This is a genomic window from Bartonella sp. AA86SXKL, assembly GCF_042196885.1.
In genome coordinates this window covers 1-48,647 of sequence record NZ_JBHIRE010000013.1, presented here as the reverse complement: position 1 = coordinate 48,647, position 48,647 = coordinate 1, and the positions used below count along the sequence as shown (strand labels likewise).

Below are 48,647 nucleotides of genomic sequence, written 5' to 3'. Positions count from 1 at the left end.
CGGTCCGCATTGGCTGGAAAGACGTCAAAGATAATATCATTCACATCAAAACAGAAAAGAGCCAATTTAAAACAGATGTCTTTCTACCTATTTTACCGGAATTAGCCAAAACGCTTGAAGTTGGTCCTATTGGAGAAGAAACATTCATTTGTGGTAAACGCGGAAAAAAAATACCCAAAAAAAGCTTCGGAATTACATTTTATAATGCTTGTACCCAAGCAGGTATCAAAAAATCAGCGCATGGCTTAAGAAAATTAGCAGCAACACGCGCAGCTAACTCTGGTGCAACAGTATCACAATTGAAAGCACTCTTTGGCTGGACAAATGACAGTATGGCATCTCTTTATACCAAGAGCGCAGATCGCAAAAAACTCTCCCTTGAATCGATACAAAAGCTCCAAAAAAGTTAGGGATAGAGATAAAAAAACATAATAGAATCAATAAGCACCTAATCCCTTACTACAAATATAACTTTTTGATTTAATTATTATTTGTTACCGTTGCTTAAAATTATAAAGTTTAAGTGCATAGAAACAAATAACAAGCCAAGCAATCCAACTAACACCTATAATTAAAACTGGTCGTGTCTCATCAAAGTACCATAGGAGAATAAAAATAAAAACCATAAATAAAATAGAAAAAATCGATCCTATTGGCCAAAATGGAATGGGAAATTTTAAACCATTCTGAGCTTCTTTAGGCATCTTAATTCGCATAAAAAATTGTGAAAGTAGAATCATCATCCAAACAAAAACTGTCGCAAATGTTGCCATTGCAGCAATAAGAAAAAAAAGCTTTTCATGATAAAAATAATTAAGGACAGCACCAAGAAGAAAAATACCAAAGATCATCAAAATAACAAAAACTGGTATACCGTTTTTTGATAAATATTGAAACTTTTTTAAAGCATAACCTTCCTGCGATAAACCATGGATCATACGACAAGCACCATACATTCCACTATTCATTGCTGAAATAGCCGCTGTAACAACAACAATATTTAAAATATTTGCTGCATATGAAATCCCAAGATTTTCAAAAATGGATACAAAAGGGCTATCCATGAGACCAATCTCATTCCAAGGATAAAGAGACATTAAAATAGCTAACGTCATGACGTAAAAAAGCAAAATACGAACTGGAGTAGAATTAATTGCCTTTGAAATCGTTTGATGAGGGTTTTGAACTTCCATGACTGCCATGCCAATGATTTCTATGCCACCAAAAGCAAAAACAACAACACTAAAGCAAGCTAAAAAACCAAACCAACCATTGGGAAAAAGTCCACCATTTTTCCATAAATTATGAACAGTAACGGTAGAAAAATCTGTACCTTCACCCCACCCCCAAAAAATAATTGCTATTCCTAAAATAATCATCGCAATGATAGCGATAACTTTAATAGAAGATAGCCAAAACTCTAGTTCACCATAGACTTCTACAGCAGCTAAATTAATACCTGTGATGATTAATGTAATACTCAGTGCCCATACCCAAGGAGCAACATCAGGATACCAAAACCCCATATAAGTCGCAAAAGCTGTAATATCAGCCAAACCAACAAGAATCATCTCAAATACATATGTCCATCCCGTTAAAAAACCTGCTAATGGTGATATGTAATTTGCCGCATAACGAGCAAAAGAACCAGGCAATGGATTATGAAGTATCATCTCTCCTAGAGCCCGCATAACCATAAAAATAGCTAAACCAGCAATACAATAGGCAATCAAAACACTGGGACCCGCAAGCTTAATTGCCTGTGCAGACCCATAAAAAAGACCTGTTCCAATAGCAGAACCAAGAGCTAAAAAAATAACTTGGCGTTTACTCATCCCTCTTTTCAGTTCATTTATTGCCATTTCTTTCCTTACTTTTTGAAATGCTGACAATCCACACCACGATAACAGCTTTATGAGAAATAAAGCCTCATGTTTCTTTCACAAATATATTTCAAAAAACATCGAAGACCAGCCAGTCCAACACTTTGCTCTAAACAATGAAAAAATACTTTTATTGCGTATTGCGAATTATTCAGCTTTTATATATTGCGAATTATTCAGCTTTTATAGCCTGCAATTTCGTATTATTTTATTCAAATAAAGTGATAATGAATTTTTTCATAATTGTCATTTAATTCATTTCGTATTCTCTAGTTTTTTACAGAGAAAATTAACCTTAATGTAATCTAAACTTTAGGCTTCTATTTCGGTGCACTGAAATAGAAGCCTAAAAATTCATAACAAACACATTAACTATGCATACAATTAATTTTTTGTTACTTTAAGCAAACTTTCTTTGAGCCCATAAAACAAACTTTTTATGCCAATTGAATAGCTCAATCAATGATAATACGAATCTCGCAAGTTTTCAAAAGCATGAGAAAATTTATCTACAACCCATCTTTTAAGGACTCCAGCTGCCTTAACGACAAGCTTTCCAATGAAAAAAAAATATACGATAAAAAGAGCATCTTTGATTATTGGTCCGATGATAGCGTTCTCATTACCTCTGGGAATTTGCCCTGAGATAGCAATAAAATCTTTGTTTTTCGCTGAAATAAGAGGCTCTTTCTCTTGGGCCACTATCATAATGAAAACTTCCTCTGGAAAGCTAGCTCTCCTAAAATTTGCATGAATCTCAAGAATTTGAGAGAAAAAAAGAAGTGTTATTAAAACACATAATTTAGCACTTTTAAACATTCTTTTCTCCTTTTTTATTTTAAATATCAAAAATGAACTATAAAATTCATAAAGTATTAAAAATAAGAAGAATATAAAATAAAAATTTTATTTTTACTTGATACAATACATATATCATAATTTATATTTATAAAAATACAATATCACGAATATATAATTCGTATATATTATTTAACTTATATTAAAATTTCTGATATAAATCAGAAAATATAGGTGCTTTAATTTTATAGTTTCTATAAAATAACAAAATATCTAGTTAACTACAAAAATCAGATATATACAGTAATAAATATATGATTTATTAAATAATTCAAATATTGTATCGCTCCTCTATATTTTCATATGAGAAAGTTTTAAAATTCAATATCCGCCCTTCAGCATTGACCTTCAAACAAATACTATTGAAAACTTAATGAAGGAAAAATTGTTTCTGGTAAAACAGATAATAAGTGCCCTTCACGCACAAGTATATGTGCTTGATGAAGATCTGGAGCCAGATAGCGATCTTCCTTAAGAGAAGCAACATTTTTTCGTAGACATTCCATAACGGATTGCAAAAAAGTACTTGTTTTTAAAGGTGCACGATATTCAATTCCTTGTGCTGCAACAAGCGTTTCAATGCCAATAAGTGTAAAAAGATTTTCGCTCATTACCAATAACCGACGCGCTCCATGGCAAGCCATTGAAACATGATCTTCTTGATTGGCAGAAGTTGGGGTTGAATCAACGGAAGCAGGATGGGCCATTTGCTTATTTTCAGACATTAAAGCTGCCGCTGTTACTTCAGCAATCATAAAACCTGAATTAAGACCCGCATTATGCGCTAAAAAAGCTGGAAGTCCATAAGAAACTGCTGGATCAACCATAAGAGCAATACGCCGTTGAGAAATAGATCCTATTTCACATAAAGCAAGAGCAATCTGATCAGCAGCAAACGCTACAGGTTCAGCATGAAAATTCCCACCTGATACAACTTCACCATTCCTTAAAATCAATGGATTATCTGTAACAGCATTTGCTTCAATAATCAGTGTTTTTGCTGCTGCCAGCAAAATATCAAAACATGCCCCCATGACCTGTGGCTGGCAACGTATACAATAAGGATCTTGTACACGCTCATCCCCCCGTAAATGTGCTGCACGAATTTCTGAATCCTCTACAAGCTTTTCTAATGTTTTCGATACAGCAATCTGCCCATAATGTCCTCGTAAAATATGGATATCAGGATGAAATGGCGCCGTTGATCCCATGATAGCATCTGTCGTCAAAGCCCCTGCCAACAATCCACCACACAATGCCCGATAACCTCGAAAAAGACCAGCAAGTGCAAGGGCTGTTGATGTTTGAGTCCCATTAATAAGAGCTAGACCTTCCTTTGCCTCTAAAATAATAGGGGACAATCCCGCTTTCTCTAATGCAACCGCCCCACTCATACGAATATTTTGAAAAAATGCTTCCCCTTCTCCCATCATAACAGCCGCCATGTGAGCAAGTGGAGCTAGATCACCTGAAGCACCAACAGACCCTTTTTCAGGGATGACAGGAATGACGCCCTTTGCAAGCATATTTTCCAGCAAATTTACTAATTCTAGACGAACTCCTGAAGCCCCTCTTCCTAAAGAGATAAGCTTTAAGCTCATTATCAAACGCACAATATTTTCAGCTAAAGGCTCTCCTACCCCACAACAATGGGACAAAATAAGGTTTCTCTGTAAAACAGCGACATCGTCCGCATCAATTTTAATGGAAGCCAACTTCCCAAAACCAGTATTAATACCGTACACAGGCTCACTTCCAGCAGCAATTTCAGCAATGCGCTGAGCCCCTTTCTTGATAGCTAAATGCGTGTCATTATGAAGTTTACTCACTTCACCATTAAAATAAATAGCTGCAAGCTCACTAAGCGTCACCTCGCTCGGTTTCAGTATAATAGTCATAATCTACTTTCTTTTTTTTTATCAAAGTATAACGTTTAGCATTATTGATCCTTCTATAAAACAAAAAAAACTATAACGACTCTTTAAAGCGAGAATGCTTTCTTAAAGGTATTCCTTACAATGGAGTTATTATCCAAAAGTAGAATAGTTTACGATAAATGAAAATGAAATATTGACAAACACAACCAAGTCATGGATTTCAAAAATAGATAAAGCTTTAATTTATAATCATAATCTAGCATGCTTCATATTAAATGAGAGAGCTGAATATCTTAAAACTCTCTCATTCCACATCTGTGTATGTTGAATAAATCAAAACCATTCGCTTGCACGTCATAAGCGAGATTGGCGTATGGATAAAACTGTAAAAAAGGACTAAAAACTCCTCTTATGAACCGTGTCAAGGGCTGTCGCAACATTGGGAGATGAAAGTGTGGATGGTGCAGGCTTATTCTTTTATGAAGCGTAAAGATGAAAAAATCAATGGATTTATTATCAAGCTATTCTTACTAAACTTATAAAAACCTTAAATAGATAGCTGTCACAATCTATCATGATTGCAAAAATCAAACTCTATAGAAAATTAAAAAACTTATTTAACACATCACAACAGAGAAGAAATTGAGCTTATTTGCGACTTCTAAAATTGTATTTAAAGCGCCAGATTAAACCTTGAAAAACACATCTTCAATAAAACCACATAAGAATCGGCCTAACCCGTTATTTAAAATAGAAAATAAAAGAAGTTTTCTTATATCAAAAAAAAATAATTAATATATTGTTTTATATTATATCTTTTAAACAGAGAAATGCTTCATATAGCATATTTATATTTTACTTTTTTGTTATATTGAATCTGAATTTAGAGATAATTTCAAAATGAGTTGTTTTTTAAAGGTGCTTCCAAGCCATTACCTTTTTTACTACAAATTTCTGATTATGATAATTTTTTGTACTTTTTCAGTTGTTTTTGTCAAAATTTATTAAAAACACTCTCATTTAATAACAAAAAACAATCATAAAAACAAAGAATTATCAAATATTTCTATTCAATCTACCTCTTCTTATTTTATAAAATAATCTGTTGTTAAACTGCAGTAAAAAAAGCGCTTCGATACTATAATGCACTGCATAAATTTTCTATTTAAACTCTCTCATATCAAGTGAACAATGAAAATCAGCGGTAATAAGATGTCAATGTGAATGCTGAAGAAAAAAACTTTCGCCCTCAAAGTCTGCCTTAATAAGGCGTTAATTTCCTGAATACCGCCCACTCTGATGTGCTAAAAGAGCAAAAGCAATCATCGATATCGGATTATCCTGCATACATATAGAGCTCACTTCGATACAAAAGCTCCAAATTGCCTTGCACTTCATATTTCTTTATCAATGCGACCAATTGCCGCAAATATTCTTCCCCATAGCAAACAATAGCGCGTTGCGCTTGCGTTGAAGAGCGGCTCATTCCAATAAAAGCTTCAGATGGGATCATCATCGTCCAATTGTGCGTATGAAAAAAAATCTTTTCTGGATCTACCCCAAAGCCATCAGTCATTTCCTGTAAAAAATCAAAATTACGATAATAACGGGAATAATTCGGACTCATTTTCTCTAACAATGTCTCATAAGCCTCTAGAAATTCGCTATGCTTGAAATCACGATTATTTTGAATAACCGCCATGACACCATTGACTCGAAGTTGATCTGAAACAGAACAAAGCAACTTGGGACGATCCATCCACTGAAACGCTTGCGCTGCAATGACAAGATCAACCTCGCCAATTTGAGGCAATAGGTCTTCGGCACGGCCCTGATACCACTGCACCGTAGGAAATTTTTTTCGCCCCTGCTTAATCATATCTGCCGATACATCGATAGCATGATATTGGTGCTCATTTCCTAAAAATTTAACAATTCCCTCTAATGCGATGCCTGTCCCAGCACCCACATCCACAATGGACAAATGCTTTTTGTTCTTAAAAGGATGGAGCATGGTTTTAAATAAAGTAAGGGGATAGCGAGGACGATAACGATCATAATCATTAGCCAATCCATCAAACTTTTCACTTTGCCGCTGAACACTTTCTATCATAGGACTTTCACCCTCCTTCTCAATTACTACCATACATAATAAAAAAGCCTTTTTATCCAATGTATTAAACATAACTTCTAAAGGAGGAAAATAAGAACTGCCCTGACCTTCTATCTTTCCATAAGATTGATACTTACATTTTTCTCTTTTCCAATTGTTATCTGCACGTTGCGAAACCCAAAACTCCTACGAAAATAATATATTTTTCTGTAATAATAATTGATATAAATATTATTGATCTTTTATAAGATGACATCTATATTACTATTATTATTTTAACATCAACAAGTCACTTAAGCGTACCTAAAACGCAGAGAGATATCAATTTATTGATAAATACGCCTGTTTATAAAGTTCAAAATACTTTCCACCAAGAAAATAAACCCTATATAATACATAAAATATCTGTGGAGACATCTTTATGTTAAATGTACAAACTTCTTCAATGTTTAAAATATTAAAAAAATTTCCAATCGTGATTCTTTTGGCATGGTTAGTGCCATTTTTAAGTGGGTGCGGATTTAATACGATACCAACAAATGAAGAAAAAGCACATGCAGCATGGAGTGAAGTGCTCAATCAATATCAACGTCGTATAGATCTCATCCCCAATCTTGTAGAAACAGTTAAAGCTTACGCAGCTCATGAACAAAGTGTTTTCACAAATGTAATTGAAGCACGTGCTAAAGCAACACAAGTCAACATTAATGCAGATATGTTGAATAATCCAGAAGTTATGCAGCAATATCTCAAAAATCAAGCAAATTTATCAAGTGCACTTTCGCGACTTATGGCTGTTGTTGAAAACTATCCGGATCTTAAAGCAAACCAAAACTTTCTTGCTCTTCAATCACAATTAGAAGGAACAGAAAACCGTATTTCCGTTGCGCGCCGCGATTATATTGAAACAGTACGTGCCTACAATACTGCACTCAAAACAATGCCGACGATGATTTGGGCAAAATTATGGTTTCGTGATGCTAAACCTATGCCAACTTTTACCATCGATACTGATAGCCAACAAACACCAAAGGTTAATTTTAATTAATGAAATCATTTCGATACTCTTTGCAACGTATTGTATTTCCAAAATTATGGGCTTTTATCTGCTCTCTGTATTTAGTTGCTGCATTGGGAAGTATCGCTTGTTCGCAAATAAAATTTCCTCATTTAACAGGTTATGTTAATGATGTGGCTCATTTGCTCGATAATGCAACCAAGGAAGACTTGACAAAAAAACTGGCAGCACTCGAAGAGAAAACGGGAGATCAAATTGTTCTTGTAACACTCCCTACTCTTTCGGGCAACGATATAGAAACGTACAGCAATTCTCTTTTTCGTACATGGGGATTAGGCCAAAAGAAGATCAATAATGGTGTATTACTGGTCATTGCACCGAATGAACGCACAGCACGTATCGAAGTTGGATATGGTTTGGAAGGAGAGCTAACAGATGCTCTTTCCTCTGTCATTATTAATAGCTTCATGATTCCTAATTTTCGCGAAGGAAATTATCAAAAAGGAATTGCTGAAGCAGTTGATACAATTATCAAAGTTATTACAGAAAGTGATTCTGATTTTACTTTTCGCATCAAAGAAAAAGCTAAAATCGTTGAAGAACAACGTAAACAAGCTGAAAAAGAAGAAATAATTATAAATACAATCATGTTTCTCATTCTCTTTATAGTCGTTGGTTTGCCCATTCTTGCAATGATTTTTGGTAAAAAAGTGGGTCCACAAAAGTATCTCTGGCTGGGGATCATCTTCACACCTTGGTTTCTTAACTTAAGTGCCGGTGGCAGATATCCTGGTGGAAGGTTCGGTGGTCCTCGAGGTGGAGGGGGATTTAGGGGTGGTGGTGGATCATCAGGTGGTGGTGGTGCAACAGGAAGATGGTAAAAGGAACGTGGATTTTTAAGCGTAGCAAATCTTCTTAAGATAAAATTTATGAACGTATTCTCTTTTATTCAACAATTCTATAACTTACTCTGTAATCACTTTTATTGATTACAAAATAAACTCAAACATCAAGATAAATATTACCAATGACATTTGAATTGAAACATACGGATCGTAATCACTTATCACATCATTTTAATGCAATTCTAGGAAATCCACCCGTTGAATGGAAGATAAGTGATCATCTAGTTGAGTATCCTGAAGCTCTGCGTTATATGCAAGAACGTGTAGAAAAAATTCTTGCAAAAACCGCGCATGAACAAGTTTGGCTTCTTGAACACCCTTCCCTTTATACAGCGGGAACGAGTGCAAATAAAAAAGATCTTTTAGCGCCTAATTTATTCCCTGTTTATGAAGCAGGACGTGGAGGTGAATTTACATATCACGGTCCAGGACAGCGTATTGCTTATATCATGCTTGATCTTAAACGCCGAAAACAAGACATTCGTGCTTTCATTAGTGCATTAGAAGAATGGATCATACAGATGCTTGCCAACTTTAATATTAAAGGCGAACGCAGAGAAGATCGCGTTGGTGTCTGGGTTAAACAGTCTCATTGCCCATCAAAACAAAATGATCTTTCTTCCGAAGATAAAATTGCAGCTATTGGCATTCGAGTGCGCAAATGGATAAGTTTTCATGGAGTTTCTATCAATGTTAATCCTAACTTAGCCCATTATTCAGGAATTGTTCCTTGTGGAATTACAAACCACGGTGTAACAAGCTTTCTTGATCTAGGTTGCCCTGTAGCAATGCATGATATTGATATTGCTCTCAAACACGCTTTTGAAAAAATTTTTGGTCCAACAATCGATGTTTCCTAAGTGCATTGATTTTTAAATAAAAAACAGGCATAAAATTATTTTAATAATATTTGATTTTATGAGGTGGATAGTTAAACGCTATGAGCGATAACAAAAAGGATCTTTTTAGTGTTTTAAATAAAGCCCAATCTCGGGTAAATACAAAAGAAAACACTCTGCAGTCTCCAATGAAATCAAACGCGATGATTTCAAGAAAAAGTGCAAAAGATACGCAAGAAGATGACTATAATGCCCTCTCTATTCGAGTTCTTGAGGGTTTAGAGCCTGTACGTTTACGCCCTGGAATGTATATTGGTGGAACAGACAGTAAAGCGCTTCATCATTTATTTTCCGAAATTATTGATAACGCGATGGATGAAGCTGTTGCGGGTTATGCAGATTCTATTGAGGTCTCATTAGATAGGAACGGTTATATAACCGTTACAGATAATGGACGCGGTATTCCTGTTGAAAATCATCCTCAAATGCCTGAGAAATCGACTCTTGAAGTTATTATGACACAACTCCACTCAGGGGGAAAATTTGATGGAAAGGCTTATCAAACTGCAGGTGGACTTCATGGAGTAGGAATTTCTGTCGTCAATGCTCTTTCTGATGATATGGAAGTTGAAGTTGCACGAGAACGAAAACTTTACCGCCAACGTTTCTCACGTGGTATTCCTCAATCTGGATTGGAAGATCTGGGAGATGTTTATAATCGTCGTGGTACGCGCGTTCGTTTTCATCCTGATCATGAAATTTTTGGTGAAAAAGCAGCTTTTGATCCAGAAAAAATCTATAAGATGACATGCTCCAAAGCCTATCTTTTTGGTGGCGTAAAAATTCGCTGGTCTTGTGATCCCGTCATACTTGAAGGCGCAAAAAATATTCCTGAAAAAGCTGTTTTTCATTTTCCCGATGGGCTTAAAGACTATTTACTTTCGTCACTAAAAGATGAATATCGAGTAACGTCAGAAATTTTTTCTGGCAAAACACAACACAATAATGGCCATGGCTCCGTTGAGTGGGCTATCGCTTGGCATGGTGGTGATTCTTGTGTGCAATCTTACTGCAATACGATTCCTACAGGAGAAGGCGGAACACATGAAATAGGATTACGTCAAGCTCTTTTGCGTGGATTGAAATCCTACGCTGAGTTAATAGGAAACAAGCGCGCAACGATTATTACGTCTGACGATATTATGATTTCAACAGCCGCAATACTTTCAGTCTTTATCAGTAACCCTGAATTTGTTGGACAAACAAAAGATCGATTAGCAACCATTGAAGCACAGCGTATCGTTGAGAATGCAATCCGCGATCCTTTTGATCATTGGTTAGCAAATTCCCCACAAGAAGCAACAAAACTTCTCGATTGGGTTATTGAACGTGCTGAAGAACGTGTTAAACGACGCCAAGATAGAGAAATAAGTCGAAAAACTGCTGTCCGTAAATTACGTCTGCCCGGTAAACTTGCAGATTGTAGCCAGAACCATGCTTTGGGTGCTGAACTATTCATTGTTGAAGGGGATTCTGCAGGAGGATCTGCTAAACAAGCAAGAAATAGAGCAAACCAAGCAATTTTACCTCTTCGTGGTAAAATCTTAAATGTCGCCAATGCTGCACATGAAAAAATGAACTCAAGCCAAACAATTAGCGATCTTATCCTTGCTCTTGGATGTGGAACACGCTCCAAGTATCGTGAAAAAGATCTCAGATATGAACGTATTATCATCATGACAGATGCTGATGTTGATGGTGCTCATATTGCGTCACTGCTCATTACCTTCTTCTTTCAAGAAATGCCTGACCTTATTCATCAGGGACATTTATATCTTGCCGTCCCTCCCCTTTATAGAATATCGCAAGGAGGAAAAGTTGCTTATGCTCGTGACGACATTCATAAGGATGAATTGCTCAAAACTGAATTTACTGGAAAAGCTAAAATCGAAATCGGGCGTTTTAAAGGGCTGGGTGAAATGCGCGCAGAACAACTTAAAGAAACGACTATGCATCCTCAAAAACGTACATTGCTTCGTGTTTCTATTGATGCCGTGGAAATGCAAGAAACGAAAAAGACTGTAGAAAGTCTCATGGGAACAAAACCAGAAGCACGATTTCGTTTCATACAAGAAAACTCTACTTTTGCTTCTAATCTAGACATCTAATGTAAAAAATATCCCTGTCAAACCACTGCAGCTGCGTCAATCACGCGCAGTTGCGGATTGATCGTTCCATTCCAATAATTCAAACTAAGATGACCAGCTAAATGAATCATTTCACCAATATTTTCAAAAAGAAAATCACCTAGCGATGTCCCTACAGCACGAAAAGCTATTCCTTGCAATTTTTTTCCTTCAACATTAGATACAACGAGGCGAAGATGTCCTTTACCAACTTCAGATAGATTCACCAGTCTATGAGAGGGAAGAACAAAAACAGGTGTTGCATTCCCTGCTCCAAATGGCCCTGCTTTTTCAAGCAATTCAAACAGTGCTTCATTAACACCAGAAGCAGAAAGAGAACCATCTATACTAAGAGATTTTTTTGCACGCAACTGTGAAACCATTAAAGAAACTTTTTCTTCTAGCCATTTTCGAAAGATTTCAATTTTTGTTGATTGAATTGTAATTCCTGCTGCCATACTATGCCCCCCTCCTTTTTCTAATAAATTGAGTGTAACAGCTTCACGAACGATTGCTCCTAAATCTATACCATTAATTGAGCGTCCCGACCCTACGCCATTTCCATCTTCTTTCAAAGCAATAGCAAAAACAGGACAAAAAAAACGCTCTTTGAGGCGGGAAGCAAGAATACCAATAATCCCCGGATGCCATTCTTTATGAGAAATGACAAGTGACAATGGTGTTTCTTGACCTTGATAAAGAGAAGCAATATAGGATTCCGCTTGTGCTAATTGAATATTCTCCATTTCTTGGCGTTCTTGATTAAGCCGATCTAATTGTTCTGCTATTCTGTCCGCTTCATCTTTATTCTCACAGCTAAGCAAACGTGCTCCCAAAGCTTGATCACCAATGCGCCCTCCTGCATTAATTCTAGGACCTAATAAAAAACCTAAATGAAAACTATTAAGCGGCTCCCCTATTCGTGCAACCTTTGTTAAAGCTGTTATTCCTAGATTATGCATAGAACGAGCAACTTGAAGCCCTTTTAACACAAAAGCACGGTTAACCCCCTGTAATGGAACGACATCACATATGGTTGCCAATGCAACAAGATCAAGCATACTTAAAAGATCAGGCAGCGGTCCTTGGAATTGTTTTTTCCGCAGCAAATGCTGAACCCAAGCTAACGTAACAAAAACAACGCCAGCTGCACATAAATGCCCCTGTTTAGAAAAATCATCAGGACGATTAGGATTGACAAGAGCAACAGCTTCTTGATGAATCTCTGACATTTGATGATGATCTAAAATCACAACATCAGCACCAGCAAGCCTCGCTGCTTTTACGGCATCAGGACTGTTTGCGCCACAATCAACAGTGATAATTAACCGAGCGCCTTCTTGCACAAGCATCCTCATTGCTTGTTCATTCGGACCATAGCCTTCAACAATACGATCAGGAATATAAATTTTGACTTCAATACCAAAATAACGAAAAAAACGTGCTATGAGTGCCGATGAACAAGCACCATCAACATCATAATCACCAAACACAGCAACCTGTTCTTGATTGAGAAGAGCCTTAACAATGCGCTCTGCAGCGCATTGCATATCCCTAAAACTTTCTGGATCAGGCATAAGCGTACGTAATGTTGGATTAATAAAAGCAACAGCCTCAGCTTCATCCACATCTCTTGCTGAAAGTACTCGAGCTAACTGATCTGGAAAGCCAAATTTTTGAGAAATAGCGCGCGCGTTATTTATCCCTTGAACATCAAGGGCATCTAACCAAGCTTGACCACAAGCAGAAGATTCAACATTGAGAAAATAACGAGACCACTGCATTATTTCTTATTTTATAATGAAGAACGATAAAAGACAATCATGCGTTAAAGATAAAATAGTCTTTTGCAACATTCATTTTAAGTTTAAATGGTCTACAAACTTCTTTTAATGGGGTATTATAATACCTTTCTTGTAACATGTTGTTTTATAAAGTTTTTATTTTCTCTTGACGTCAATCAAAAGACATTATATCAGAGCAAGTAGTATGCGTTAAATATTTCGCTATGGTAACAATTTTCAACGCAAAACAGTAAAAATTCCCTTATATTAAAAGGGTTCTAATAAAGGATACTTCTATGGCAACTTTTTCACAAAAGCCAACTGAAGTGGTGAAAAAATGGGTTATTATTGACGCAGAAAACCTTGTTTTGGGTCGTCTTGCCACATTTGTTGCTAACCGCTTACGTGGCAAACATAAAGCTACATTTACTCCACATGTTGATGATGGTGACAACGTTATTGTCATTAATGCAGATAAAATAGCTCTCACTGGCAAAAAATATACGGATAAAAAATATTATTGGCATACCGGCTATATTGGTGGAATCAAACAACGTACAGCACGTCAACTTCTTGAGGGGCGTTTTCCCGAACGCGTTATTGAAAAAGCAGTAGAGCGCATGATTCCTCGAGGGCCCCTTGGTCGCCGTCAATTGAAGAATCTACGTGTTTACGCTGGAAGCCAACATCCACATGAAGCACAACAGCCTGAATCTCTTGACGTTGGTGCTTTAAACCGCAAAAACAAAAGGATTGCTTGATTATGGCTGAAATTAATTCTCTTTCTGAGCTTAGCATAGTAACAAGTATTACAGAAACACATGAAAATGTTGTTCCTGTTCACGTGCAGAAGCTTGATTCACAAGGACGTGCTTACGCAACAGGAAAGCGTAAAGACGCTGTTGCGCGTGTATGGATTAAACCAGGTTCTGGAAAAATCACGATCAACAATAAGGAATTTGACAAATATTTTGCTCGTCCTGTTCTTAGAATGATTCTTCGTCAACCAATTGTTGCAACAAATAGGGATACCCAGTTTGATATTATTGCAACCGTTGCAGGCGGTGGTCTTTCTGGACAAGCCGGTGCAGTGCGCCATGGCATTTCCAAAGCTTTAACCTATTACGAACCAGAACTTCGCTCAATCTTGAAAAAAGGTGGGTTTCTTACCCGTGATAGTCGTGTTGTTGAACGTAAAAAATACGGTAAAGCAAAAGCACGTCGTTCTTTCCAATTCTCAAAGCGTTAATTTCAATTTTTGCAATGCATAAAGCCTCGGACAAAAACGGGGCTTTTTTAAACTGCTAAAACAGACTTTTAGATGAATGTAGGAACAAATCTATACCGATTAGAAAAAACAAGAATGCAAAACAACCTCTTCTCTTAAGATAAAAGGCAAGAAAAATAGACCGAAAAAATTCAAAACTTCAGTTTCAATTTTTTAAATCTGTTTTACTAACTTGTAATATATCGACGTGCTAAAGCACAAAAATATTTACGCGACAACTTTAGCAATCTTATAAGCTTTTCAATATTTTTTCTATCATCACTTAACAAGCTTTAGTCCAAGAAATGCTTTACCATTGTAATAAAATGAGGGACAGAAATAGGCTTTGACATATATTCTTCACATCCACTGGCACGAATTCGCTCCTCATCGCCTTTCATAGCAAAAGCTGTTACAGCAACAACGGGGATTGATCGAAGTTCTTCATCTTCTTTTAATTGTTTAATAACATCTATTCCAGAGACCTCTGGCAACTGGATATCCACAAGGATAAGAGATGGCATTGATGAACGCGCCAAATCTAATGCCATAAGACCATTACGTGTTTCAACGGTTTCATAACCACTCGCTTCTACAAGATCGCGAAATAACTTCATATTAAGCTCATTATCTTCCACGATCATGACTTTTTTTGACATTCGTATAACTCCACCCTTCTCAGATAAAATAGAGAAATAGAAATGAATCCACATTCTCTTTGCTTAAGATAAAATGATAAAATGAATTGTAAACCACAAAGAGATTAAAAGATTCCAATAAAAGCATTTTTGCAAATATTTGTAAGACGCATCGCTATACTTATTCAGTTCATCAACATAAAACCCACAAATAGTCGTAAGATTGTGTGACCTTGTATTTTTTGAGTTGATATACAAAGTTTATGGATATCTCAATTAATGCATTCGCGTTTTCATCATAAAAAAAATATCAACCACAAACTTAGCTCAAATGCGCATTTTGAAGAGAAAAAAATTTAAGTAAATTTAAAAAGCAACTGATTAGCTGAATTTAATGCACCATATACAGGCATCCACAAAACAATATCTTAATGATATAAAAGGATAAACTTATCAAGGTCATTAAGATTAAAAAAAATAAATAAACCGTGATTAAATATCACGGTTTATTTAATATAAAACATTCAATAACAGCATAATTCAAAGTTTATCAAGGATAATATCTTTTAATTCAAAGCCCATGAACTATGAGCAAAAGCATCGAATGTTCTTCCACCTGTCTCTCTGTTAGGACTCGGTGGCTTTCTAGTAAAGAAATATACAAGATATGCGATGAGACCAAAAATCGCTGTCTCCAACCCCATTAAACCCGCAACTTTTTGGACATTTTTCTCAGCCCCTTGTCCTCCAAACTGGCTAATAATCATATCAACAGCTTTAATAACTCTATTTTCCTGTGTCATTACAGAAATAAAACCAGCATTTTGAAATCTGCCATTTAAAGAATCAGCATTGGCTCTTAAAATCTGTGAAAAGAAAATCGCTACTGCAACAAAACATACTATACAATGCTTGAATATTTTCATCATAACCACCTAATTACAATATTTAGTAAAATAAATTTTCTTTACCGCCCCCTCTAAATAGAAAACATTCCGTTATCTATCGATAAAGTATATTTATCTTCTGATAATAAAAATATAATACAAAATTTAATTAATAATTTTATTTTAATTGTTAATTTTATATTATATTACACTTACAATATATCCGTTACATGTTTATTTAATAATTGTCAATTATTTTATTTGTACTTTACATTATGTAGTTTAATGATTAAAATATATTAAAATAAAATTATTTTATTGTTTTTATTATAAATTTAGCTTTATTATCATAAATATTATTATGATTTTATAATATATAAAAATATCAATATGTTGTTTTTTAGTTACACATAATATTTTTATTTTTTTGTATAATATAGTAAAATAAATATTTTTATAAAATAATTTTTCCTTAGGATAGATTGAGAAAAAATATTTGCCCCAGCTACAATTAGCGTAAGCACCAGCTTAACTCTTTGATTGAAAAAGCTAAATTAGGTAAGATAAGGGATAACTTTGGTGAATGCGCCAAATCTAATGCCATAAGCTATTACACATTTCAACGATTTCACAGCCATGCGTTTCTACAAGAACGTGGAATAATTTTAATAAAGTTCATTGTCTTCCACAATTATAACTTTCTAACATTAATATAATTCCACGACTCTAAGATAAAATAGAGAAATAAAAATGAATACACCTTCTTTCTAACCAAGATAAAATGATTAAAAATATGAATCATAAAAATTTAATAATGTCCAATAAAAGCATTTTAGCAAATATTTGTAAGACGCATCGCTATACTTATTCAGTTTATCAAAATGATAATCTAGAATAGCCGTAAAATGATGTGATCGTATATTTTTTGAGTTAATACGAAAAATTTATGGATATTTAAATCAGCTCATGCCCCTTTTCATCTTAGAAAAGATATCAATCACGAAAATTAACATCGATATATATATTTTGGAAAAAAATTTAAATAACGTTGATATGGATAGATTATTTGCTAGCAAACAATCTTCTCTATTAAATCAGAGTGTTCACTACTGTGATATTGTAATCTCAATCACGACAACACTTCAATAACAGACTAAAATATAGATTCACTATAAGCTTAAAATAAAAATTTTGGAATTGATCATACATACAATGAATGAACCGTAAAATACAAAAGTAATCATAACACTAGAAAATGAAAAAGCTTATCACTCTTGTTCACTATTCCTTCCTCTCTCATTTTTTCTGTGTTATTTTTAAAGTCTTGTAAAAGATATGAATTACATGCAAAAAAATTTAGCCCTTTGTAATCTCTACGCCATCAATCACATTAGTTTTATTAATGATAAGCAATAACATCTGTATAGCTCTAAGCTTAGAGAGTAACACCAGATTAAAGTATAATTTTTATTTATTGTAAAAGAGGATGTAAAACTACATTTTACTCTTATCATTGTTAAGAAAAATTGAAAAATGAGCTTATTAATATTTAAAAAATAGAAAATATTTTTTTACAAAATAATATCTTATTTAATTACTTTTTAAAATAACCTATTTAAAATAATATAAATATATTATGTTTATATTGTATGTGTTTAAATTGTATATTTTTAATTAAATAATAATATTTATAATAATACTAAAATATTACATAATAATTATCTTTCTATTAAATAGAATAAGAAATTCACAAGAAAATAAGGTATAATTCTCTTTGTTTACAAGAACAACAAAGAAATATATTTAATTATGTTATTGAACTCAGTTGCGTTGCCATCGTTTTTGCCTGCTTGGATTGGTGAATCCTTTTATTTCCAAGCAATTATTAACTGAATTTTGACTGCTCAGCATGCTGAAAAATCTCTATGTGATTGTTGTCTTGATAATTGCTATCATGTTGTTTGGCGAAGCTCTTAGCTTTCTATCGGGCAACTTAAAAGCTTTATTCTGTCAATTTTCTTATTGTTTAAGCAAAAACTCATCCACGTAATAATATATTGAATGTACCAACAAAATCCGCACGAATAACCACATTTTGCACATATAAAAATTACCCATCTTTGACAGTTTTTTAGCACTATAAACGCAACAAAAGTAAATTTTGCTCGGAGGAGAAAGCACTACTAATATTGTACACCATCTTACAATTGGCTTGTGTCATCAAGCAGCCATCCAAACTCAAACTAAAACTGATCTAAAACCAAGAAATTTAACTCTATGATTTCTGTTGTAAATTCTTTGCTCATAGCTATAGAAATACGACCGATTTTATGCATGAATATGTCTAATAAAAATCCTCATGTGTAAATTTTACATACCCTATACCGCCAGGATAAATAACGATATTTTACAGTACGATAGAATTTTCACTCAATTTTTTATTTTTATAATCATGATGACTTTTATATTATCCCCCTAATCCATTAAATTTACGCATTGTTTTCTTATAACTTATGAAAGTCATGACCATGGAAAGAAAAGCGCTCAACAGAAGATATCCAATATTCCATTCGTCTTTACCAAGCAACAATGACACAGGCAAGGAAGCAGAAAAAGCCATGGGAAGCATAAACAAAAGCCATTTTACAATGCTTAAAGGATAAATTCCTATTGGCACAAATGAAAGCTCGTAAATCATTTCATGAAAATATTCGACAGGCATCTTACGGCTAATAATAAATGTTATAAAATTGAACATCATGAAAAAACAAATATTGACGATAAAAACACAAAATATTGCAACAATAAAAGAGATCCATCTTAGCTTAAGATCAGAAATATTCGGTAATGATACAAATAAATAGGCACTAACATAAAGGACAAAGAGCTTGATCAAATTAAGAGGTTTACACCAACCAAACAACATCAACAACCAGATTGAAACGGGCTTTATCAAGTATGGTTCAATTTTACCATCCGCTACTTTTTCAAAAAACGTTTCAATAGAATTAGTAAAAATATTCAAAAATATTCCAAGTAAAACAAAGACAACAAAGATAAAATGGATTTCATCTCTGCTATAGTTACCGATCTTTCCTGAAAAAGAAGATATTCTATCAATAAATATGAATTGAATAAAATAATAGCATAGAGAAAGCATAAACTCCCCAGCCAAATTCTTACCATAAACAATCTGTCGGCGGATATTCAGACTGATAAAATGAAGGATGATTTTCATCTCAACCACCTGCTCCATTATATGCTTTCATCCCTTTATTCCAAGCAATATAAATTAAGAATAAAAAACACAAAATATAAGTAAAACTTCCGAAAATAAACTGCTGAAACAACGCTAAATTTTGCGTCGCGAAAAACTCGGCAGGAGCTGATATCATGAAACGATAAGGATTAAATTGCATAAGCGGAATAAGCCACACCGGCCAAAAAGATGGTGGTAAAAGAACACCCCCAAGAAGCGCTGAACTGAGAATACTGAAAGAAAGTAATATATTGTACTCAATCACCCAAAAGCTTAATAAGGCAATTCCAAAAGAGATTAAAAAACAAAGCAATTGTGATAGAATAACAACCAAAAAAAAGAACAGAAAAGCGATGACCAATCCCAGAATATTTTCATAGGATAAAACAAGCTTAACAACAAAAAGAGCCAATAAGGGAATGCTATATAATACACTCTCCCCTAAAAAAGTAAAAAGCATTTGTGTCATATAACTAAAGGGCTTTGTAAGATATACTTCTAATTGACCTTCTTTAACATGATGAGAGAAAAACTTAATCACATTATAACCATTATTTAAGCGACCTAGGACTAAAGCAAAAGCATAATAATACATCATATCATAAAAGCTAAAGCCATTTATGGTGTTGCCCGTATCAGAGAAAAGTGCATTCCATAATAGAAGTTGAATAACAAATGGCGAAAGTGTCCCAATGATAATATCGGTAAAAAACATTGCTCTATCACTTAGAACAGTCAGTAATCCATTCTTGGCAAAAAGAAACATACCAAAGCAGTGGTTAGATAAATTCTTTAAATTTAACACGGAGCATCTCTTCAAGAGAGGGAGTGGATACAGAGAACGTACAGTTCAATTTGGTTGTAATTTCGCGTACAAAACGCGCAAAATCCTCACGGGGCAACGAAACCTCCAGCGAGCATTCTTCAGCGTTAAAGTACTTATCTTTTAAAGGAGTAGATAATTTCAACGCAATCTCATCAATTTTTTCTACAACAGCTGAAGGTGCCGCCAAGTGTTCACAAAAAAGTGTCATTCTCACCAAAGAAGGAATGACATTTTTAAGCGCATGAAGATTACCATGAAACTGTTTCTTTCCTTTATGCAAGAGAATAATATCATCGACGTATCCATCAATATCTCCCATATCATGACTTGTGATGATATACCCAGTGCCACGCTCCCTTTTCAGTTTTTTAAGAAGCTCCCTGATTTCATGCTTAGATGTAAGATCAAGACCAATACTTGGCTCATCGAGAAACAACAGTTTAGGTCTAAAGGAGAGATTAAATGCCAATTCACTTTTCACTCTCTCACCCAGACTAAGTATCCGCACTGGCTTATCCATAATATGCTCAAGACCCAGTAACTCAGCGATCTCTTTAAGATCACGGGTAAAAGAGGCGCGTTCAAGACCATATAATGGTTGAACCATATCCAGACTGTAGCGTAAGGGCAAATCCCACCATAAACAATTCTTATGACCAAAGACCACACCCAAAGACTTGAACAGATTTTTCTTCGCTTTATAAGGATCAACACCAAGGACTTTAACACATCCCTCATCAGCGTATTGTATACCAGAAAGTATTTTAATCAGTGTCGATTTACCCGCTCCGTTAGGGCCAAGAATTGCTAACGATTGCCCTGAAAAGAGGGTGAAACTCATATCTTTTAACACATAATGATTTGTATAATCCGGCTTGAAGAGAGAAAACACCTTGTTTTTAAAACCAATTTCTCTGTCAATGTTGCGATATATTTTTGAGACGTTATTAACGTCAATCAATAATGATCCCATCAGTCACTCCTAATTTCAACTTATCTCCCCTTTGAATGTTCCCATAATAAATATCTGTTTTTGTTCACTAGAAAAAACAAAAGTGTTCAAGCCCTCCCTAGAGCAATAAAACGCACCTGACGTTTTATCTCCAATTTTTTGTCTAGATATTTTTTCAATGTGATGAGTTCACTTCAATGAAGCATTAAGATACTAAAAACTTATTTCTTCTTTTATGAAAGATAATCTTTTGGATAAACTAAGTAAGTAGAAAAATAATTGGTCATTGAAAGGAGAGCTTTGCTAAGAAGGCTTCATTGTGTAAGCAAAGATACAAAGCATAAATCTATACTATAAGCATATCAAACCACATTGATAACAAAACAAAAATCCTTGACAACAGGAATTTTTTGAGAGGCTACTTTCCCTCAGCATTACTATAAAATGCCTCCATTATTCCCCATGAAAAAACTAAAATTGCTTTCACTATTTTAGTAAATATCTTTCAGATTTTATCTAACTCATCTCCCTCAACAGACACGCCTCCCCAATATATGACCTCTGTAGATAATTCAAAGGAGCAGCTTCATAAACTCAGATTATTAAACGATACATCATATCCAAAAATAACAATACAATCAATTATGGATAAAGATCTGTAGAAAGAAAGCCATGATATTCGAAAATTTCATCACTCAAAAACACAATTTTCTCATAGCAATTGACTTATCAAAAACTTTCTTCAAATAATGCCCTATTCATCTTATAAAATTTATAGACAAAATTTGTATCAATCAAAAAGAACAAATGAAGTTTGTTTAGTTGGTTTCAGCATCACTCTCATTAAAAGATAAAAGATTAAAACTTTGGACCATATGAGGTGGTAAAGGTGCAACAATGTCCAATATTCCTCCTGAAGGATGAGGAATACGAATACGACGTGCATGAAGATGAAGACGATTTTGAATTCCTCCTGGTAATGTCCAATTACTATCAGAAAAAAAATACTTTGTATCGCCAATGATAGGATGATCCATATGGGCAGCATGCACACGAAGCTGATGTGTTCTCCCTGTATAGGGTTCCATTTCAAGCCACGAAAGAGCCCGCCCTCGCGTATCTAAAACGCGATAGTAGGAAACCGCATGATGTGAATCTGGCTCCCCATGTTCACAAACACGCATTTTGTCACCTTGTGCAGTCATTTCCTTAACCATCCACGTTGAAATTTTGTCCTGCTTTTTTTTAGGCACACCCCGAACCAACGCCCAATAAGTCTTTTTTGTTTCTCGCGCTCTAAAAGCAGCAGTTAAGGACTGAGCAGCTCCCCTTGATCGCGCAACAATAAGCACACCCGACGTCTCACGATCAAGACGATGAACCAAACGCGGCTTTTCACCTTTTTTATTGCGCCATACCTCAAGCATACTATCCATATGACGTGTTAAACCAGAGCCTCCTTGTACAGCCAACCCAGCTGGTTTATTAAAAACAAATACCTTTGGATCTTCATAAAGCAGCATTTTTTTCAAAACGGTCCCATCATCCTGCCCACGAAGTGTTTTATCCGTTATTGAAAGATTTTCCTTGTCATTAATAGGGAGAGGTGGAATACGAACAGCTTGCCCTATACAAAGACGCGTATCGGCTTTAACACGTCCACTATCAACCCGTATCTGACCAGAACGCAACAATTTTTGCAAAGCTCCAAAACCAAGTCCTGGATAATGCACTTTAAACCAGCGATCTAAGCGCATTCCATTTTCATCTGCCTCAACTTTTTTTATTTCTATGCCTGCCATGAAAATTCCCTTACCTGCTAATTTTATTGATCTATTTTTGCGCCTTTATAAACACAAAAATTCATATTTTAGTTGGTTTTATCACACCATATTACAGTTAGTATCCAAAATTTCCTTTTCTTAACGTCCAAATTTTATTAGCTAAAAACTAAGCGTTGTAAAAATCAACAGCCTTTACGCTTAATAGCGAATGGAGATAATTAACCGTGTCCTTATTCAAAACCTATGCACGTGTTCTCACTTACCTAAATAGAGAAAAAAATGCATCCCTTTTAATCTGTACCGCTAATGTTATATTAGCTATTATCACTATTGCAGAACCTATTTTATTTGGACAAGTTATTGATTCTATTACAGACAAAACAGCTATCATCCCTACTCTTGCCATTTGGGTTTGTTTTGGACTTTCACATATTATTGCTTATGTCCTTGTTGCTCGCGGTGCTGACCGCTTAGCCCATAGACGCCGCTTAACGGTTTTAACGGAATCTTTCGAACGTATCATTGCCATGCCTTTAATTTGGCATCAACAACGTGGAACTTCCAACGCACTCCATACACTTTTGCGCGCAATAGATTCCATGTCAACCATATGGCTTGATTTTATGCGCCAACATCTCTCAACGCTTGTCGCCTTATTGGTTCTCATCCCCATAGCGTTTAATATGAATTGGCGTCTTTCAATAGTCTTGGTTGTGCTTGCCATCATTTATGTATTAATTGCACGTTTAGTGATGCGAAAAACAAAAGACGGACAAGCCGCTGTAGAATGCTATCATCATAACCTTTTTAAGCATGTCAGTGATTCAATCTCTAATGTTTCCATTGTACAAAGTTATAACCGAATAAAAGAAGAAACTTCCATACTGCATCAACATACAAATGCTCTTCTTAAAGCACAAAATCCTGTTCTCAATTGGTGGGCGCTCGCCAGTGGCTTAAATCGAATGGCTTCAACAATTTCAATCGTTTGTGTTCTTCTCCTTGGAGCTTTTTTTGTTGCAAAAGATCAATTACGAGTAGGTGAAGTCGTTGCTTTTGTTGGATTTGCACAACTCATGATTAGCCGCCTAGACCAAATGAGCAGTTTTATTAATTGTGCAATATCCTCACAAGCAAAACTGCAAGAATTTTTTGAAATGGAAGACTCAACCTTTCATATCAACGAACCGCAAAATCTTCCTTCCCTCCAAAATGTTAAAGGCGCCATACAATTTCATCACGTGACCTATCAATTCCAAAATTCTTCTCAAGGTGTTTTTGATATTTCCTTTGAAGTTAAAGCAGGACAAACTGTTGCGATTGTAGGACCAACAGGGGCTGGAAAAACAACATTGATCAATCTGTTGCAGCGCGTATACGACCCTACCCTTGGGCATATCTCCATTGATGGAATAAATATATGCTCAATCAATCGCGAATCTTTACGCAAATCTCTAGCAACAGTATTTCAAGACTCGGGTCTTTTCAACCGTACTATTCATGACAATATTTCAATAGGAAAAGCGAGCGCAACGAATGAAGAACTTTATGAAGCAGCAAAAATAGCAGAAGCTCACGATTTTATTCTAAAAAAAGCTGATTGTTATAACACAATAGTGGGCGAACGAGGATCTCAATTATCAGGTGGAGAAAAACAACGACTAGCAATTGCACGCGCTGTTTTAAAAAATGCCCCTATTCTCATTCTAGATGAAGCAACAAGCGCTCTTGATGTTGAAACAGAAGCACGAGTCAAAGATGCTCTCGATTGTATAAGCCATAACCGTACTACTTTTATTATAGCACATCGCCTCTCAACAGTACGCAATGCTGATGTGATACTCTTTCTGGATCATGGTCACTTAATGGAAAAAGGAAACTTTCAAGAATTAATCGATAGAGGGGGACGTTTCTCTAAATTTTTAAAGGCAAGTGGTTTAACAATCAAACCACCAAAAAGAGAAGGAGAAAATGTTATCCCCTTACATGAAGCCATAGCATCATAAAATTGATACTCTTTTCAAGCAAAAAAATCCTCCTCAGAATAACAAGAGTGCTTATATATGATACAAGTAAAAAGATTTCTAAAAATACCACAATCCATTTTAGGTATTTAAGAAAAATATTAAAACAGTCTAGTATTTTCTCTGCTATTGCAATTTTACTAGATTGGGACAAAAATATTTCCCTATATCTGTGAATATTGACGAGTATACATTCTCATTTAGGGAAAATGTAAAGGTAAAAACAATTTCCAGTTTTACCGTCTTCTTTTTACTCAGCTTTACGAATTTCAAAACGAACTAAAGAAATATCTTTTAAATAATGAATATTATGTATTGCGTTGCACTTTGTTTATCACTTTCTTTATAGTCCTCTCATAAAGAACAGAACATCATTGTTTTGCACATTCATATGACTTTTTTTAAGAAACATTTCTCAATGCTCTTAAGCCCATTTCACAACGACATTCGTGAGTGGTTTTGATTAATTTAACATACACAGAATTTGAAATAATAAAATCCTACGAATATTCGTAGCTCTTATTCAAAAGATAAAACGATAAATTATCATTATAACTCAATGTATTAAAGCAATTTTATCATAAATAAATTAGATATTAATCTAAATCTTTAGATTTATGTGATATTCCTTTGATTCATATTGATAATTCATTACTTTATAATATGAAATAAAGATTTATAAAGATAGGAGAATATTCCTTTCAAGACCTTTTAATAATAAACCAAAAAACTGTTTTCTTGTACATAACAAGCAAAATGAAAACAATAGCTCTAAGATATAACAACGCTTTTATAAGCCTTTTCAAGGAAAGAGATTTTATTCATTTGAAAACTAATCGAATAATGACAGCTTATAACTTTATAAGGATAATCGTATGCAATAAATCTTATATTTTTCTTTCATAAAAAGAGATGTTTCTTCAAAAAATCTATAAGAGCAACATAATAACTAGTCTCCCTAGTAAAAGAATACACAGCAAAGCATGAAGTGCTGCATAATCTATCTTATCTTAAAAAGGTGATTCCTGAAACGCTTGGAAGCTATAAAGCCAAATGATAAAGTGGTGATAAAGACAAACACTGTCTTTATCTTTACAATTGTATTTTCCCCAATTACGCTGTATCTGCATTTCAGAAATACACCAGACAGATATTCATGATACATAGATGCCAACCAAATATAACAATGTGAAAAACACCTATGCAGAATGATTTCATTCTTTAATTTTTTTCAAGAAAATCTTTTAGTGCCACAAATGCCTCATCAGCTTTGTTCCCCTCAGGACCACCAGCCTGCGCCATATCAGGACGGCCACCTCCACCTTTACCACCAAGCATCGCTGAAAGAATACGAACGAGATCTACAGCATTTAATTTATCCGTTAAATCATCCGTAACACCGACAACAGCACTCCCTTTTCCATCCTCCGAGACACTAATAAAAGCAACCACTCCAGATCCAATTTGTTTTTTCTCAGAATCGACAAGCGCCTTAAGATCCCGTGGTAAAATATTTTTAACAACGCGTCCGGTAAAAGAAAACCCATTGATGATGATAATATCATCTTGGCTCCTTTCTGTTATTCCACCACTCAACATCATTTTCTTGCGTACATCATTCAATTCTTTTTCAAGTTTACGACGATCATCAAGCAAAATTCGCACCCGTTCTTCCACGCCAACAGAAGAAGTTTTTAAAAGATCAGCAATTTCATGAATACGTTCATCTTGGCGGCTAAGATAAAGACGTGCTTCTTTGCCTGTTAAAGCTTCAATACGCCGCACTCCAGCTGAAACAGAACTTTCAGAAACAATATGAATCAAACCGATATCACCTGTTCGCTCCACATGTGTCCCTCCACAAAGCTCAATTGACCAACGCTTTTTTAATCTTCCCTGTTCAAGTGGCTCCCCCATAGAAACAACACGAACTTCATCACCATATTTTTCACCAAACAATGCCATGGCTCCTTCAGAAATGGCATCATCTACAGCCATGAGGCGCGTTATCACTCTACTATTTTGCAAAATAATCTCATTGGCTAAATCTTCTATTTTTTTCAATTCTTTTGGTGAAACAGATTTTGGATGTGAAAAATCAAAACGCAACCGATCTGGCGATACAAGAGAGCCCTTTTGTGTAACATGGTCCCCCAATGTTTGGCGTAAAGCTTCGTGTAACAAATGAGTAGCAGAGTGATTCGCGCGAATTTTCTTACGACGAACAATATCAACCGTTAATTCTACACAATCAGACCTCGATGCCTGACCAGATTTCACCTCCCCAATATGGATAAAAACACCATCGCCCTTTCTTTGGGTATCATGCACCGTAAAAATAAAATTTTCACCAGAAATGATACCGCTATCACCAATTTGCCCACCAGATTCACCATAAAAAGGTGTCTGATTAACAACAAGCATAGCTTTCTGACCTGAAAAAATATGATCAACAATTTTACCATCACACACAAGAGCTGTAAGAATACCTTTCGCTGTCTCAGTTTCATAACCTAAAAATTCTGTGGCCCCCACTTGATCACGAACAGAAAACCAGATTTTCTCTGTTACAGCTTCTCCAGAACCAGACCAATTGGCACGTGCTTCCTCTTTTTGGCGTTCCATCGCTTTATCAAAAGCACCAACATCAACAGAGATTCCTCGACGACGAAGAACATCTTGCGTCAAATCAAGCGGAAAACCATAGGTATCATAGAGCTTGAAAGCAACTTCACCATTCAAATAGTCCCCTTCTTTAAGATCGGTACTTGCTTCGTTCAACAAACCAAGTCCTCGTTCAAGCGTTTTACGAAAACGTATTTCTTCTAACCTTAAAGTTTCTGAAACCAAAGATTCAGCACGCACCAACTCAGGATAAGCTTGTCCCATTTCGCGAATTAAAGCAGGCAAAAGTCGCCACATTAAGGGCTCTTTAGCACCAAGAAGATGCGCATGACGCATAGCACGACGCATAATACGACGTAAAACATATCCTCTTCCTTCATTAGAAGGAAGCACACCATCAGCAATCAAAAATGCAGATGAGCGAAGATGATCAGCAATGACACGATGGCTGGCAATAAAATCACCCTTTGCCTCAATCCCTGTAATTTCTTCTGACGCGTCAATTAATGCACGAAAAAGATCAATGTCATAATTATCATGAACGCTCTGTAAAACAGCTGCAATACGCTCTAACCCCATACCGGTATCAATAGAAGGATGAGGTAAGTTAACACGTTCTTCCTTGGAAACTTGCTCATACTGCATAAAAACAAGATTCCAAATCTCAATAAAGCGATCCCCATCTTCATTAGCACTTCCAGGAGGACCGCCCCAGATTTCATCACCATGATCATAAAAAATCTCCGAACAAGGCCCACAAGGGCCTGTTTCTCCCATCGACCAAAAATTATCAGCCGTCGCAATACGGACAATTTTTTCATCTGGAAGACCAGAAATTTTACGCCACAGTTCAGCAGCAACATCATCACTCTGATAAACTGTCACCAACAATTTATCTTTTGGCAGGCAAAATTCCTTTGTTAAAAGATTCCATGATAAAAAAATAGCTTCTTCCTTGAAATAATCACCGAAAGAAAAATTACCCAGCATTTCAAAAAATGTATGATGGCGCGCCGTATAACCAACATTATCAAGATCATTATGCTTTCCACCCGCACGAACACATTTTTGTGCCGTTGTTGCCTGCGTATAAGAAGGTTGTTCAAGTCCAGTAAAAACATTTTTAAACTGCACCATCCCTGCATTTGTAAACATAAGTGTAGGATCATTCCGCGGAACAAGCGGACTAGAAGAAAGAACTTTATGCCCATTACGATGAAAATAATCCAAAAATATTGACCGAATATTATTAACACTATTCATGTTGACACCTGCTCAATACAGCACAAAACCATAAAAGAAAAATCCCCCTCATTAAATCCTCTTCGCCACGCATGGAGTCAATTTAATCAAAAATGGAATATTTGTTTTAAAAAATTGAGAAAAAAACGACTGCGTATTTAAAAACTCAAACAAAAAAACAGAAAAATCTTAAAGGAAAAAAAATTATAAACGAAAAAAAAACGCCCCATCAAATGGCTTCATCACTTTCTATATTTTCTGACCCTGCATTTTCTAACAATTCAATCGCAATCAAACCAGCATTTTGGCGCAAAGCTGCTTCAATCTCTGTAGCTATTTCCACATGTTCACGTAAAAACTGCTTTGCATTCTCACGCCCCTGCCCTAAACGCTGAGAATTATAAGAAAACCATGCACCAGATTTTTCCACAACACCAACCTTGACACCCAAATCAATCAATTCACCTACTTTGGAAATACCTTCACCATAAATAATATCAAACTCAACCTGTTTGAATGGAGGTGCCAATTTATTTTTCACCACTTTAACGCGCGTCTGATTACCAACGATTGAATCCCTATCTTTAATGGATCCAATGCGACGAATATCTAAACGAACAGAAGCATAAAACTTTAAAGCGTTTCCACCCGTTGTCGTTTCAGGAGAACCAAACATCACACCAATTTTCATGCGAATTTGATTAATAAAAACAACCATACAGTTAGAGCGAAAAATTGCTGCGGTTAATTTTCGTAACGCTTTACTCATTAACCGAGCTTGCAATCCGGGCAAAGCATCACCCATTTCACCGTCAATTTCTGCTCGCGGTGTTAAAGCTGCGACAGAATCCACAACAAGCACATCAACGGCACCAGAACGAACCAACGTTTCTGTAATTTCCAATGCCTGTTCACCGGTATCTGGCTGAGAAATGAACAAGTTTTCTAAATCAACACCAAGCTTACGCGCATAAATAGGATCAAGCGCATGCTCTGCATCAATAAAAGCACAAATCCCACCACCTTTCTGTGCCTCAGCAATAGCATGGAGAGCCAATGTTGTTTTCCCAGAACTTTCTGGTCCATAAATCTCAACAATACGCCCCTTCGGTAATCCACCAATCCCTAAAGCAATATCCAAGGATAACGACCCTGTTGGAATTGTTTCAATTTCAACAACCTGCTCTTTTTGCCCAAGACGCATAATCGAGCCTTTACCAAAAGAACGTTCAATTTGTGAGAGAGCAGCATCGAGAGCTTTTGTTTTATCCACGATTATATCCTTGACCGAATCCATAATAACCTAAAACTTTAGTGTACACTGTACTTTTAATTTAACTAAAGGCTTGAGTTTAGATTTTCACAGACTATTTCCATTCCTATCTCCACATTATGTCCATAAACATTCATGACCATCACAATAAAGAATTGGCATTGCTTATCTTATGACACATAATAAACTTCAATAAAGTAATATCTCTATGGAAGCATAGTTAACATATTTATATCTCTCTAGAAAAGGAACAATTTAATTTTAAACACAATGTTCTACAACCCTTCTGCTTATCCCTTTGATTAAATACTTGAGAGACTAAGAATTCTCCCACTATTGATCACACAAAAAACGCATCATCAATCAACCTCATACCCTATTGCATCGAAGAACAAAACGCTATTGTGTTGCATATTCATGCACTTGATTTAAGAAACATCTCTCAAAACTTCCAAGCTCATTTTGTGACAACACCTATGAATGTGGTATACTGCAAAACCCTTTAGGCACCACCATCTTTACTCTATAGAAGGAGCAAGCCGGCACCATCACACTATTTATCATCCCCCAATGTTGCGACAGCTCTCGGCACTTGAGACGATTCATAAGAGGGATTTTTAGTCCTTTCTTGTACAGTTTTTATCACACGCTAATCCTGCTTGTAACATGCAAGCGAATAACTTGATTGCTTCAACAAATAACAGACTTGGAATGAGAGAAATTTACGGTATTTGAAACTTTCATTCAACTTACGAAACAGTCAATTATCATTATAAGTCAATATATTATTTAATAAAAACCAAAAAAAATAAAGCAGCTTAAAAGTTGAATGACATATTTAAATTTGAAAAAATATGCAATTTTGGAGATATCAAAAAAAAATCTCTACAAGCAATGCAATAAATGTTTAAAATATAAGCTAAATTTCTCATACAATAACATAAGAGATCAATAAAAAACGTATTTCAACTCAAATTTTATTTTGATCTTTACGTTTTTTGCGCAACTGTTGCCACCACTCAAGACGTTTCACAATTTCACGCTCAAAACCACGCTCAACTGGTTTATAATAACTCTGACGCCCAAGTTTTTCGGGAAAATATTCTTGTCCTGAAAAAGCATCTGGTTCATCATGGTCATAACAATAACCACTTCCATACCCTTCTTCCTTCATAAATTTCGTAGGAGCATTAAGAATATGCTTAGGAGGTGGTAAAGAGCCATTTTTGCGTGCACAACGCAGTGCTGCTTTATACGCAAGATATGCTGCATTTGACTTTGGCGCAGTCGCAACATAAAGACATGCTTGCGCCAAAGCCAATTCTCCTTCTGGTGATCCTAAATAATCATAGGCATCTTTTGCTGCATTACAAATGACAAGAGCTTGAGGATCCGCCAAACCAACATCTTCAACGGCTATACGAACCAATCTTCGCCCAATATAGAGAGGATCTTCACCAGCATCCAACATACGTGCCAAATAATAAAGCGCAGCATCAGGATCAGATCCACGAACGGATTTATGCAACGCTGAAATGAGATTATAATGCCCATCTCGTCCTTTATCATAAATAGGCGCACGACGCTGAATAACTTTTTGCAAAGCAACAACATCAAGAATCTCTCCCAATGGTGCAATAGACCAAACTTCCTCTGCCAATGTTAACGCAACCCTCGCATCACCATCAGACATCTCTATCAAAACGTCTCTGGCATCATTATCCAAGGGAAGAGTTTTTCCCTCCACTTCTTCAGCACGCCTCAAAAGCATGTCCAAACTTTCATGATCATGAGAAAGAAATGTTAAAACACGTGCACGCGAAAGAAGGGCAGCATTCAGTTCAAAAGAAGGATTTTCGGTTGTTGCACCTATAAGTACCACAGTACCCTCTTCCATCACAGAAAGAAAACTATCCTGCTGTGCACGATTAAACCGATGAATTTCATCAACAAAGAGAAGTGTTTTATCCCCAGATATAAAACGCCTCTGCGCAACTTCAAAAATCTTTTTAAGTTCAGAAACTCCTGTAAAAATAGCAGAAACCTGTTCAAACGCGAAATTTGTTTCAAGGGCTAACAAACGTGCAACGGTCGTTTTTCCCGTCCCTGGAGGTCCCCAAAAAATCATCGATCCAATTGAGCCTGTTGCCGCCATACGTGAAAGCAAACCATCCTCTCCAATCAAATGCTTTTGTCCCACAACATCATTGAGAGAACAAGGGCGCATTCTTTCTGCTAGTGGCTGATTTTTATTAACTTGAAAATCAAACGACGAAGTAAAAAAATCTTTCTTCAAAAAAAACCTCAACGAATAAATTGGCGAATATACATACCATCACGTTCATATTCCAATTGCCACATATTTGAGCGACCTTGCATAAGAACCTTTTTCAACTGATGAACTGTTTGAATTTTATGGCCATTTACAACACGTAGAATATCTCCTGACTGAAAAATTCCAGCAGCATTGCTCATTTCCTCAAGATTGGTAATCACAACCCCTTTTGCAGATATAGGAAGATGAAAACGTCGACTATTTTGCGGTGTTAAATCTAACACCTCAGCACCAGCAAGAGGACTTTCACCCGTAATTTTTTCAGATTTTAAAAATGCAGTTTCTGATATCGATGAAACTGTTATTTGTGTTTTTAAAGTTTTTCCACTTCGTAAATATTCCAAAGCAAGACTATGCTCAACGTCAGCTGTCATCAAACGATACCCAAGACTATCTGGGCTGTCAACGCGTACCCCCTGCACACTCAAAATAACATCACCTACTTTCAATCCAGCTTTTTCAGCAGGACTATCTTTGATAACTTCAATAATCAGAGCACCATAGGGACGTTCTAAACCTAAACCACCAGCAATATCAGGTGTAACATTTTGAAAAGAAGCCCCAATATAAGGCGGCACAAAATATTTTCCACCGCGTTTAACAGTATCAAGCATTACTTTTACAAGATTAACTGGAATAGCAAAACCAATCCCTACAGAACCACCGGAACGCGAATAAATAGCCGTATTAATTCCGATTAACTGACCTTTCATATCAATTAAAGCGCCACCAGAATTCCCTGGATTAATGGCTGCGTCTGTTTGAATAAAAAAGTCAAAATCAGAAATCCCAACACGTGTACGCGCTTGCGCTGAAACAATACCACTTGTAACTGTTTGACCAACACCAAAAGGATTACCAATAGCAAGAACAAGATCACCAACTTCAACAGTATCAGAATTTCCCAAAGAAAGAACCGGAAATTGAGCATCTTTTTCCTTAACTTCAAGAATTGCAATATCAGTTGCTTCATCTTTGAGCACGACCTTACTCTCAAACTCCCGTCCATCAGAAAAAGCCACTTTAATTTCGCTTGCATCTTTAATGACGTGGTAATTTGTAACGATCAAACCACGTGCATCAACAATCACCCCTGATCCTAATGACGATTGCTTACGAACAGGAAATTTATTTTGAAAACGACCAAAAAATTGCTCAAAAAATGGATCGCCTTCAAAAGGTGATCTAGCTCTAATTTGTCGAGCTGCATAAATATTTACAACAGATGGAACTGTCTTTTTAACTAAAGGAGCAAATGAAAGAGTGATTTCTGTTTGTGTTTGAGGAACATGAGCATATACATGATCAAATGATATCTGCATCATAATTACAAAAAAAATCTGCACCCAAAAAGAACACCTCATAATCCACTCCTTATAAAATCAGCACATTCTGTTGAAGATTAATAGAATAAAAAAACGTATCCCCGCAAATTAAGGACCTCTATTAATATTTCATAATAGAGAATAAAAACAACCTATTTGAACAATAAATATTATAAAAATAAGATAATTCAATATTCTATAATTTTCTCTCTGCACCTATTTCTCAACTAAAACAAACTTAAAAATGCTCACAAAAAAACCGCCCAAGACAAGGCGGCCTTTAAAAATCCAACAGAATAAAAAACTCTACGAAGATGTTCCCTTTTCATTCTCAGAAGCTTCCATGCGAGCACGATCCCCAGCACCCTTCGCTTCAACATCACGATCAACAAATTCTATAACAGCCATGGGCGCATTATCACCGGTACGAAACCCCGCTTTCATAATACGCAAATACCCACCGTTGCGTGATGCATAACGTGGCGCAAGCGTATCAAATAATTTCGCAACCTTTCCTGCATCACGAAGTGCTGCAATAGCTTGCCGACGCGCATGCAAACCACCACGCTTACCAAGAGTAACAAGTTTTTCAACAATAGGACGAATTTCTTTAGCTTTTGGAAGCGTTGTCACAATCTGCTCATGCTCGATCAACGAAGTTGCCATATTTGCAAACATCGCTTTACGGTGACTGGCAGTACGGTTCAACTTGCGTCCTGACTTACTATGGCGCATAAGCCCTCTCCTTAAATTCTAATTTTAATATTGATCTTCATAACGTTTTGCAAGATCATCAATGTTTTCAGGCGGCCACGCAGGAATCTCCATCCCAAGATGTAAACCCATACACGCCAAAACTTCTTTAATCTCATTCAACGATTTTCGACCAAAGTTCGGTGTCCGAAGCATTTCAGATTCTGTTTTCTGAATCAGATCACCAATATAGACAATATTATCATTCTTAAGACAATTTGCCGAACGAACTGAAAGTTCTAATTCATCCACTTTTTTGAGAAGAGCAGGATTAAAAGAAAGCTCAGAATCAGCCTCTTCAACAGGCTCCTTCTGTGGCTCTTCAAAGTTAATAAATAACGATAATTGATCCTGAAGAATGCGTGCTGCAAAAGCAACAGCATCCTCACCATTAACAGCACCGTTTGTTTCAATCGTGAGCGTTAATTTATCATAATCGAGAACTTGACCTTCGCGTGTATTTTCTACTTTATAAGATACCTTACGGATCGGTGAATAAAGACTATCAATTGGAATAAGCCCTATACGTGCATCATCAACACAATTACGATCAGATGGAACATACCCCTTTCCTGTGTTGACAATAAATTCCATACGAATTTCAGCTTCTTCATCAAGAGTACAAATAACATGATCTGGATTTAGAATTTCCATATCCCCAACTGTACTGATATCTCCCGCTTTCACGACACCAGGCCCCTCTTTATAAACGACGACACGTTTAGGACCTTCTTCTTCCATACGAAGCGCAATTTCTTTTATATTCAGAATAATATCCGTAACATCCTCACGCACACCTGGAATCGATGAAAATTCATGCAAGACACCGTCAATCTGCACAGCAGTAATAGCAGCACCACGAAGCGAAGATAACAAAACGCGACGAAGCGCATTTCCTAACGTTAAACCAAAACCACGCTCAAGAGGTTCAGCAATCACACTTATAATATTTGGATTATCATGTGCACATGATTCAACCTTATTGGGTTTAATAAGTTCCTGCCAGTTTTTCTGGATCATATTTTTATTCCCGTTCTTTAGTTCCGTTACCATTCAATCGTAACGACCAATGTGAACATCAGAGAAATCTCCGACAACAAAAAACAACACCCAATTAAACACGCCGCCTTTTCCGCGGACGACATCCATTATGAGGAATTGGTGTTACATCGCGAATAGAAGTAATGACAAAACCAACAGATTGCAATGCTCGTAGAGCAGATTCACGCCCTGATCCAGGTCCACAAACTTCAACTTCCAAAGAACGCATACCATGCTCTTGCGCTTTTCTTGCACAATCCTCCGCAGCAACTTGAGCAGCAAAAGGTGTCGATTTACGCGCACCTTTAAACCCCTGAGCTCCCGCAGATGACCAAGCAATTGCATTACCCTGAGCATCAGTAATAGTAATCATTGTGTTATTAAATGTTGAATTAATATGAACAACACCCGATGAAATATTTTTACGTTCGCGACGACGAACACGTGTGGCTTCCTTGGCCATAATTTCCCTTTCAACGATCTCATCACTGCCGTAACATCAGCAGCTCCACCTTTTTTTCCTTGTCAAACAAATCAAACAAGAAAAAGAACATATAAAAACCTTCCACAAAGGCCCTTATTTCTTCTTACCGGCGATTGCCTTAGCCGGACCTTTACGCGTACGAGCATTCGTATGTGTACGCTGTCCTCGGACAGGCAAAGACCGGCGATGACGCAATCCTCGATAACAACCAAGATCCATCAAACGCTTAACATTCATAGCAACCTCACGACGAAGATCACCTTCAACTTGATACCCCTGATCTATTGCCTCACGAATCTGCAGCACCTCAGCATCTGAAAGCTCATGCACACGACGCCCCAAAGGAATGCCAACTCTTTCAATAATTTCTTGAGCAAATTTTGGTCCAATCCCGTGGATATATTGAAGCGCAATAATTACACGCTTATTTGTCGGGATATTGACGCCAGCAATACGAGCCACGCCTACTCTCCTTAGTTATTTTTGACAAATTGTTATAAAATACCTGATATACCTTATAGAAAAAAATAGACTCAGAAAAAAATTCTTCCGAATCCTATTATTTCACTAAAATAAATTAAATTCACTTTTGATAGATTTCATCTCAAAAGTCAACTCTTTTCATTTATTTCTAAAAAAATCTCATGAAAGAAACCCTCTAATCATACGTGTCACTTCAGCAACACCAATCATTCCATCAATAACCTTCAACATTCCCCTCTCTGAATAAAATTTTGATAAGGGAGCTGTTTTTTCACGATATTCTACTAATCTTTTTGCAAAAGCAACAGGATTGTCATCTAAACGAACCTGTCCACCAGCCGCTATTGTTTCTTCAACGCGCTTCTTCATACGTTCAATCAACACGTCTTCATCAACACACAACTCAATAACAGCATTAAGCTGCGTATTTTTTGAATTCAGTATCTGTTGCAACGCTTCTGCCTGCCCTACAGTTCGCGGATATCCATCCAAAACAAAACCGTTTACACAATCAGCTTCATCAATCCGATCTGATACGATTTGATTAACAATACTATCAGGTACCAAAGCACCAGAACTTATAATAGCTTTAGCTTTTTTACCAATCTCCGTTTCTTTGGCAATCACCTCACGCAACATATCCCCTGTTGATAAATGAGGAATGCTATATTCCTCAGTCAACATTTTTGCTTGCGTACCTTTTCCCGCTCCAGGAGGACCTAAAAGAATAACTCTCATCGATTCCTTCTACCTCCACGAAGTTTTGATTTTTTTATCAACCCTTCATATTGGTGGGCAACAAGATGCCCCTGAATTTGAGCAACCGTATCAAGTGTAACAGTAACAACAATCAACAAGGATGTTCCCCCAAGATAAAAAGGAACCTGTAATGCAGATATCATAAATTCAGGTAACAAACAAACCAAGATAATATAAAGTGCCCCCACAACAGTAATACGCGTCAAAACGTAATCAATATATTCGGCTGTACGCTCACCTGGACGAATCCCTGGAATAAAACCAGAATGTTTTTTCAACTGATCTGCAGTATCACTTGGATTAAACACAATAGCTGTATAAAAAAAGCAAAAAAACGCCATTAAAAATGCATAAACAATCATATAAAGTGGCTGTCCATGACCAAGAGCATAAGAAATCTCCTGAACCCATTGTGGCATTTTATCAGAAAAATTATTAATAGTGGCAGGTAATAATAATAAAGATGAAGCAAAAATAGGTGGAATAACACCAGCAGTATTCAACTTTAAAGGAAGATGCGACATATCTCCTTGAAACATTTGATTACCGACCTGACGTTTCGGGTATTGGATAAGAATTCGCCGTTGCGCACGCTCTATAAAAACAATAAGCCCAATAACCAAAACAGCAATAAGAACGATTCCTATTAAAAGAAAAGTTGATAAATCAGCCTGACTATGAGCTGTCAAAAGCTGAGCAAAAGTAGAAGGAAAGTTGGCTACAATCCCTGTAAAAATGATAAGAGAAACCCCATTACCAATACCACGTGACGTAATTTGCTCGCCAAGCCACATAAGAAACATCGTTCCGCCAACAAGCGTAATAACAGAAGAAATACGAAACATAAGACCTGGTTCTAAAACAATTTGAAGCCCCGACCCTATACCGCTTTCAAGCGCAACCGCAATACCAAAAGCTTGTAGGATTGCCAATACGACTGTTACATAACGCGTATATTGATTGATAATCTTACGACCTAAATCTCCTTCTTTTTTAAGAGTTTCCAAAGAAGGAATAATAGATGTTAACAATTGCACAATAATAGATGCCGATATATAAGGCATGATACCCAGCGCAAAAATAGCCATACGCCCAACGGCACCTCCAGCAAACATATTAAAGAGTCCTAATACACCCGACGCGTGATGTTCAAATGTTTGCCGCAAAGCATCGATATTGATACCTGGAAGAGAGATGTAAGTGCCAAAACGATATACAAGAAGCGCCAACAGAGTAAACCAGATACGTTTCTTTAATTCAGTTGCACGCGAAAAGGTGCCGAAGTTTATATTGGAAGCAAATTGCTCTGCTGCTGATGCCATAAAACGTCTCCACTTTACACTCCAGTTCTTTAAATCACAGAAGTATAATCCTAAAATTCATATATGCATACATAAACAAATGCAGAACTTAAACAATTCTCCACAAAAGATCCCACAAAACAGATATCATTCTTCTTTAGGTCTCTATTCATATTAAAAAATTATCGAGCAATATCAGGAAGAATAACCTGACCACCCACTTTTTCAATCTTAACACGAGCAGCTTGTGAAGCACCAGAAACATGAAAGGTAATCTTAGTTTTCAAATCACCAGCAGAAAGAAGACGAACCCCATCTTTTTCACGACGAATAATACCAGCCTCTTTCAAAGAAACCATATCAACAGGCTTTTCAATATTCAACTTACCTGCATCAACTGCCAACTGAATACGTCCTAGTGAAACTTCATTGTAGGTTTTAGCAAAGAAATTCCTAAATCCACGTTTTGGCAAACGACGATAGATAGGCATTTGCCCACCTTCAAAACCATTAAGGGAAACACCAGAACGTGACTTTTGCCCTTTTACACCACGACCACCAGTCTTACCCATACCGGAACCAATACCACGCCCAACACGCTTACGATTTTTTGTTGCGCCTTCGCAATCACGCAGTTCATTGAGTTTCATATCTAATACTCCCGCAACCCTTAACCTTCATCTATAACGCGAACAAGATGCCGAACCCGAGCAATCATACCCCGCACACAAAGTGTATCATCTAAAACGCGCCGACGACGCATTTTATTTAGTCCAAGCCCCTTTAAGGTTGCACGCTGAATCTGTGAGTTTCGAATAGGGCTTCCAATTTGTTCCACAGTCACAGTTTTACCACTCTGAGATTTTTTCTGAACCATTTCCTAATTCCTTTTCTGATAATCTCAGAAACTACCCTTCTAGGTCGACTAAATGGCGACGACGCGCCTGCAAAGTCGAATACTTTATACCACGTTGAGCAGCAATATCTCTAGGATGCACTTGATGTTTTAATGCATCAAATGTTGCACGAACCATGTTATAAGGATTCGACGATCCTAGTGATTTTGCAACGACATCCTGCATACCAAGAGCTTCAAAAATAGCACGCATCGGTCCCCCAGCAATAATACCAGTACCAGCAGAAGCCGAACGTAGCAAAACACGCCCAGCTCCGTGACGACCTTCAAGATCATGATGCAATGTACGCCCAGACCGAAGCGGAACATAAATCATCCCACGTTTTGCAGATTCCGTTGCTTTACGAACGGCTTCTGGAACTTCACGGGCTTTACCATGTCCAAAACCCACACGCCCTTTTTGATCTCCAACGACAACAAGAGCGGCAAAACCAAAACGCCGACCACCCTTTACAACTTTAGCAACACGATTGATATGAACGAGCCTATCGACAAATTCATTATCGCGTTCTTCTCTCTCACCACGTTCTTTTTGTGCCATTCCTCATTCCTTTTTCTTTTCCGGAAGCACGATAACAAAGTCCCTCATCAAACTGGAAGAACTTAAACGAAATACTCTAAACTCTCCTTACTCATTCATAAATAAGAAATTTTAGAAATTCAAACCACCTTCACGAGCAGCTTCAGCTAAAGCTTTGACGCGACCATGGTACACATACGCTCCACGATCAAAAACCACCTCATTAACACCCGCTTTCTTCGCACGCTCAGCAATTAACTTACCAACAGCAAAGGCCGCCTTTTTATCAGCACCACTCTTTAACGATTTTTTCAAATCACTTTCAAGAGTAGAGGCTGAAACAAGTGTACATCCCCGCAAATCATCGATAACTTGAGCATAAATGTTCTGATTTGAACGATAAACACTAAGCCGAGGACGATCATGAGAAACCATTTTAATTCTACGACGAACACGCCTTGCACGACGTTGGATAATGTCCTTAGATGAAACCATAATACAAAATCCTTATTTCTTTTTACCTTCTTTACGGAAGATACGTTCATCTGCATGCTTAACACCTTTACCTTTATAAGGCTCAGGCCTACGATACTCACGAATCTCCGCTGCAACTTGTCCAACTTGCTGTTTATCAATTCCAGAAACAACAATTTCCGTTGGCTTAGGAACAGTCACAGTAACACCCGACGGAACTTTATAAACCACATCATGCGAAAAACCCAGAGATAGTTGAACATCCTTACCCTGCAAAGCAGCACGATAACCAACCCCATTAATCTCCAACCTCTTTTCAAAACCATCTTTCACACCACAAAAAATGTTCTCAATCATTGAGCGCGACATACCCCATTTAGAACGCGCATCTTTTGACTGATCCCGCGGCATAACTGATATGATATTGTCCTCAAGTTTGACTAAGACTTCATCATTGACGACGTAACTCAGCTCACCTTTTGGACCTTTTGCCTTAACCAGCTGACCTTCAACAGTAGCAGTAACTCCAGAAGGAATTGAAATGGGTTTCTTTCCAATACGAGACATTGTTCTAACCTACTTTTTCTTCCGTTTTCTTGACATAACTTAGAAAACACGACAAAGGAGTTCTCCACCAACATTCTGTTCACGCGCCTCATGATCTGCCATGACGCCTTTAGGAGTCGATAAAATCGAAATACCAAGGCCATTTGCCACCTGAGGAAGTGACTTAGCAGAAACATACACACGACGCCCTGGCTTTGATACACGTGAAATCTCACGAATAGCAGCCAGCCCTTCAAAATACTTCAATTCGATTTCAATTTCAGCTTTCCCATCACCTAAATCAATTCGATTATATCCGCGAATATAACCTTCCGACTGAAGAACATCAAGAACGTGTGCACGAAGCTTCGAAGCTGGAGTAACTACTTTACCTTTTTTACGACCAAGTGCATTACGAATACGTGTTAACATATCACCAAGAGGATCTGACATAGACATTAAATAATCTCCTCTTACCAACTAGACTTTACAATACCAGGAATATAGCCAATAGAGCCAAGTTCACGCAACGCAATTCGCGACATTTTTAATTTACGATAATAAGCCCGCGGACGACCTGAAACCTCACAGCGATTACGAATACGAACTTTCGAAGAATTACGCGGCAACTCTGCCAACTGAACAGAAGCTTTAAAACGTTCTTCAAGAGAAACCTTCTGATCCATAACTATTGCTTTCAAACGTGCACGACGAGCAGCATAGCACTTTACCATCAACTCACGACGCTTATTTTTTTCAACGGCACTTACTTTGGCCATAATTTCACCTCACTACGCTTGCCGTTACGAACGAAAAGGAAAATTAAAAGCACGCAATAACTCACGAGCTTCATCATCCGTTTTTGCTGTCGTACAAACAATAATATCCATGCCCCAAATTTGATCAACTTTATCATAGTTGATTTCTGGAAACACAATGTGTTCTTTAATACCCATAGCAAAATTGCCACGACCATCAAAACTCTTTGGATTTAAACCACGAAAGTCACGAACCCGCGGAAGAGCAATCGTCACAAGACGATCTAAAAACTCAAACATACGATCTTTACGCAATGTAACTTTAGCCCCAAGAGGCATTCCTTCACGAACCTTAAAGGTCGCAATAGAATTACGCGCACGCGTAACAACAGCCTTCTGACCCGTTATTAGCCCTAAATCCTCAGCGGCAAGGGAAGGTTTCTTGGAATCAGCAGTTGCTTCACCTATCCCCATATTTATTACAACTTTATCAATCCGCGGAATTTGCATTGCATTTCTGTAATTAAACCTCTCTTGAAGCACTTTACGAATCACTTCAAAATAATGCGCTTTCATACGCGGTATTTGTCTTTCCTCAGCCATTAATCAACTCTCCCGAACGCTTGGCAAAACGAACCTTATTACCATCTGCATTCACACGAAAGCCTACACGTGTAGGCCTACCATCTTTAGGATCAGCAATCGCCAAATTAGACAGATGAATCGGAGCTTCTTTAGAAATAATTCCAGCTTCTTGCTTCTGCGTTTGACGTTGATGACGTTTAATCATATTAATCCCACGAACAAAAGCCTTATTCTCTTTTGGACTAACCTTAATTACTTCACCACTACATCCTTTATCCTTACCGGACAAAACAACAACTTTATCACCTTTTCGAATCTTCTGCATAACATTTACTCCTTACAGAACTTCAGGAGCAAGCGAGATGATCTTCATATGATTCCTACCACGCAATTCACGGGGAACAGGTCCAAAGATACGAGTACCGATCGGCTCTTTTTTATTATCCACCAAAACCGCAGCATTACTATCAAAACGAATGACACTACCATCTGCGCGACGAATATCCTTAGCAGTACGAACCACAACAGCTTTCATAACATCACCTTTTTTAACACGTCCACGAGGAATTGCATCCTTAACCGAAACAACAATAATGTCACCGACCGAAGCATATTTCCGCTTTGAACCGCCTAACACTTTGATGCACATGACACGACGCGCTCCAGAATTATCAGCAACGTCGAGGTTTGTTTGCATCTGAATCATGACTGGCCACCTTCTCTTAACACATATATCCGATTGTACCTTTTACACACTCGGATTTGCCTGCCAAATAACGATAAAGTTATCGCCTTCAAATTTATCAATGATAACCACACTGTTAAATTCTAAAACAATAAGCTTAACTCATTACGCTACATTGTCTTTTACAACAATCCAACATTTATCTTTCGAAATTGGTCTAGATTCTTGAATAGAAACTTGATCCCCAATCTTAAATTGGTTGTTTTCGTCATGCGCTTTATAATTTTTAGACTGCCGAACAGTCTTCTTAAGAAGCGGATGAGAATAACGGCGTTCAACTTTGACAACAACAGTCTTATCACTTTTGTCGCTAATAACAACACCCTGCAAAACGCGTTTAGGCATCTCTTATTTCCTTAAACCTTACTTTCACTTATCTTTTGACGAAGAAAAGTTTTAATACGCGCAATATCACGACGAACTTGTCTAACGCGCGCAGTCTTTTCTAATTGACCTGTTGCTTTTTGAAAACGCAAATTAAATTGCTCTTTCTTTAACTTAGCCAATTCATCTTTCATTTGGTCGAGCGTTTGCGCCCGTAATTCTGTGGCTCTCATCGCTTAACCTCACTATTCAGCAATACGCTGGATGAAACGCGTTTTTATAGGCAACTTTGCAGCACCCAATCTTAGTGCTTCACGTGCAACATCCTCCGGAACTCCATCAAGCTCAAACATGACGCGCCCAGGAGCAACACGTGCAGCCCAATAATCAACACTTCCCTTACCTTTACCCATACGAACTTCAGTTGGTTTAGATGTAACCGGAAGATCTGGAAAAATACGAATCCACACACGACCAGAACGCTTCATATAACGTGTAATCGCACGACGCGCCGCTTCAATTTGACGAGCAGTGACCCGCTCCGGCTCAACAGCCTTCAAACCGTAGGCACCGAAATTCAAATCCGTACCACCCTTCGCAAAACCGTGAATACGGCCTTTGAACTGTTTACGGAACTTTGTGCGCTTTGGCTGCAACATTGTTCTCTACTCCAAATTTTAGTTCAATCTCAAAAACTAAGCATTTTCGCGGCGACGATTCGATGAAGAACCAGATTGATCAGCTTCCGTAGCACGACGTTCTGAAGCCATCGGATCATGCTCAAGAATCTCACCCTTAAAGACCCAAACTTTAATACCACAAATACCATAAGCGGTCTTAGCTTCTGCTGTACCGTAATCAACATCAGAACGCAAGGTATGAAGTGGAACACGACCTTCACGATACCATTCCATACGAGCAATTTCAGCACCACCAAGACGGCCAGAACAATTGATACGAATACCTTCCGCACCAAGACGCATAGCAGACTGAACAGCACGCTTCATTGCACGACGAAAAGCAACACGACGCTCTAACTGTTGAGCAATTGATTGCGCAATAATTGTCGCATCAATCTCCGGTTTACGAATCTCCACAATATTCAATGAAGTTTCAGCATCCGTCATTTCTGATAGCTTACGACGAAGCTTTTCGATATCAGCACCCTTTTTACCAATAATCAAACCAGGACGTGCAGAATGAATCGTAATACGACACTTTTTATGAGGACGCTCAATAACAACCTTAGAAATAGCTGCCTGTTTAAGCTCCTCAAGCACATATGAACGAATTTTCAAATCTTCATGAAGAAGGCGCCCATATTCACCACTATCAGCATACCAACGAGAGTCCCAAGTCCGATTAACACCAAGACGAAGTCCTATTGGATTGATCTTCTGCCCCATTACGCGGCCTCCACTTTTTCGGTAACTTCACGAACAATAACAGTAAGATGCGAAAATGGACGTTCAATTCTACTAGCACGCCCTCGACCACGAACATGAAAGCGCTTCATCACTATCGACTTACCAACATAAGCTTCCGCCACAACAAGCGAATCAATATCAAGATCGTGGTTATTTTCTGCATTTGCAATTGCTGATTCAAGCGTTTTTTTCACAGTAGCAGCAATACGCTTGCGTGAAAACATCAAATCAGCGAGCGCTACATTAACTCTTTTACCACGAATCATTGCAGCAACTAAATTAAGCTTCTGCGGACTAACACGAATTGTCCGCGTGACAGCTCTTGCTTCATTATCTTTAAGCTGGCGCGAAACTTTAGCTTTTCCCATTCCTACTTCCTCTTCGCTTTCTTATCGGCACCATGACCATAATAAGTTCGGGTAGGAGCGAACTCACCAAACTTATGCCCAACCATCTCTTCAGAAACAGAAACAGGAATATGCTTATTACCGTTGTAAACACCAAAAGTTAAACCAACAAATTGCGGTAAAATAGTAGAGCGACGACTCCATATTTTTATAACTTCGTTGCGCCCACTTGAACGTACCTTCTCTGCTTTACCAAGAAGATAGCCGTCAACAAACGGACCTTTCCACACTGAACGAACCACCTCAGACTACCTTTCTCATTTCTTGCGTTGATGACGCGTACGCATAATAAATTTATCAGTAGCTTTATTGGAGCGCGTACGCTTACCTTTCGTAGGTTTACCCCAAGGAGATACTGGATGGCGCCCCCCCGATGTACGACCTTCACCGCCACCGTGTGGATGATCAACGGGGTTCATAGCAACACCACGAACATGTGGACGCTTACCACGCCAACGTGACCGACCTGCTTTACCATCATTAATATTCCCATGATCAGGATTTGAAACAGCGCCAACAGTTGCAAAACAGCTACTCGGAACCAAACGCTGCTCACCAGAATTTAAACGAAGAATAGCCATACCATGATCTCGTCCAACCAACTGCGCATAAGCACCTGCTGAACGTGCAATCTGTCCGCCTTTCCCTGGCTTCATCTCAACATTATGAATAATTGTACCTACAGGCATATTAGCAAGAGGCATAGCATTACCTGGTTTAACATCCACATTTAAACCAGCCATAACAGAATCACCAACACCAAGACGCTGTGGTGCAAGAATATAACTCAATTGCCCATCCTCATAGCGGATTAAAGCAATAAAAGCGGTACGATTAGGATCGTATTCTAAACGCTCAACTTTTGCTGAAACATCACGTTTAAGACGCTTAAAGTCGACAAACCGATAACTACGTTTATGTCCACCACCCTGAAAACGAGCAGTAACACGACCGCGATTATTACGTCCACCCTTTGAAGACAAACCTTCAGTTAACATCTTTACAGGTTTTCCCTTATAAAGACAAGAACGTTCCACAATAACAAGCTGACGCTGCCCAGGTGTCGTTGGATTAAACTGCTTAAGTGCCATTATTCCTATCTCCGAGCCTCTTAAAGACCTGTCGAAACGTCGATAGTCTGACCACTGGCCAGAGTTACGATCGCTTTTTTGACATCACTCTGCCGACCAACTATACCTTTGAAACGCTTCACTTTACCCTTACGGACTATCGTGTTAACTGCTTTAACTTTTACGCTAAAAAGCGCTTCAATAGCAGCCTTAATCTCAGGCTTCGTCGCTTTCGGCGCGACATTAAAAGCAACTTGATTATATTCAGAAATCATAGTCGCCTTTTCAGTAATAACTGGACTAATAATTATATCATAATGGCGAAGATCTGTCATTTAAAACGCTCCTCAAGAGCCTCAACAGCTGCTTTTGATAAAACAAGTTTGCTGCGACGCAAAATATCATAAACATTAATTCCCTGAATAGGCAAAATGTCAATATTAGGGATATTAGAGGCTGCACGAAAAAAGTTAATATCAATCTCTTTACCATCAATCAAGAGAGCGTTATTAAATCCAAGCTTAGAAAAATGAGAAACAAGCATTTTCGTTTTAGCATCCTTAACAGTCAACTCATCCACAATAATTAAATCTTTTGCTTTTAATTTTGCAGATAAAGCAAGACGTAACCCAAGAGCACGAATCTTTTTAGGAAGATCATGCGCATGGCTACGAACCACCGGTCCATGTGCCTTACCCCCACCCCTAAACTGCGGTGCACGTGCAGATGAATGTCGAGCACGCCCAGTTCCTTTCTGTTTAAACATTTTTGCCCCTGTTCGCGACACATCAGAACGACCTTGGGATTGATGACTTCCCTGCTGACGACGTGCAAGCTGCCAACGAACAACACGTTGCAAAATATCCTCACGCGGAACAAGATCAAAAATAGCTTCAGAAACCTTTAATTTGCCAGCTTCATTACCATCAAGAGTTTTAATTACAAGATCCATTATTAGGCTCCCTCAACCTCAGAGGTTTCCGTCACCGGAGTAACCATTTCCGCTTTCTCCTTCACAAGACGGCGAATACCAGCAGGCTTTGGAGCATTATCAGGAAGACGCTTCTTCACAGCATCCCGTATCAAAATCCAAGAACCTTTAGAACCAGAAACAGCACCACGCACTAAAATTAAACCACGCTCACTATCAGTGGAAATAACTTCAATATTCTGTGTTGTTACACGCACTTGCCCCATATGGCCAGCCATTTTTTTACCTTTAAAAACTTTACCAGGATCTTGGCACTGCCCTGTAGAACCATGAGCACGATGTGTAATCGAATTACCATGAGAAGCACGATGCCCACCAAAGTTATGTCGTTTCATAACACCAGCAAACCCCTTACCAATACTGGTACCAGTCACATCAACTCTTTGTCCTGGAACAAAATGTTCCACTGTAATCTCAGTACCAACATCAAGAAGATTGTCGGGACTCACACGAAACTCTGCTATTTTGGCTTTAGGCTCAACAGAAGCCTTAGCAAAATGTCCACGAAGAGCTTGTGAAGTATTCTTAACCTTAGCAAAGCCTACACCTAATTGAACAGCAGTATAACCATTCTTTTCAACTGTACGCTGAGCAACGACTTGACAATTCTCCAAACGAAGTACCGTCACCGGCACATGCTCACCAGCATCATTATAAATACGGGTCATGCCCAGCTTCTGTGCTATTACACCTGAACGCATCGGGTCTGTTCCTTCTGTCCTCAAACCTCAGAGCTTAATTTCTACATCCACACCAGCAGAAAGATCGAGCTTCATAAGCGCATCCACTGTTTGCGGCGTTGGATCAACAATGTCAAGAAGACGCTTATGTGTTCGCATCTCAAACTGCTCACGACTTTTCTTATCGATATGCGGTCCACGATTGACCGTAAACTTCTCAATCCGCGTCGGAAGCGGAATGGGACCACGGACATTTGCACCGGTACGTTTAGCAGTCGATACGATCTCACGCGTCGACGTATCAAGAATTCTATGATCAAACGCTTTCAAGCGAATGCGAATATTCTGACTGTTCATGCTCTTTATTTCCCTGTTATACAAAGTGCCTTCAATAATCAAAGCACTCAACAAGCATTATTTATTCAATGATCTTAGAGACGATACCGGCACCAACAGTACGACCACCTTCACGAATAGCAAAAC

General features: G+C 37.4%; 50 protein-coding genes. 8 read left to right on the top strand and 42 right to left on the bottom strand.

The window, feature by feature from the left end; genetic code table 11:
• Positions 1-410, top strand: a 410-nt coding sequence (locus ACFIO5_RS06860) for a tyrosine-type recombinase/integrase (RefSeq protein WP_375705166.1), incomplete at its 5' end; no start/stop codon positions are given.
• Positions 411-494: 84 nt separating this feature from the next.
• On the opposite strand, the gene ACFIO5_RS06855 is transcribed toward ACFIO5_RS06860, so the two are convergent.
• The 4 genes from ACFIO5_RS06855 to ACFIO5_RS06840 form a co-directional block, all read right to left on the bottom strand.
• On the bottom strand, positions 495-1,862 hold the full coding sequence (locus ACFIO5_RS06855; protein WP_375634743.1) for an amino acid permease: 1,368 nt from the start codon (positions 1,860-1,862) through the stop codon (positions 495-497).
• 480 nt (positions 1,863-2,342) lie between these two features.
• Positions 2,343-2,702 (bottom strand): hypothetical protein, encoded by a 360-nt coding sequence (locus tag ACFIO5_RS06850; protein ID WP_375634742.1) that lies wholly within the window; start codon positions 2,700-2,702, stop codon positions 2,343-2,345.
• 398 nt (positions 2,703-3,100) lie between these two features.
• The gene (gene hutH, locus ACFIO5_RS06845) at positions 3,101-4,639 is read right to left on the bottom strand and encodes a histidine ammonia-lyase (protein ID WP_375633778.1); all 1,539 of its coding nucleotides are present in this window, start codon (positions 4,637-4,639) and stop codon (positions 3,101-3,103) included.
• 1,315 nt (positions 4,640-5,954) lie between these two features.
• The gene (locus ACFIO5_RS06840) at positions 5,955-6,731 is read right to left on the bottom strand and encodes a class I SAM-dependent methyltransferase (protein WP_375629030.1); all 777 of its coding nucleotides are present in this window, start codon (positions 6,729-6,731) and stop codon (positions 5,955-5,957) included.
• 421 nt (positions 6,732-7,152) lie between these two features.
• Between ACFIO5_RS06840 and ACFIO5_RS06835 the strand changes: the two genes are divergently transcribed.
• From ACFIO5_RS06835 to parE, 4 genes are all read left to right on the top strand, one after another.
• Positions 7,153-7,779, top strand: coding sequence for a LemA family protein (locus ACFIO5_RS06835; protein ID WP_375629028.1), 627 nt, complete (start codon positions 7,153-7,155; stop codon positions 7,777-7,779).
• The gene (locus ACFIO5_RS06830; RefSeq protein ID WP_375705165.1) at positions 7,779-8,630 is read left to right on the top strand and encodes a TPM domain-containing protein; all 852 of its coding nucleotides are present in this window, start codon (positions 7,779-7,781) and stop codon (positions 8,628-8,630) included. Before ACFIO5_RS06835 ends, ACFIO5_RS06830 begins: the two co-directional genes overlap by 1 nt.
• A 146-nt stretch (positions 8,631-8,776) precedes the next feature.
• Complete coding sequence (gene lipB / locus ACFIO5_RS06825) at positions 8,777-9,514, top strand: lipoyl(octanoyl) transferase LipB (RefSeq protein ID WP_375632403.1); 738 nt, start codon at positions 8,777-8,779, stop codon at positions 9,512-9,514.
• Positions 9,515-9,594: 80 nt separating this feature from the next.
• Positions 9,595-11,661, top strand: a complete 2,067-nt coding sequence (gene parE, locus ACFIO5_RS06820) for a DNA topoisomerase IV subunit B (protein WP_375633783.1) — start codon at positions 9,595-9,597, stop codon at positions 11,659-11,661.
• Between the two features lie 17 nt (positions 11,662-11,678).
• Here the strand turns inward: parE and recJ are convergent, their stop codons facing one another.
• The gene (gene recJ, locus ACFIO5_RS06815) at positions 11,679-13,463 is read right to left on the bottom strand and encodes a single-stranded-DNA-specific exonuclease RecJ (RefSeq protein WP_375705164.1); all 1,785 of its coding nucleotides are present in this window, start codon (positions 13,461-13,463) and stop codon (positions 11,679-11,681) included.
• 296 nt (positions 13,464-13,759) lie between these two features.
• Between recJ and rplM the strand changes: the two genes are divergently transcribed.
• Positions 13,760-14,224 (top strand): 50S ribosomal protein L13, encoded by a 465-nt coding sequence (rplM, locus tag ACFIO5_RS06810; RefSeq protein WP_015856544.1) that lies wholly within the window; start codon positions 13,760-13,762, stop codon positions 14,222-14,224.
• Positions 14,225-14,226: 2 nt separating this feature from the next.
• Positions 14,227-14,712 carry a 30S ribosomal protein S9 gene (gene rpsI, locus ACFIO5_RS06805; protein WP_015856545.1) on the top strand — a complete coding sequence of 162 codons (486 nt, stop codon included), beginning with the start codon at positions 14,227-14,229 and terminating at the stop codon, positions 14,710-14,712.
• 311 nt (positions 14,713-15,023) lie between these two features.
• Here the strand turns inward: rpsI and ACFIO5_RS06800 are convergent, their stop codons facing one another.
• The 6 genes from ACFIO5_RS06800 to ACFIO5_RS06775 all read right to left on the bottom strand — a co-directional run bounded on the left by ACFIO5_RS06800 (position 15,024) and on the right by ACFIO5_RS06775 (position 23,094).
• Positions 15,024-15,389, bottom strand: a complete 366-nt coding sequence (locus ACFIO5_RS06800) for a response regulator (RefSeq protein ID WP_273724078.1) — start codon at positions 15,387-15,389, stop codon at positions 15,024-15,026.
• A 545-nt stretch (positions 15,390-15,934) separates the two neighbouring features.
• The gene (locus ACFIO5_RS06795) at positions 15,935-16,294 is read right to left on the bottom strand and encodes a hypothetical protein (protein WP_375613153.1); all 360 of its coding nucleotides are present in this window, start codon (positions 16,292-16,294) and stop codon (positions 15,935-15,937) included.
• 2,428 nt (positions 16,295-18,722) lie between these two features.
• Positions 18,723-19,511, bottom strand: coding sequence for an ABC-2 family transporter protein (locus tag ACFIO5_RS06790; RefSeq protein ID WP_375633785.1), 789 nt, complete (start codon positions 19,509-19,511; stop codon positions 18,723-18,725).
• The gene (locus ACFIO5_RS06785) at positions 19,495-20,319 is read right to left on the bottom strand and encodes an ABC-2 family transporter protein (RefSeq protein WP_375634737.1); all 825 of its coding nucleotides are present in this window, start codon (positions 20,317-20,319) and stop codon (positions 19,495-19,497) included. The genes ACFIO5_RS06790 and ACFIO5_RS06785 overlap by 17 nt, the downstream gene beginning before the upstream one ends.
• Positions 20,294-21,313, bottom strand: a complete 1,020-nt coding sequence (locus tag ACFIO5_RS06780) for an ATP-binding cassette domain-containing protein (RefSeq protein WP_375636967.1) — start codon at positions 21,311-21,313, stop codon at positions 20,294-20,296. The genes ACFIO5_RS06785 and ACFIO5_RS06780 overlap by 26 nt, the downstream gene beginning before the upstream one ends.
• Positions 21,314-22,110: 797 nt before the next feature.
• Positions 22,111-23,094, bottom strand: coding sequence for an RluA family pseudouridine synthase (locus ACFIO5_RS06775; RefSeq protein ID WP_375633788.1), 984 nt, complete (start codon positions 23,092-23,094; stop codon positions 22,111-22,113).
• Positions 23,095-23,300: 206 nt separating this feature from the next.
• On the opposite strand from ACFIO5_RS06775, the gene ACFIO5_RS06770 reads away from it, so the two are divergent.
• On the top strand, positions 23,301-25,082 hold the full coding sequence (locus ACFIO5_RS06770) for a glucan ABC transporter ATP-binding protein/ permease (protein ID WP_375633789.1): 1,782 nt from the start codon (positions 23,301-23,303) through the stop codon (positions 25,080-25,082).
• A 1,239-nt stretch (positions 25,083-26,321) separates the two neighbouring features.
• Here ACFIO5_RS06770 and alaS read toward each other — a convergent pair.
• From alaS to rpsJ, 31 genes are all read right to left on the bottom strand, one after another.
• Positions 26,322-28,988 (bottom strand): alanine--tRNA ligase, encoded by a 2,667-nt coding sequence (gene alaS, locus ACFIO5_RS06765; RefSeq protein ID WP_375697141.1) that lies wholly within the window; start codon positions 28,986-28,988, stop codon positions 26,322-26,324.
• A 208-nt stretch (positions 28,989-29,196) separates the two neighbouring features.
• Positions 29,197-30,240 carry a recombinase RecA gene (recA, locus tag ACFIO5_RS06760; RefSeq protein WP_273791424.1) on the bottom strand — a complete coding sequence of 348 codons (1,044 nt, stop codon included), beginning with the start codon at positions 30,238-30,240 and terminating at the stop codon, positions 29,197-29,199.
• Positions 30,241-31,210: 970 nt separating this feature from the next.
• On the bottom strand, positions 31,211-32,536 hold the full coding sequence (locus ACFIO5_RS06755) for a replication-associated recombination protein A (RefSeq protein WP_375633791.1): 1,326 nt from the start codon (positions 32,534-32,536) through the stop codon (positions 31,211-31,213).
• A gap of 8 nt (positions 32,537-32,544) precedes the next feature.
• Positions 32,545-33,939: a DegQ family serine endoprotease gene (locus ACFIO5_RS06750; RefSeq protein ID WP_375634735.1), complete on the bottom strand. Its 1,395-nt coding sequence runs from the start codon at positions 33,937-33,939 to the stop codon at positions 32,545-32,547.
• A 267-nt stretch (positions 33,940-34,206) separates the two neighbouring features.
• The gene (gene rplQ / locus ACFIO5_RS06745; RefSeq protein ID WP_273791421.1) at positions 34,207-34,635 is read right to left on the bottom strand and encodes a 50S ribosomal protein L17; all 429 of its coding nucleotides are present in this window, start codon (positions 34,633-34,635) and stop codon (positions 34,207-34,209) included.
• Between the two features lie 24 nt (positions 34,636-34,659).
• Positions 34,660-35,673: a DNA-directed RNA polymerase subunit alpha gene (locus tag ACFIO5_RS06740; RefSeq protein ID WP_375611485.1), complete on the bottom strand. Its 1,014-nt coding sequence runs from the start codon at positions 35,671-35,673 to the stop codon at positions 34,660-34,662.
• A gap of 94 nt (positions 35,674-35,767) precedes the next feature.
• Positions 35,768-36,157 carry a 30S ribosomal protein S11 gene (rpsK, locus tag ACFIO5_RS06735; protein ID WP_007347762.1) on the bottom strand — a complete coding sequence of 130 codons (390 nt, stop codon included), beginning with the start codon at positions 36,155-36,157 and terminating at the stop codon, positions 35,768-35,770.
• 114 nt (positions 36,158-36,271) lie between these two features.
• Positions 36,272-36,640: a 30S ribosomal protein S13 gene (rpsM, locus tag ACFIO5_RS06730; RefSeq protein WP_026500557.1), complete on the bottom strand. Its 369-nt coding sequence runs from the start codon at positions 36,638-36,640 to the stop codon at positions 36,272-36,274.
• A gap of 180 nt (positions 36,641-36,820) precedes the next feature.
• Positions 36,821-37,399, bottom strand: coding sequence for an adenylate kinase (locus tag ACFIO5_RS06725; protein ID WP_375633793.1), 579 nt, complete (start codon positions 37,397-37,399; stop codon positions 36,821-36,823).
• Positions 37,396-38,742: a preprotein translocase subunit SecY gene (secY, locus tag ACFIO5_RS06720; protein ID WP_375617729.1), complete on the bottom strand. Its 1,347-nt coding sequence runs from the start codon at positions 38,740-38,742 to the stop codon at positions 37,396-37,398. The genes ACFIO5_RS06725 and secY overlap by 4 nt, the downstream gene beginning before the upstream one ends.
• Before the next feature lie 161 nt (positions 38,743-38,903).
• Positions 38,904-39,371 (bottom strand): 50S ribosomal protein L15, encoded by a 468-nt coding sequence (gene rplO / locus ACFIO5_RS06715; RefSeq protein WP_375617728.1) that lies wholly within the window; start codon positions 39,369-39,371, stop codon positions 38,904-38,906.
• 20 nt (positions 39,372-39,391) lie between these two features.
• Positions 39,392-39,598, bottom strand: coding sequence for a 50S ribosomal protein L30 (rpmD, locus tag ACFIO5_RS06710; protein WP_375611481.1), 207 nt, complete (start codon positions 39,596-39,598; stop codon positions 39,392-39,394).
• Between the two features lie 31 nt (positions 39,599-39,629).
• Positions 39,630-40,178 (bottom strand): 30S ribosomal protein S5, encoded by a 549-nt coding sequence (gene rpsE / locus ACFIO5_RS06705; RefSeq protein WP_375617727.1) that lies wholly within the window; start codon positions 40,176-40,178, stop codon positions 39,630-39,632.
• 111 nt (positions 40,179-40,289) lie between these two features.
• Positions 40,290-40,652 carry a 50S ribosomal protein L18 gene (gene rplR, locus ACFIO5_RS06700; RefSeq protein WP_273791414.1) on the bottom strand — a complete coding sequence of 121 codons (363 nt, stop codon included), beginning with the start codon at positions 40,650-40,652 and terminating at the stop codon, positions 40,290-40,292.
• Between the two features lie 12 nt (positions 40,653-40,664).
• A complete protein-coding gene (gene rplF, locus ACFIO5_RS06695) occupies positions 40,665-41,198 on the bottom strand; it encodes a 50S ribosomal protein L6 (protein ID WP_375617726.1) in 534 nt (177 codons plus the stop codon).
• 39 nt (positions 41,199-41,237) lie between these two features.
• Positions 41,238-41,636: a 30S ribosomal protein S8 gene (rpsH, locus tag ACFIO5_RS06690; RefSeq protein WP_375613142.1), complete on the bottom strand. Its 399-nt coding sequence runs from the start codon at positions 41,634-41,636 to the stop codon at positions 41,238-41,240.
• A 14-nt stretch (positions 41,637-41,650) separates the two neighbouring features.
• Positions 41,651-41,956: a 30S ribosomal protein S14 gene (rpsN, locus tag ACFIO5_RS06685; RefSeq protein WP_375617724.1), complete on the bottom strand. Its 306-nt coding sequence runs from the start codon at positions 41,954-41,956 to the stop codon at positions 41,651-41,653.
• A 24-nt stretch (positions 41,957-41,980) separates the two neighbouring features.
• Entirely contained in the window at positions 41,981-42,538 is a 558-nt protein-coding gene (gene rplE, locus ACFIO5_RS06680) for a 50S ribosomal protein L5 (protein WP_375617723.1), read from the bottom strand.
• Complete coding sequence (gene rplX / locus ACFIO5_RS06675; RefSeq protein ID WP_375617722.1) at positions 42,531-42,845, bottom strand: 50S ribosomal protein L24; 315 nt, start codon at positions 42,843-42,845, stop codon at positions 42,531-42,533. Before rplX ends, rplE begins: the two co-directional genes overlap by 8 nt.
• Positions 42,846-42,857: 12 nt before the next feature.
• Positions 42,858-43,226: a 50S ribosomal protein L14 gene (rplN, locus tag ACFIO5_RS06670; protein WP_004855715.1), complete on the bottom strand. Its 369-nt coding sequence runs from the start codon at positions 43,224-43,226 to the stop codon at positions 42,858-42,860.
• 144 nt (positions 43,227-43,370) lie between these two features.
• Complete coding sequence (gene rpsQ, locus ACFIO5_RS06665; RefSeq protein ID WP_012231991.1) at positions 43,371-43,610, bottom strand: 30S ribosomal protein S17; 240 nt, start codon at positions 43,608-43,610, stop codon at positions 43,371-43,373.
• Between the two features lie 11 nt (positions 43,611-43,621).
• Positions 43,622-43,822 (bottom strand): 50S ribosomal protein L29, encoded by a 201-nt coding sequence (gene rpmC, locus ACFIO5_RS06660; protein ID WP_375606714.1) that lies wholly within the window; start codon positions 43,820-43,822, stop codon positions 43,622-43,624.
• 12 nt (positions 43,823-43,834) lie between these two features.
• Positions 43,835-44,248 (bottom strand): 50S ribosomal protein L16, encoded by a 414-nt coding sequence (gene rplP / locus ACFIO5_RS06655; RefSeq protein WP_375611475.1) that lies wholly within the window; start codon positions 44,246-44,248, stop codon positions 43,835-43,837.
• 36 nt (positions 44,249-44,284) lie between these two features.
• A complete protein-coding gene (gene rpsC / locus ACFIO5_RS06650; protein ID WP_273791408.1) occupies positions 44,285-44,995 on the bottom strand; it encodes a 30S ribosomal protein S3 in 711 nt (236 codons plus the stop codon).
• Positions 44,995-45,384 (bottom strand): 50S ribosomal protein L22, encoded by a 390-nt coding sequence (rplV, locus tag ACFIO5_RS06645; RefSeq protein ID WP_273791407.1) that lies wholly within the window; start codon positions 45,382-45,384, stop codon positions 44,995-44,997. Before rplV ends, rpsC begins: the two co-directional genes overlap by 1 nt.
• Before the next feature lie 2 nt (positions 45,385-45,386).
• Positions 45,387-45,665 carry a 30S ribosomal protein S19 gene (gene rpsS / locus ACFIO5_RS06640; RefSeq protein WP_375617719.1) on the bottom strand — a complete coding sequence of 93 codons (279 nt, stop codon included), beginning with the start codon at positions 45,663-45,665 and terminating at the stop codon, positions 45,387-45,389.
• A gap of 15 nt (positions 45,666-45,680) precedes the next feature.
• On the bottom strand, positions 45,681-46,514 hold the full coding sequence (rplB, locus tag ACFIO5_RS06635; RefSeq protein WP_375611474.1) for a 50S ribosomal protein L2: 834 nt from the start codon (positions 46,512-46,514) through the stop codon (positions 45,681-45,683).
• Between the two features lie 20 nt (positions 46,515-46,534).
• Positions 46,535-46,828, bottom strand: coding sequence for a 50S ribosomal protein L23 (locus ACFIO5_RS06630; RefSeq protein WP_273723987.1), 294 nt, complete (start codon positions 46,826-46,828; stop codon positions 46,535-46,537).
• On the bottom strand, positions 46,825-47,445 hold the full coding sequence (gene rplD, locus ACFIO5_RS06625) for a 50S ribosomal protein L4 (RefSeq protein WP_375613145.1): 621 nt from the start codon (positions 47,443-47,445) through the stop codon (positions 46,825-46,827). The genes ACFIO5_RS06630 and rplD overlap by 4 nt, the downstream gene beginning before the upstream one ends.
• Before the next feature lie 2 nt (positions 47,446-47,447).
• Positions 47,448-48,185, bottom strand: coding sequence for a 50S ribosomal protein L3 (gene rplC, locus ACFIO5_RS06620; RefSeq protein ID WP_273791404.1), 738 nt, complete (start codon positions 48,183-48,185; stop codon positions 47,448-47,450).
• A 27-nt stretch (positions 48,186-48,212) separates the two neighbouring features.
• Entirely contained in the window at positions 48,213-48,521 is a 309-nt protein-coding gene (rpsJ, locus tag ACFIO5_RS06615; RefSeq protein WP_005773267.1) for a 30S ribosomal protein S10, read from the bottom strand.
• Between the last annotated feature and the right edge of the window lie 126 nt (positions 48,522-48,647).

Bases quoted from the DNA above. Each gene is read 5' to 3' on its own strand.
- ACFIO5_RS06850 (WP_375634742.1), bottom strand. From the start codon at position 2,702: ATGTTTAAAAGTGCTAAATTATGTGTTTTAATAACACTTCTTTTTTTC.
- ACFIO5_RS06775 (WP_375633788.1), bottom strand. From the start codon at position 23,094: ATGGCAGGCATAGAAATAAAAAAAGTTGAGGCAGATGAAAATGGAATG.
- rpsH (WP_375613142.1), bottom strand. From the start codon at position 41,636: ATGTCTATGTCAGATCCTCTTGGTGATATGTTAACACGTATTCGTAAT.
- ACFIO5_RS06740 (WP_375611485.1), bottom strand. From the start codon at position 35,673: ATGATCCAGAAAAACTGGCAGGAACTTATTAAACCCAATAAGGTTGAA.
- rplO (WP_375617728.1), bottom strand. From the start codon at position 39,371: ATGAAACTCAATGAACTGCGTGATTGCGAAGGCGCAACAAAAAATCGT.
- alaS (WP_375697141.1), bottom strand. From the start codon at position 28,988: ATGAATAGTGTTAATAATATTCGGTCAATATTTTTGGATTATTTTCAT.
- ACFIO5_RS06835 (WP_375629028.1), top strand. From the start codon at position 7,153: ATGTTAAATGTACAAACTTCTTCAATGTTTAAAATATTAAAAAAATTT.
- ACFIO5_RS06780 (WP_375636967.1), bottom strand. From the start codon at position 21,313: ATGGGATCATTATTGATTGACGTTAATAACGTCTCAAAAATATATCGC.
- rplX (WP_375617722.1), bottom strand. From the start codon at position 42,845: ATGCAGAAGATTCGAAAAGGTGATAAAGTTGTTGTTTTGTCCGGTAAG.
- rpsI (WP_015856545.1), top strand. From the start codon at position 14,227: ATGGCTGAAATTAATTCTCTTTCTGAGCTTAGCATAGTAACAAGTATT.
- secY (WP_375617729.1), bottom strand. From the start codon at position 38,742: ATGGCATCAGCAGCAGAGCAATTTGCTTCCAATATAAACTTCGGCACC.
- rplR (WP_273791414.1), bottom strand. From the start codon at position 40,652: ATGGTTTCATCTAAGGACATTATCCAACGTCGTGCAAGGCGTGTTCGT.
- rpsK (WP_007347762.1), bottom strand. From the start codon at position 36,157: ATGGCCAAGGAAGCCACACGTGTTCGTCGTCGCGAACGTAAAAATATT.
- rpsN (WP_375617724.1), bottom strand. From the start codon at position 41,956: ATGGCCAAAGTAAGTGCCGTTGAAAAAAATAAGCGTCGTGAGTTGATG.
- ACFIO5_RS06790 (WP_375633785.1), bottom strand. From the start codon at position 19,511: ATGGAGCAGGTGGTTGAGATGAAAATCATCCTTCATTTTATCAGTCTG.
- rpmC (WP_375606714.1), bottom strand. From the start codon at position 43,822: ATGAGAGCCACAGAATTACGGGCGCAAACGCTCGACCAAATGAAAGAT.
- rpsJ (WP_005773267.1), bottom strand. From the start codon at position 48,521: ATGAACAGTCAGAATATTCGCATTCGCTTGAAAGCGTTTGATCATAGA.
- rplN (WP_004855715.1), bottom strand. From the start codon at position 43,226: ATGATTCAGATGCAAACAAACCTCGACGTTGCTGATAATTCTGGAGCG.
- ACFIO5_RS06830 (WP_375705165.1), top strand. From the start codon at position 7,779: ATGAAATCATTTCGATACTCTTTGCAACGTATTGTATTTCCAAAATTA.
- rplF (WP_375617726.1), bottom strand. From the start codon at position 41,198: ATGTCTCGTATTGGAAAGAAACCCATTTCAATTCCTTCTGGAGTTACT.
- rplM (WP_015856544.1), top strand. From the start codon at position 13,760: ATGGCAACTTTTTCACAAAAGCCAACTGAAGTGGTGAAAAAATGGGTT.
- hutH (WP_375633778.1), bottom strand. From the start codon at position 4,639: ATGACTATTATACTGAAACCGAGCGAGGTGACGCTTAGTGAGCTTGCA.
- rplQ (WP_273791421.1), bottom strand. From the start codon at position 34,635: ATGCGCCATAGTAAGTCAGGACGCAAGTTGAACCGTACTGCCAGTCAC.
- ACFIO5_RS06630 (WP_273723987.1), bottom strand. From the start codon at position 46,828: ATGACAGATCTTCGCCATTATGATATAATTATTAGTCCAGTTATTACT.
- rplP (WP_375611475.1), bottom strand. From the start codon at position 44,248: ATGTTGCAGCCAAAGCGCACAAAGTTCCGTAAACAGTTCAAAGGCCGT.
- ACFIO5_RS06795 (WP_375613153.1), bottom strand. From the start codon at position 16,294: ATGAAAATATTCAAGCATTGTATAGTATGTTTTGTTGCAGTAGCGATT.
- ACFIO5_RS06840 (WP_375629030.1), bottom strand. From the start codon at position 6,731: ATGATAGAAAGTGTTCAGCGGCAAAGTGAAAAGTTTGATGGATTGGCT.
- parE (WP_375633783.1), top strand. From the start codon at position 9,595: ATGAGCGATAACAAAAAGGATCTTTTTAGTGTTTTAAATAAAGCCCAA.
- recJ (WP_375705164.1), bottom strand. From the start codon at position 13,463: ATGCAGTGGTCTCGTTATTTTCTCAATGTTGAATCTTCTGCTTGTGGT.
- rpsQ (WP_012231991.1), bottom strand. From the start codon at position 43,610: ATGCCTAAACGCGTTTTGCAGGGTGTTGTTATTAGCGACAAAAGTGAT.
- rplE (WP_375617723.1), bottom strand. From the start codon at position 42,538: ATGGCTGAGGAAAGACAAATACCGCGTATGAAAGCGCATTATTTTGAA.
- rplD (WP_375613145.1), bottom strand. From the start codon at position 47,445: ATGGATCTTGTAATTAAAACTCTTGATGGTAATGAAGCTGGCAAATTA.
- ACFIO5_RS06725 (WP_375633793.1), bottom strand. From the start codon at position 37,399: ATGAGAGTTATTCTTTTAGGTCCTCCTGGAGCGGGAAAAGGTACGCAA.
- ACFIO5_RS06800 (WP_273724078.1), bottom strand. From the start codon at position 15,389: ATGTCAAAAAAAGTCATGATCGTGGAAGATAATGAGCTTAATATGAAG.
- lipB (WP_375632403.1), top strand. From the start codon at position 8,777: ATGACATTTGAATTGAAACATACGGATCGTAATCACTTATCACATCAT.
- rplB (WP_375611474.1), bottom strand. From the start codon at position 46,514: ATGGCACTTAAGCAGTTTAATCCAACGACACCTGGGCAGCGTCAGCTT.
- rpsE (WP_375617727.1), bottom strand. From the start codon at position 40,178: ATGGCACAAAAAGAACGTGGTGAGAGAGAAGAACGCGATAATGAATTT.
- ACFIO5_RS06750 (WP_375634735.1), bottom strand. From the start codon at position 33,939: ATGAGGTGTTCTTTTTGGGTGCAGATTTTTTTTGTAATTATGATGCAG.
- rplC (WP_273791404.1), bottom strand. From the start codon at position 48,185: ATGCGTTCAGGTGTAATAGCACAGAAGCTGGGCATGACCCGTATTTAT.
- rpsC (WP_273791408.1), bottom strand. From the start codon at position 44,995: ATGGGGCAGAAGATCAATCCAATAGGACTTCGTCTTGGTGTTAATCGG.
- ACFIO5_RS06855 (WP_375634743.1), bottom strand. From the start codon at position 1,862: ATGGCAATAAATGAACTGAAAAGAGGGATGAGTAAACGCCAAGTTATT.
- rpmD (WP_375611481.1), bottom strand. From the start codon at position 39,598: ATGGTTCAGAAAAAATCTCAGAGTGGTAAAACTGTGACTGTGGAACAA.
- rplV (WP_273791407.1), bottom strand. From the start codon at position 45,384: ATGGGAAAAGCTAAAGTTTCGCGCCAGCTTAAAGATAATGAAGCAAGA.